Below are 56,190 nucleotides of genomic sequence, written 5' to 3'. Positions count from 1 at the left end.
CGGCCGACTACGCGCGCACCGCCAAAGCCGGAGCGCTGTACGGGCGCGCGCCCCACGGCCTGACGGGCAGCCTGCGGCCCGGCTGGGGGCTGGCCCACACCCGCAACCTGGTGCAGGTGGGCGGCACGGTGCATCCGGGCGGAGGGGTGCCCCTGTCCTTTCTGAGCGGCTGGAACGGCGCCGGACGGCTGCTGGGCCTGCCCTACGACGACCTGGGCGGGCGGCAGGTGCCGGCAGGCCAGGAGGTCTGGCCATTTCTGCCCTGAGCCCCAGAGGCCTGGGCGCCCTCCCCGAGCCTCCTACCCGCCCCGGCAACGGCCACCTGCAGGACTGGGCGCTGTCGCCGCTGACGCTGATTGAAGACGGCGCGGCGCGTGCACGGGCGGCGGGGGGCGACCTCTTTCGGCTGCGGCTGGGCCTCCCGGCCGTGGTGGGCTTCAGCCCGACCTGGAACCGCGCCCTGCTGAGCGACTTGGCCACCTTTCGCAGCGCCGGCAGCTTTTCGGTTCTGGTGCCGTACCTCTCGGGCGGCGTCATTCTCAGCGACGCGCCGGGCCACGCGGGGCGGCGGCGCTTGATGAATCCGGGGTTTGGCCGGGCGCACCTGGCCGCGCTTCAGGACCGGATTCGGGCGGCCCTGCCCCCGGTCCCGGTGGGCGAATTCGACGCCCTGGCCTGGGCCGACCACGCCGTGCTGCGCCTGCTGAACGCGGCTTATTTCAGCGGCGAGTTCCCTGAAGACCTGCTGCACGCCTTTCTGGCGCCGCTGCGCCGGCCCTTTCCAGCGCCCGCCTGGCCGCGCCCCGCCCTGTTTTTGCGCTTTGACCGCGAGGTGCGGCGGCTGGCCCACGCCCGCCTGAGCGGGGGGGGCGGCGACGACCTGCTGTCGGTGCTGGCGCCGCTGCCGGGCGGCCTGGAGGAGACGCGCGTGTCACTGGCTGCCGCCCACGACACCACCACGCACGCGCTGGCCTACGCGCTGTGGCACCTGGCCGAGCAGCCGCAGTGGCACGCCCCGGAACACCACCCGGCGGTCCTCAAGGAGACCCTGCGCCTGCACCCGCCCGGCTGGATGGGCAGCCGCCGCCTGGGCCGGGACGTGGTCTGGAACGGCGTGCGGTTGCCGCGTGGCGCCCTGGCGCTGTATTCGCCGTATCTCTCGGGACGCGACCCGACTCTGTGGCCTGCCCCCGAAACCTTTAACCCCGGCCGCTGGGCGCAGAAACCGCCCGCCTGGGCGTATCTGCCCTTCGGCGGGGGTGAGCGGCTGTGCCTGGGGATGCACCTGGCGCAGACACTGATATTGGACACGCTGGCAGCGCTGCCTCCCTTGCGGGCCGTGCGCGGCGACCCCACGCCGCAACCGGGGTTAACCCTGGGGCCTCGCGGCCCGCTGGTGGTGGCCCCCGCCCCTAGCAACTGAAGGCGCCAGCGGCCTTCTCCTGAAGGCTCTACCCTGCCCCGCCGTCCCCTTTCAGTCAGGAGGCAATCACGCACACTACTGCGCGGGCGGCGCCTACCCTAGAGCATGGCTGACTCCGCTGCACCGCGTCCTGGCCCCCTGACGGCGGACGAACGCTGGACGCTCACGGTTACGGTGCTGGGCTCAAGCCTGGCCTTTCTGGACGGCACGGTGGTCAATGTGGCGCTGAACGCGGTGCAGCGCGACCTGGACGCCACCGCCAGCGGCGTGCAGTGGGTGGTGGGTGCCTACGCCCTGCTGCTGGCAGCCCTCACACTGGCCGGCGGCGCACTGGGCGACGCCCTGGGACGGCGGCGGGTGTACGGCTGGGGGGTGAGCATCTTCGCGCTGGCCTCGCTGGCCTGTGGGCTGGCCCCCACCCTGGGCGCGCTAATTGCCGCCCGCGCCGCGCAGGGTGTGGGCGCGGCGCTGCTGGTGCCGGGCAGCCTGGCCATGATTGGCGCCGTGTTCAGTGAGGCCAGCCGGGGCCGGGGCGTGGGCCTCTGGAGCGCGGCCAGTTCTGTCACGACGCTGCTGGGGCCGCTGGTGGGCGGCCTGCTGGTGGACAACGTGTCGTGGCGCTGGGTGTTTTTTATTAACCTGCCGCTGGCCGCTCTGACCCTGCTGTGGCTGCGCCGGGTGCCAGAAACGCGCGCGCCCGGTGCCCAGCCTGACTGGCCGGGGGCGCTGGCAGTGACGGCTGGCCTGGGCGGGCTGTCGGCGGGCCTCATCCGCGCAGGTGAAACGGGCTGGGACGGCCTGGTCTGGGGGCTGCTGGTGGGGGCGGGGCTGGCCTTTGCGGCCTTTATCTGGCGGGAGGCCCGTACGCCCTGGCCCATGCTGCCGCTGGCCCTGCTTCAGAACCGCGTCTTTGTGGGCACCAACCTCCTGACCCTGCTGCTGTACGGCGCGCTGGGGGCCGTCAGCCTGTATCTGCCCATGCTGCTGATCGGTGCGCGCGGCTTCAGTGCCGCAGCAGCGGGCGCGGCGCTGCTGCCCCTGTCGCTGCTGCTGGCAGGTCTGTCGGGGCCAGTGGGCGCCCTGGCCGACCGCCACGGCCCGCGCCTGCTGCTCACGTTGGGGCCAGTGTTGGCGGGCAGCGGGCTGGCCCTCCTGGGGCTGGGGCTGGGCGCGTCGTGGGCGGCCATCCTGCCCGGCGCGGCCGTGCTGGGGCTCGGCATGGCCCTCACGGTGGCGCCGCTGTCCAGCGCGGTGATGGGCAGCGTGCCCCGCGAGCAAAGTGGGGTGGCCAGCGGCGTGAACAACGCGGTGGCGCGCGCGGCGTCACTGCTGGCCGTGGCGGCGCTGGGGCTGCTGCTGGTGGGCAGTTACCGCGCGGCGCTGGGGCCACAGCTGGAGGCTGTGGGGGCCAGCGTTCCGGTGCAGCGCGCTGTTCAGGCCCAGGCTACCCGCCTGACCGAAGTGCGCCTGCCGGCCGGCGCCCCAGCCCGCGCCCAAGCCGCCACTGACGCCGCCTTTGCTGACGCCTTCCGCACCCTGGCGCTGGTGGGGGCGGCCCTGAGCGTGCTGGGCGGCGTGGCCGGCTGGGTGCTGGTGCGCCCTGCTTCCGGCAAAACCCCGGCCCCAGGCGCGCTAGCCTGACCCGCATGACCGCCGAGCCTCTGAGACGGATGCTGTCCATGTCCGTACCATCCGGGAGCGCACCGGATGTGCCTCCAATTCCCGGAAACCCGTCTCTTTTCCTCCGCCTTCCAGTCGGACCAGATCCGAAACATGCCTCAGATTTCACCGGAACTTGCATGAGACCAGTTCCGAACCACTGCAGCCTTGGCCGACCGGACGTGCCCAGCGGCGCCGCAGCGGAAGCGGCAACGGATGTCCGGGCAGGGGCCGTATGAACTCCAGCCCTGCGCCCATAGAGGCCGCTGCCCCCGTACGCGACCGCTCGCCGCTGCCCGACGTGCTGCGCGGCGTGGCGCTGGCCGGCATTCTGATCGTGAACATGCAGGACTTCGCGGGCTTTCTGCCCTGGGAGCAGCGGGGCCTGGACCGCGCCGCGCAGGTGCTGACTGACACCTTTGCCAATGGCCGCTTTATTTCCATCTTCGCCATGCTGTTCGGGTGGGGGGCGGCCGGGCTGCTGGCGCGGCATGGGGTGGGCGTCTTTCTGAGGCGGCACGCCGTGCTGCTGCTTATTGGGGCGGCCCACTACATCTTGGTGTGGCACGGCGACATCATCAGCAATTACGCGCTGCTGGCGCTGGGCCTGCTGCTGACGGCGGCCATGGGCGCACGTACCCTGCTGGTGCTGGCCGGCGGGCTGGGGGTCTGGTGGCTGGGCGGCATGCTGATGGAAGCCGCCGCCGGGGCCGCCCGCACGGGGCCGCGCTGGGCGGGGCTGCCGGCCATTGAACCCGGCTACGCCGCCAACGTGGCCGAGCGCGCCCAGGACTTCTGGCCGATGCTGACCGCAGGCAACCTGTACAACGGCCCCTGGCTGCTGGCGCTGTTCTGCCTGGGCGCGGCGGCGCAGCGCACCGGCCTGCTGACCCGGCCCCACGACCACCGGCCGCTGCTGCGCCGCCTGGCGGCAGGCGGCCTGCTGGTGGGCCTGCCGCTGGGCGCCCTGCTGGCGTACCTGAACACCCGGCCCGACGCGGCGGCCGGGCTGCTGGCCTTTCCAGTGCGAATGGGCGGCGGCGCGGCGGCCGCGCTGGGTTATGTGGGCGTGATTGGGCTGCTGGCCACCTCGGGGCGGCTGGGCCCGCTGATTCACTTCGCGGCCAGTGGCCGCATGGCCATGACCAATTACCTGTCGCAAAGCCTCCTGATGACGCTGTTTTTCTATCCCTACGCGGGCGCGCAGGGGGGCCGCTGGGTGCAGGCGGCGCGGGAAGGCGGGGACGCCTTTGTGTACGCCGCGGGCCTGTCCATCTGGGGCGCGGCGGGGGGACTGGGGCTGGCGCTGCTGGTGGGCCTGTGCCAGTTGCCGCTGAGCGCGTGGTGGCTGTCTCACTTCGGGCGAGGGCCGGTGGAAGCGCTGGTGCGGCTGGCGGTGTACGGGCGCGGAGCGCGGACCAGGGACACGTCTGACCCGCCGCCGTCTGTGGGAACCCCGTGAGAACGGCCGCGCTAGACTGCGGGGCATGGATAACCGCACGAACCTGGACGACTACCTCGCGGGGCTGGGCATCAGCGGCGCCGACGAGAGCGAGCTGCCGCCGCCCGCTCCCGACGCCGCCCTGACCGCGCCGCCCACGCCAGGTGCCGCGCCGGAAACCCCCCAGGCCACGCTTGAGCGCTTCTTACGCGGCCTGGTCTCACGCATTGACCCCGACCTCAGCGTGACCGTGCGTGAAACCGAGGACGCCCTGGAAGCCGAGATTACCGGCGAGAACGCCGCCAAGCTGGCCGGGCGCGACGGGCGTACGCTGGGCGCCATTGAGGTGCTGGCCTATACCGTGCTGGCCAAGCACGAGGGCCGCACCAAGGAGCGCGTGCGGGTGGATGTCGGCGGTTACCGCAAGCGCCAGGCCGACACCCTGACCAAACTGGCCGAGCGGCTGGCTGTGCAGGTGGCCAAGAGCGGTGAACCCCACGAGCTGCAGCCGATGCCCGCTGCCGAGCGCCGCGTGATTCACATCGCCCTAAAAGAACACCCCGACGTCATGAGCGAGTCCGTGGGCGAGGGTGCCGCCCGCCGCCTGATGATCAAACCCCGTCACGGCTAGGCCATGACCATCCGCGACCTGCTGCACACAGGCGCGGCGCACCTGGCAGCAGCGGGCGTTCCCTCCCCGGAGGTGGACGCTCGCGAACTGCTGCTGTTTGCCCTGAGCCTCTCGCCCACCGCGCTGCTGACGCGGGGCCAGGAAGACGCGCCTGCCAGCGGGGCCGAACGCTACGCCGCGCTGCTGGCCCAGCGCGCCCAGCGCATTCCGCTGCAACACCTGCTGCCCGAGCTGGAGTGGGGCGGCGTGCGCCTGCGCTGCGACGGGCGCGCACTGGTGCCCCGCCCCGAAACCGAGTGGCTGCTGCACCTGACCTTAGAGGCGCTGCGCGGCACCTCAGCCCCCCGCGTGGCCGATGTGGGCACCGGCACCGGCGCGCTGGCGCTGGGCCTCAAAGCCGCCCGCCCCGACGCCCACGTCAGAGCCACCGACCTCAGCCCTGAGGCCCTGAGCCTCGCCCGCGAGAACGCCGCACTGAATGGGCTGGAGGTTGAGTTCTTGGAAGCTGACCTGCTGACCGGGGTGCCTGGGCCCCTGGACCTGGTGGTCAGCAATCCCCCCTACCTGCCGGATGCGGACCGGGCCGGGGTGCAGCCCGAAGTCGGCCACGACCCGGTCCTGGCGCTGTACGGCGGCCCGGATGGCCTGGACATCGCCCGGCGGCTGGCGGCGCAGGCCGCTGGAGGGCTGAAGGCGGGCGGCTGGCTGCTCCTGGAACTTGACCCCCGCAACGCGGCGACCTTTGCCCAGGAGCTGCGCCGTCTGGGCTGGTCCGCCGACACCGCCCCCGACCTGACGGGCCGCGAACGCTTCGTGCTGGCCCAGCGGCCTCACAGCGGCGCCTAGGAGCCAACGGCGCCCCTCAATGCCGTGAGTCTCGCTGTTTCTGGCAGAGGCTCACGGCATTCGCGTGAATAGCGATTGAGGGTTCCTCTTTCAACCACTCTGGAGGCTGCGGGTCACCAGTCCACACCGGTCTGCGCCCTCTTGTCGGCCAGGGCCTGCCTCACGGCCCGCAGCCGCTGGCCGTGCAACGGGTAGAACGCCAGAATTAGCACCGCCAGCAGCGCTCCGGCGATGGGCGGCACCGTCATGAAAAAGCGGAAGCCGTCGGCAACTCCTTCTGGCTGCGCAGCCAGGCGGGGGTCATAACCGCTGGCGCGCGTGACGGCTCCAAACACCTGCGAGGTCAGGGCGCCGCTGAGGGTCGTGACAAAGCCCGACATGCCGAAATACATGCCTTCCCGGCGCTGGCCGCTGCGCAGCTCGTCCTCGTCAATCACGTCGGCCAGAATCACGTCACCCATCAGAATCATGCCGGCCAGCGCGGCGCCAAAGAGAATCGTGGACACCAGCGCGCCCGCCACCGTCTGCACCAGCGCCAGCGGCAGCAGTGACACGGCGCTGAGGCCAAACGCCAGCATCAGGGTGCCGCGCGGGCCTAAGCGGGGCGCCACCAGCGCGCGCCACGGCCACAGTGCGGCCCCGGCCGTCACGAAAGCGGCGGCCAGCAGAACGGTCGTCACCGCCCCCGCCTCGGCCCCCAGGCTATAGCGCACAAAAAAGCCCATGCCAGTCGCCAGGGTGCCGGTGGCAAAAAAGCGCAGCGTCTGGGCGGCCACCACCGTCAGAAAGGCGCGGTGGCTGAAGGTCGCCCGCAGGGCCTCCAGAAATCCCAGCGGACGCGCCGCCGGGTCGGGCCGCTCAAACAGGGCGCCCAGACCAAACAGCAGCGCCGCGCCCGACAGCACGGCAAACAGCACGCCCATGCCGGCCCAGCCCACCCAGCCGGCCAGCAGTGGCGGCAGCGCCAGGCCGAACAGCAGCCCCAGCGTCTGCACCAGATTCATGCGCCAGGCCACAGCGGTGCGCTCGGCGTAGGTGCGGAACATCTCGGGCAGCAGGGCCAGGTAGCCGGTGCCGACCGCTGTGCCAAAGGTCTCCCACAGGCCCCAGACCACCACGAGGTACAGCAGCAGCGCCACGGGGCTGTCCACCCCGTTAAACGGGGTCATAAACAGCAGCGCGAAGGCCACCAGGCCCGGCAGCCACGCAAAGCGGATGTACGGAACGCGCCGGCCCCAGCGGCTGCGCGTGCGGTCCGACAGGTGGCCGATCAGGGGGTTGTTGGCCGCGTTGTACAGGGCGAACAGGGTCAGGGTGGTGGCGGCCCAGGCGGGGTTCAGCTTGCGGTCATCCACGTAGTACAGCAGCAGGAAACTGCCGGCCTGCGCGGGAATGGTCAGCCCAAAGTTCATGACTGCGTAGCGCCACCGCACCGCGCTGGAGGTAGTGCCCTCCGTCACCACCGCCTCCGCAGCAGCGCGCGCAGGGGCCGGTAGGTCGTCACACGCACGCCACTGGCGGCCAGGATGCCCGGCAGGCGTGGGTCCAGAAAGGCGGCGTGGTTGGCCACCCGCCCCGCCCAGTCGCCAGCCACCGCCCGCAGTTCGGGGGTGTCGCGTGCCGGGTGCAGGATGAAATGGGTCAGGCCCGGTTTCAAGGCCGCGAGCATGCGCTCAAGAATGGGCAGGTGGTCGCCGCCCTCGTCCAGCGGCATCATCACGAACTCGTCCACCAGCGGCACGCCCCTGGCCTCCAGCGCGCGCGTGACCAGCGCCGCGCCCGCCGCCTGCGGAGCACTTAGGCCGCTGGCGTGCCACCCCGCCCGGTCCAGCCGCGGCAGCACGGGCAGCAGGCCCCGCGCCAGGGCCGCCCGCACCGCGCGGTGCAGCAGCGCGGGATGGGCCACCGTGCCCATGTGCGAGTCCACATGCGACACCGGGAGCCCCCAGGCCAGGGCGCGGTCTACCTGCGCCGCTATCTCGCGGCCCACAGCGGCGGGCCGGGCCCCGGCCCAGACCGCTTCGACGGTGCGGTGCAGGTAGCCGGCTTCATCGGTCAGGCCGCCCGCGCCGCCGCTAAGGGGCGCCCAGCGGGCCGCCGTCCACTCGCTCGTCAGGGTCAGGTGAACCCCCAGGTCGGCACCCGGCAACTCGTGCGCCAGCGCCAGCGCCGAGGGCGCCCAGGCACACGGCAGCATCACGGACGCCGACCCCAGCATGCCGGCCCGGAACAGATCGGCGCAGCCGTCCACGGTCGCCTGGCACATCCCCAGGTCGTCGGCGTGAAAGATGACCACGCGGTCGTCGGGCGCGTAGCCCAGCTTCAATAACGCCGGATTGGGAGGCATGGCCAGGGAACCGTCCTTGAAGGCGAAGGGAGAGAGGCGGCGCGGAGGGCTGGCCCAGCATGGCACAGCGCGTCCCCGCAGGGCAAAAAAAGGCCCGCGCAGAACGCGCGGGGGCTAAGGGAAGACCAGGGTTAGTCGTCCGCAGCCTGGTGGTCCTTGACCGGCACTTCGGGGTTGGTCACGAACTCGGTGGGGTCATACAGGTCAAAGCCGATTTCCTTCTCGTAGTCCTGAATCTTGACGTGCAGGCGGCGCACATCGCCCTCGACCGCGCCGTAGTCAAAGGTGTCCCAGATGGCGGTGGTCTTGAAGTTGCCGCCCTCGAAATCCGGCACCTCGCGGGTCTTGCGAATGCCTTCTTCCAGGGCCTTGCGGCTCTCAATACCCATGTTGCGGAACGCCACCTGCACCACGTCGCGCTGAAAGTCGCGCGGCCCGTAAATGCCGGCGCGGTACACCGTCTCGAAGAAGCCTTCCCAGTCCGGCACCAGCGTCGCGGCGGGCATAGAAAACTGGCTGATGACGTTCTTGATGGCGTTGAGGGTACGCTCGGGGTAGTAGTAGAGGTACATCCGCACGCCTTCCAGGAAGAAGTTGTAGTGCGCAGCCTCGTCCACAGCGATGGTCTGGGCGACCTTGGCCAGCACCGGGTCGCTGAAGCCCTGAAGGTGCGGCTTGTCGCTCTTGCCCTGCGCAATTTTCATCATGTTCAGGTAGTTCAGCTGGGTGGCGCGTTCCTGAAACACGGTGTACACGAGGTTGTGAATGGCGTCCGGGAACGGCAGCTCCCAGGTCTGGGACTTCAGCCGCTCCTTGTACTCGGCAATCCACTCGGGGCTGCGCTGGCCACTGAACAGCACGGCGTTTTCCCAGGCGTCGGCGTGCTTCTCTTCCTCACTGCCCCACCGCAACTGAAAATGGCTGCGGCCGTGGCTGCGCCGCACTAGATGCACGAGGTTACTGGTAAAGTCCGGCGCGTACTGCTCCACGGCAAAGAAGCCTTGCAGCACTGTTACCAGTTCGGACGGCAGGTCCTTATTCAGGGCGCGCCAGTCAAAGCTGCGGTCCGGGTTCCAGTTGCGGGTTTCCTGGCTGCGGGCGGTGTACCAGCGGTACAGGCCCAGAAAACCTCGTTCGATCAGGCGGTCTTTTTCGGCATTGCTCAGCAGCCCGGCGGGGGTGCGGGGGCGTTCCTGAAGCATGTTTGGGGGGGTCACATCGGCCACTTCGTTCCTCCTGCCCCGGCCACCACCAGCACACGCCGGGGACGGTACTGACCCCAGAGTAGAGGGGCGGGCGAGGCGCAGCCGTGAAGCGGGACGCGGTTCAAGCTGAGCCAAACTGAAGCCTGCCCTCAGAACCGCGTCAGGTGGGCTGAGCGTTGGGGGTGCGCCGTGTTCAGCCAAAGCGGAGGGAGAGACAGGTCAACCACTGATCTGGCGTTAGAGCCGACCTGTCCCGGATGCCAAGCAGCCGCGGAGCAGACAGAACAGGCCACTCCGGTCAGCGCCCGGTAGACTGCCTCCCATGAGCCTTGTGGGACAGCCCGCCCCCGATTTCACCCTGCCTGCCTCGACGGGCGAGCAGATAACCCTCAGCAGCTACCGGGGCCAGCAGCATGTGGTGCTGGTGTTCTACCCGCTGGACTTCAGCCCAGTCTGCTCTATGCAGCTGCCCGAATACTCGGGCCGGCAGGACGACTTTGCCGATGCCGGCGCGGTGGTGCTGGGGGTCAACCGCGACTCGGTGCATGCCCACAAGGCCTGGGCCGCCGAATACGGGATTGAGGTGCCGCTGCTGGCGGATATGAAACTGGACGTGGCCCGGCAGTACGGCGTGGCCATTGACGAGCGCGGCATCAGTGGCCGGGCCGTCTTTCTGATCGATAAGGCCGGCGTGGTGCGGTACCAGCATGTCGAGGAAAGCACCGGTGCCTACACCGTGCGCCCCGAAGCGGTACTGGCACAGCTGCGCGGGCTGTAAATGGCCCCCAGTGTCCTGAGTTTCATCAACCTCAAAGGCGGCGTGGCCAAAACCACCGCCACCGTGCAGCTGGCCGACACGCTGGCCTTCATGAAACAGAAGCGGGTGCTAGTGCTGGACCTGGACCCGCAGACGAACGCTACCCTGGCCCTCATCGGCGAGGAACGCTGGGCGCAGGCCGATGAGGCCGGGCAGACGCTGGCCCACCTGTTTCTGGACCTGCTTCACGGCACCCAGAGCTTTGACCCGGCGCGGGCCATCGTGCGCGGCGCGAGCAACCTCAACCGCGTGCCGCCCGAACTGATGGCGCAGCTGCCCCAGGACACCCAGTACGGCCGGGTGGACATCCTGCCCAGTTCCATTCGTCTGATTGACGTGCAGGACCGCATGCAGGACATCGCCGCGCGCACCCACTACTCGGTCAACCCCATGGAAGCGGTCAAGAAGTACCTAGCGCCCCACTTTGCCGGGTACGACTACGTGCTGATTGACTGCCCGCCCAACCTGGGTTTTGTCACGCAAAACGGTCTGGAGGTCAGCGACCACTACCTGATTCCTACTATTCCCGACCGCCTGAGCACCTACGGAATCGGGCAGATTGCTGGCCGCATCGGCGAACTGCGCCGGGCGCGCGGCCTGCGCCTGACCTGCCTGGGCGTACTGCTGACCAAGTTTCAGGGCAGCAGCACCCAGCACCGCCAGGGCTTGAGCCGGCTGCCCGGCGATCTGGAACGCGCTTTTGCGGGTACGGGCGAGGCCACTCCGCCCATTCTGACCACCCGCCTGCCGCAGACCAACGCCGCCGCCGAGGCCATGACCCACGACCGCCCGGCCAGCACCTACCGCGACAAGTACGGCAGCAACGTGGTGGCGGGGCAGGCCGCCTACAAGTACGGCCTAGACCTGGCTGACGAACTGGAAGACCGCCTGCGTGGCCTCTCTGTGCGCCGCCCAAGCGCCTTTGACACCTGGGTCAGCGCCATGACCCCGCCCGCTGCCGAGAAGGCTTAAAGCGCCAGCGGGTCCACCAGCAGGGGGTCTTCGGTTTCAAAGGCCTCGGCGTAGCGCGCCCGCGCCAGCGTGCCCCAGTAGGTCAGGCGGGCGCGGCGGCGCTCCACGATTTCGGGCGTCACAGTCTCGGAGATAGCGGCGCCCGCAAATTGACTCTCATGGGCAAGCACGGCGGCGGCCCAGGTGTCCTGCACCGCCTCGACATCCACAAGCAGGGTGGGCCGAATATCGGCGTTGCCCTGGTACAGCAGCACTCGTGAAACCCGGTGCGGCTCGCCGGTCAGGTCGGCCTTTTTCAGCTGGGCCAGGTGAACGGCACGTTTGCTCAGGTGGTAGGTGCCGAAATGGTCCGGGTGGCGGTCATGGTGGTGCGGCACGACCAGCACACGGGGCCGCACCGCGCGCAGGGTGGCGGCCAGGGCGTGCGCGGCCTCCAGGGTGTCGCGCAGTTCGCCGTCGGGCAGGCCCAGCTGGCCACGCCAGGCCAGGCCCATGATGTCGGCGGCGCGGGCGCATTCGGCCACCCGCACCTCGGGCGTGCCCTGGGTGCCCCGCTCGCCGCGTGACAGTTCCAGAATGCCCACGGCCCGCCCAGCCTGGGCCAGCCGAATCAGGGTGCCGCCCGCGCCGATCTCGGCGTCGTCGGGGTGGGGGGCCAGACACAGCCAGTCCAGAGGACGGACCTGCCCAAAAATGGTGTCAAAGGGGCGCGCTGGGCTGCTCACGGGCCACAGCATAGGCTGCGGCGCGCCTTGACACCCCCCGGCCCCCTTTCTATACTCTTTGAGCTTGCCTGCCGATGTAGCTCAGGGGTAGAGCAACTGATTCGTAATCAGTAGGTCGTCGGTTCGAATCCGACTCTCGGCTCCAGGATAAAGACTCCGCCCAGTGCGGAGTTTTTTCGGTTCTCGGACGAAAAAAATAAACACCGCCCAGAGTTAGGCGGCGTCTTGGTGGGTCAGAGGAACCAGAATGACCAGTTCGCTGCTGCTCGCGCGTCCGTATTTTCGTAAATCCTAGAGGTGGACGCCTCCCTCAAGTGCATAGGTACATCGTGGTCTGCACAGCACGGCCGTTTCGGGCCAGAACAGTAAGGATAACAGGCCTTCCCCTACCTGTCAAGGACTGGGACGCTCCTGCACCTGGGCAGGCGAGCCGGAGAGGCCCAGGTGGCCGCGCGTTTCGATCCAGTTCACGGCCAAGCCCGCCAGGATGGCCCAGAACGCCGCGCCGATGCCCAGAGGCGCGATGCCGCTCAGGGTCACGACCAGAATGACCGGCGCGGCCAAGCTCCCCGCCCGCGCCCCCTGGAAGGCCCCCTGTAAGCTGCTGCCCATCGCCGCCAGCAGGGCCAGGCCAGCCAGCGCCGCCAGCGCCTGCGGCGGCAAGATGCCCATCAGGTGCAGGAAAGTGCCCGCAAACAGGCCCACCAGAATGTTCAGGGCGCCGGCCCAGACGGCGGCGGTGTAGCGCTTGCCCGCGTCCGGGTGCGCCTCGGGACCACTGACGATATTGGCCAGCAGGGCGCCCAGCGTGAGGTTGTGGCAACCAAACAAGGCCGCGCCGATGCTGGCCACGCCGCAGGCCCGCAGGACCGGGCCGGGTGCGGGCTCATAGCCGTTGGCCTTCAGGACCCCGAAGCCCGGCACGAACTGACCGGTAAACGCCAGCAGCGTCAGCGGCAGCGCCAGATTCAGGGTGGCGTGCAGGCTGAACTGCGGCCACACGAACTCCGGGCGGGTCAGAGCCAGCGGCACCGGCGAGGGGTGCCACAGCCCCAGCGCAGCGCTGGCCAGCACGCCGGTCAAGAGCACGCCCGCCACCGCCCAGCGCGGCGCCAGCTGCCGCAACACGAAGTACGCCGCTATCATGGCGCCCACCAGCGCCGGGGTGTCGCCAAACGCCTGCAAGGCGCGGAAGCCAAACGGCAGCAAAATAGCCGCGTTCAGCGCAGCGGCCAGCGGCGCCGGAATGGCCTGCAACGCGCGCGTAAGAGGCGCGAAGGTCCCCAGCAGCAACACCAGGGCGCCCGACAGCAGAAAGGCCCCCACCGCCTCAGCGAAGGGAATGCCCGGCAAGGCCGTCACCAGAAAGGCGATGCCCGGCGTACTCCAGGTGGTCAGGATGGGCATGCGGGTGCGCAGGCTCAGCACAATGCCCGTCAGGCCCGTAAAGATCGCGTGCGCCCACAGCCACGACATGGCCACGCCGTCGCTCAGGCCAGCGGCCTGGGCCACCGCGTAAATCAGGACGTTGGGGCCAGCCCAGCCAATCACCACCGTCACCAGACCGGCCAGCACGGCGCTGGGGTGGGTGTCGCGCCAGAAGGCCGCCGGGCGGGTGGGCAGGGTGGTCATGGCCTCCAGTGTGCCCCTACATTGGCCTGATGGGCAGGGGCAATGGCCTGAGAATTGGCCCGCTCGCCTGAAGCCATTGGCCTGTAGGCTAGACACATGCCCGGCTCCGACCCCGCCGCCGACCTTCCCCGCTGGACCGCGCTGCTGGCCGGCTGGCGTGCTGGTGAGGGGCCGCTGCCCATTCGATTGGCCGCGCAGATCCGCGCCGCGATTGAGCGGGGCGAACTCAGGCCTGGTGACCGCCTGCCTGCCGAGCGCCCCCTGGCGGCCCTGCTGGGGGTGAGCCGCGCCACCGTGGTCACGGCCCTGGATGACCTGACGGCCGGCGGCTGGCTGCGGCGACGGGTGGGCAGCGGCACCCGCGTCTCGGCCACCGCGCCGCGCGCCGCCCCGGTGCTGACCCTGCGGACCCCGGTGGGCGGCGCCCAGCCGGCCGAACTGGATTTCACCATCGCCGTGCCCCTGCTGTCGGACGCCCAGCGCGAGCAGCTGCGTGACGCCAGCGCCGACGCCTTCCGGGAGAGTGTGTATCACCCCCATGGCCTGCCCGACCTGCGTGCCCGCCTGGCCGAGCTGTACACCATAGAAGGGGGCCTGCCCACCACCCCAGAGCAGGTCGTGGTGACCAGTGGCGCCCAGCAGGCCATCGCCCTGATTGCCGCCACGCTGCTGCGCCGGGGCGACGCGGCCCTGCTGGAAACCCCCACCTATTTCGGGGCCATTGACGTATTCCGGGCGGCGGGCGCGGCGCTGGTGGGGGTGCCGGTGCTGGGCGGCGGCCTCAATCCCGACACGTTCATGGCCCTGGCGCGGGAGCATGGCCCCCGACTGGCCTTCCTCACCCCCACCTACCAGAACCCCACGGGCGGGGTCCTGCCGCTGCGCGCCCGCGAGCGCCTGGCCGCCTTCGTCCAGCAGGCGAATCTGCCCACCATCGAGGACGACACCCTGCTGGACCTGGGCTTTAGCGGCGACCCGCCTCCGCCCCGCCTGGCCGCCCTCGCGCCAGCGGCGCCCATCATCACCGTTGGCTCTCTGTCCAAACTGTACTGGGCCGGGCTGCGGGTGGGCTGGATGCGCCTGCCGCCCGGCCTGGCCGCGCCCCTGGGTCAGGCCAAAACCCTGGCCGATTTTGGCGGCAGCCTGCCCGCCCAGCACGCCGCCCTACACCTCCTGCGCGACCCAGAGGCCCTGCGCCGCCAACGCCGCGAGGCCGTAACGCCCGCCCGCGACCTGCTGGCGACCCTGCTGCGCACCGAATTGCCCGACTGGACCTTTGAGCTGCCCGGCGGCGGCCAGTTTCTGTGGGTCACCCTGCCCACCCCCGAGGCCAGCCGCTTCACCCACCACGCCGCCCGCCACGGCCTGCGCCTCTTTCCCGGCGCGGCCATGAGCGTGACGCCGCTGCCCGATCAGTACCTGCGCCTGCCGTTTACCCTGGACCCGGCCCGGCTGCCCGAGACAGTGCACCGCTTGAGGGACGCCTGGGTGTCATTTCAGGGCCGGAGCGGCTCAGAGCGGCTGGCGTGAGGGGGCCGTAGGCAGTGGGTTGTGGGGAGTGGGAAAAGATGGGAGGGCCGGGTCAGTCAGCGGCTGACCTGGCCTGCCAGCCGCGTTTTTCCACCTGACGCAGATCAGGGTGGGCGGCGAGCGTCAGCAGATAAGGCCCTAGCCTGAGCAGTTCAGTGTCGTCCTGGGCGCCGGTCCATGAGGTCACCTTGACCAGATGACCGTACCCGCAGGCGTAATTGCTTGCCAGGTCATCCACCACCAGAATGCGGGACCGGGGGTAGCGCGCCCGCACCCAGCCCGCGCGGAACTTTCGGGCCGGCTTACGTGGGTGCAGTTCGCCAGTTTCGCTGCGCCGCCACGCACAGCGGTCACGCGCCCACAGAAAGACCGCCTGGCCGCGCAGGTCAAAGCCTGTGGCCTGCCGCGTAGCGTCCAGCCCGCACAGCATCCAGTCCTCGCTGGCGGCTGTCCAGACGGCCAGGTCGTAGCCCTGCGACACTGTGTGCAGGAACTGCCCCAGAAAGGGGCGCAGCCCGAAGCGCACGCCGCTGAGGGCCGTCTGGTCCGGAACGCCGTGCCACAGCGTTTCGTCCAGGTCCAGCACCAGCAGCGGGCGGGGCAGCGGGGCCGTCATGGCGCAGCGGTCACGGATGGAACGGCACGCTTACGCCCCGTACTTGTTCAGTTTCAGCGCATTCGCCATCAGCAGCGGCATCACGTCGGTGCCGCGCCGCAGACCCAGGCTGCCCTTCTGCGCCTCGTCCTCGGTGTAGCGGGTGGCCACGTCCCTCCGCCCGTACTCGCTGCGAATCAGCAGCGGCACCGGGTGCCAGGAGTGGGTCGCCAGTTTGCTGGGCGTGCTGTGGTCGCCCACAATGGCCAGCACATCCGGGTTCAGGGCCAGCAGCTGCGGCAGCAAGGCGTCGAACAGCTCAATCTTTTTGACCTTGGCGGCAAAATCGCCGTCCTCGCCGGTCGAGTCCGTTTTCTTGACGTGAAAGTAGAAGAAGTCGTATTTGGCCCAGTTCTCGGTCAGGGCCTGCACCTTGCCGTCCAGGGCGTCCTCGTGGCCCTCAACGGCCAGCACGTCCATCCCCACCAGGCTGGCCAGCCCCTTGTACATGGGGTAGCTGGCGATGCAGGCCGCGCGCAGGCCATACGCCTCGGCAAAGGAGGGAAAACGCGGCACGTCGCTGTACCCCCGGAACAGGACCCCGTTCACCTGCGGTTCGGCGGCCAGGGTCGCCTCGGCGCGGGCCACGAAGGCGTTGACCAGGGCGGCGGTGCGCGCACTCGCCTCGTCGTGGGCCTGGGCAGTCATGGGCTGCACGCCGGTGGCCTGAGGGTCCACATCGCTGAGGTTGGCCCCCAGGGGCGCCCCGCCCGCCGCCCGGAACACCACGACAAACCGGTGTTCGCTCTCGGTGTAAATCTCAACTGGGGTGCCGTCCAGGCTGGGGAGAGCGGCACGCAACTGGGCCACAATGTCGGCGTTCTTCTCATCGCTGGGGCGCCCAGCGCGGCGGTCCAGCACGATGCGGTTCTCGCCCAGGGTGGCGAAGTTGCCGCGCACCGCCACGTCGCCGGCTTCCAGCTTGACGCCAATCCCCACCGCGCTCAGGGCGCCGCGCCCCACCACGTAGCGCAGCGGGTCGTACCCGAAGAGGCTCAGGTGCCCCGGCCCGCTGCCCGGCGTGATGCCCGCCCCCACCAGCTCGATCTGGCCCAGCTGGCTCTGCGCGGCCAGCGCGTCCAGGTTGGGTGTCTGGGCGGCGGCCAGTTCGCTGTCGCCATTCACAGTCATCGGCAGGCCGCCCACGCCGTCCAGCACCACCATCAGAATCTTGCTGTCGGTTTTCTTGGCCAGGTCGCGGATGGTGTCGAGTTGGTCATGCATGGGGGCAGTGTAACGCTGGCCTCAAACGGGGCGGTCAGGCGATATGGGCAGGCGCGGGCGACCGCAGGTCAGCGAGGCAGTGACTTGTCGGGAACGGTCCATGTGCGTTCTACGGAATAGCGATGATTCGGCAGAAGACCACTGCAGGCGCCAAAGAGGGGGGCGAAACGGCGGCGCAGCGCGAGCAACACCAGCGGCAGCCCTGTAGCCAGAGGAGGCCAGACCACTGTCCTTCCACTCTGCCCCACCAGCAGAGCAGTCCCGCCTTATACCAGCTGCCCCTGCTCGTCCAGCGCCGGGTACGCCTCGCCGCGCTCGCGGTAACCGGGGGCCAGGTCGGGGTAAGCCCATTCAAACGCCCAGGCGCGCAGTTCCTCGTCTTTGAACTGCGGGGTGTCGTACAGGCCGGCGGCCAGGCGCTGCCGCTGCGCTTCAAACAGAATAGTGGCGGCGGCCACCGAGACATTCAGGCTCTGCACCATCCCGAACATGGGAATCACGATGTTGGCGTCGGCGGCCTCGGCCGCTTCATCGGACACGCCCCATTTCTCGGCGCCCAGCAGCACGCAGGTGGGGCGGGTGTAGTCGGGTTCGCGGTAGTCCACGCTGCGCTGCGACAGGTGGGTGGCCAGCACGGCAAAGCCCTGGGCCTGCAAGGCGCGCACGGCGCTGACCGCGTCCTCGTGGCGCTGCACCGGCACCCACTTGTGAGCGCTGCCGCTGGTGGCTTCAAACGTGTGGCCGTCAAAGGCCGCCAGCCGCCCGCCGCGCGGCGGCACCGCGTGCGCCTGCAACACCCCCACCGCGTCACAGGTGCGCACGATGGCCGAGAGGTTGTGGGGCTTATTTACCTCGTCCATCAGCACAGTCAGGGTGGGCTGGCGCCTGCGGAGCACCCGCAGAATCTTGGCGTAACGCTCGGGGGTCATAACGCTCCAGGGTAGCGCAGGGCGCTCAGCCGGGGTATGGCGCGGCCAGGGGCCCCATCAGGGGTGAGCGCACCTGCAACTTGCGGGCGGTCCAGCCGTCGTCAGGCACCCCGGCCCGCAACGCGGCGCAGGCGCCCGCCAGCAGGTGCGCCCACCACAGCGGGGTCAGCAGGGCGCGGTCTTCCCCGGACAGAGGCCGCACCTCGGCGTACCCGGCCACCACCCCGTCATGCACCCCGCGCCAGGCCAGCGCAAAGTCGGCCACAGGGTCGGCGGGGCGGGCCAGTTCGAAATCCAGCAGGCCCGTCAGCCTGCCCCGCTGCACCCGTAGGTTCCAGGGTGTGAAATCCCCGTGAATCAGGTGCCTGGGCCGGCCCGCCGTGTCCAGGCCCGCCAGCGCGGCGCGGGCGCGCTCCAGATGCCAGCGGTACAGGCGCACCTCGTCAGGGCGGGCGGCCTCGTGGGCGCTGAGCAGGGCGTCGGTGGCGGGGTCAGTGAGCATCTCCAGGTCCGGGCGCCAGCCGGGGCGGACCGGCAGCGCCGGCAGCGCAGCAAACGCCGCGTGAACCTCGGCCAGCCAGCGGCCCCGCGCCTCTGGGTTCTCGCGCGGGGCGGGGTCACCCGGCACCCAGACGTGCAGGCTCCACCACGCCCCTGCCCCGTACATGGGAGCACACAGCGCCAAGGGCACCGCCCACCCCAGCCTGGCCACCTGCTGCAGCACCTTCAGTTCGTACCGGACCTCTGCTTCCGGGCCGTGCCAGCGGCGCAGGACGGCCCGCACTCCAGCGGCACGGACCTGCCAGTGCAGATTCAGCCGCCCGCCCAGGTCAGCCTCTACGGTCAGGCCCCAGGCCCGCTGCACAGAGGCTGGCGGCCAGGTCACCCGGCGGCCTGAAACAGCGCGGCGCCGTCCTCGCGCCGGGTTTCGGTCAGGGTGCCCTCGGCTGCCAGATACTCGGCCAGCGCCGCCGTCTGGTCCAGCAGCAAGATGGCCTGGACCGGGCGCAGGTTGGGGTACAGGGCGCCCAGCAGGTCATGAATGGTGAGGGGCCCGGTGGCCGCCGCCCGCACCGCCGCCAGTTTGTCTGCGTACCGCGCCCGCAGCGCCTGAATGCGCCCCCGCCAATCCGGCATGGGGCCGCCGTGTCCCCCCAGGGCCACCGTCACGTCCCGCAGCGCCTCCACGCGGTCCAGCGAGGCCAGGTAATGCCGCAGCCCCGCGCCGGGCTGATAGCGCTCGGGCATCAGCGGCGGCGAGTTGTGCGGCAGCAGGTGGTCAGCGCTCAGGAGCAGGTCGTCCACCTGCAAGCACACCTGGGCGCCGTCGTGGCCCGGCGTGTGGACCACCCTGAACACCCCGTCCAGCAGGTCACCGTCTGCCAGAGGGGTCTGAACCGGCACCCCACGCGGCAGCATCAGGTTCTCGGCGCGGCGGCGCAGACGGGCGGCATACGCACTGTCCAGGGGAATCCCGGCCCACACCAGATGGCCCTCTACCCCCGCGCGCCAGGCCTCCTGACGGGTCTGCGGGTGTTGCAGCGTGGGCACCGCCCAGGCGTGGGCAGCGACTGGCGCCGGGGTCAGGTCGCGCACGGCCGGCAGCCCCGCCGCGTGGTCGGGGTGCGGGTGGGTAACCACCAGGCGGTCCAGGCGGGCCCATGACCAGGCCTCACCATATGCGGTGCGCACCTCCTCCAGGGCTGCGTGGAGGTCCGCCAGACTGTCCTCGTGGGCACTGCCCATATCCATCAGGGCCGTGTAGGCCGGCGCCTGCAGCGGTCCCTGAACCACCAGAAAAGCGTTCGCCATGAAATGCGGAAAGGCCCGCAGCGGCAGGGTGTAGACCCGCGTGCCCCCAGCGGTCAGGTGGCGGGCCACAGCAGGCAGGGCGGTCATGGGCTGCACTCTAGCGGGCCCGGTCCACCCCCAAATGGGACCGTGCCCGCCAGGCCGCGCCACCTGCGGCAGCCCACGGCAAAGCCTGCCCCCCTGTCCGGGTCAGGGTGCTAGCGTCCCGGAATGCCTGCACCTTTACTGCTTGTGGTCACTGGGCTGCCCGCAGCGGGCAAGTCCACGCTGGGGGGGCAACTGGCCTGGACCCTTCGCCTGCCTTTCGTGACCAAGGACGATTACAAGGCCATCGTGCTGGCGCGGCAGCCGGGCCTGCCGCGCGACGTTGCGGGTCCCCTCAGTTTTGACCTGATGTGGCATGTGGCCGGCGTCACCCTGGCCGCTGGCCTGGACACCCTGCTGGAAACGCACTTTTATCACGGGCTCAGCGAAGCCTACATTCTGAAATTGGCGCAGGCGCACGGGGCGAGGCTGGCCCAGGTGTTCTGTCACGCGCCGCTGGAGGTGCTGCAACAGCGCCACGACGCCCGGGTCGCTTCGGGGACGCGGCCCGGTATCGACCTACCTCTGACGTACGCTCAGGCGCCGGCCTACTGGTGTCACGCGCCGCTGGACCTGGGGCCGGCACCCTGCCTGAACCTGGAGACCTCGCAGGGCGACCCGCTGCCCAGTGCCCTGGCGTGGGTGCGGGGGCTGCTTCAGGCGCAGCCGCAGGAGGGCTAAGCCGCGCCCCAGCCTGCCTCTGTCCCGGCCTTGCGACCTGCGCCACACCCAGCCTAACGCCCGTTAGGTACACTGGGCCCAGTTCACAATGGAGGTGGCCGCATGACCCAACCCCAGATTCCAAATGGCGAAACCCCCGAGCAGCACGCTGCTTTCGAGGCCCGCATCGCGCGCGGCGAGAAGATTGAGGCCGGCGACTGGATGCCCGCCGAGTACCGCCGGCAGCTGATCCGCATGATTTCCCAGCACGCCCACAGCGAAGTGGTGGGCATGCTGCCCGAGGGCGAGTGGATTTCCCGTGCCCCCAGCCTCAAGCGCAAAACCATCCTGATGGCCAAGGTGCAGGACGAGGCTGGCCACGGCCAGTACCTCTACCACGCCGCCGAAACGCTGGGCGCCACCCGCGAGGACATGCTTCAGGCGCTGCTCTCGGGCAAGGCCAAATACTCCAGCATCTTTAACTACCCCACCCACACCTGGGCGGACGTGGGCATGATCGGCTGGCTGGTGGACGGCGCCGCCATTAAAAACCAGACCATGCTGGCCGGCTGCTCTTACGGCCCCTACAGCCGCGCGATGGTGCGGATTTGCAGCGAGGAAACCTTTCACCACAAGCAGGGCAAGGAAATGATCGTGGCCTACGCCCAGGGCACGCCCGAGCAGCGCCAGATGGCGCAGGACGCCCTGAACCGCTGGTGGTGGCCTGCCATGATGATGCTGGGGCCGCACGACGCCGACAGCACGAACACGGGCGCGCTGGCCGGATGGGGCATCAAGCTGAAGACCAACGACGAGGTGCGCCAGGAGTTCATCAACGAGCACGTCCCTGAACTGCTGGAAGCCGGCCTGACCATTCCTGACCCCGACCTGCATCAGGATGCGGCGGGCAACTGGCGCCACGGCCCCATTAACTGGGCCGAGTTCTGGGCCGTCATCAAGGGCGAGCAGGGCCTGAACCGGGAACGTCTGGGCACGCGCCAGGCGGCCCACGATGAAGGCGCCTGGGTGCGCGAGGCGCTTCAGGCCTACACCGACCGCCAGCGGGCCGAAGCCGCCGACTGACGCTTCACAGAAAGGAGGTGGTGGGAAGCGGTGAGTGGGGTTGATCTTTTCCACTTCCCACTCACCACTTCCCACTTTCTTTATTCGGAGACACGATGACCCACCCCACCCTTCACCCCCCCACCGACACCCAGTGGCCCCGCTGGGAGGTGTTCAAGCAGGACGCGCCGGGCCGGCCCCATCAGGCGGTGGGCACCGTTCATGCCGGTGACCCCGACCACGCCCTGCTGACCGCGCGCAGCGTCTTTGTGCGCCGCCCCGCCGCCGTCAGCCTGTGGTGCGTGCGGGAAGCAGACCTGCTGACCGCCACCCCCGAAGAATTGACCACCCATCCGGGGCGGCTGGACACCCCCGGCGAGGCGGGTACCTATCAGCTGGGCATCAAACGCACGCACAAGCGGTCCATGACCTTTGTGGACGTGGTGGGCACCGCCGAGGCCACTGGCCCAGGCGACGCGCTGCGGCAGGCCCAGGCCGCCCACCCGGACGCTCTGGCCTGGCTGGTGTTTCCTGATGCAGCGGCCGTCCGCACAGACGACGACCCCGGCACCGTGGACAGCTGGTTTGCGCCGGCCAAGGAAAAGACCTACAAGCAGCAGCAGTTTTACGGCGTGATCGGCCGCCACATCGGGGAACTGAAGCGCGCGGGCCTGATGCCCGGCCGCGCCCCCACCGAGGAGCAGCCATGACCGCCGCCACCGAGGCCACCCTGACCCCAGCCCAGACGGCCGCCCTGATTCGGCGGCTGACCGCCCTGGCCGACGACGAGATTGTCCTGGCGCACCGGGGCGGCGAGTGGACCGGGCACGCCCCCATTCTGGAAGAGGACATTGCCCTGGCCAACATGGCCCAGGACGAACTGGGCCACGCCGGGCTGTACCTGGGACTGCGCGCCGAGCTGGACGGCAGTGACGCCGACCGCCTGGCCTTTTTCCGGGACGCCGACGGGTACACCTGCGCCCGCTTTGTTGAGCTGCCGCGCGGCGACTGGGCCCTGACGATGCTGCGCCACTTTCTATACGACACCTTCGAGGCCCTGTGGCTGGAGGCCGCCACGCGCAGCACCTACGCGCCGCTGGCCGCCGTGGCCGCCAAGGCGGTGCGTGAGGAGAAATTCCATGTGCAGCACACGGCCCTGTGGGTCGAGCGCCTGGCTCTGGGGACGCCCGAAAGCCTGCGGCGCCTTCAGGCGGCCCTGGCCGAACTGTGGCCGCATGTGGGCCAACTGTTTCAGCCGGTGGACGGCGAAGCCGAACTGACCCAGGCAGGCCTCTTGCCGGAGCTGGGCGCGGTGCAGGCCCGCTGGCAGGACCTCGTAACCCGGCACCTGCACGGCAAATGCGGCCTGACTCTGCCGACGCTGCCCACCGAGCAGGCGCCGCGCACTGTACATACCAGTCACTTGGCGCCCCTCCTGGCCGAGATGCAGGCGGTGGCCCGCCAACACCCGGACGCGGAGGTCTGGTAACCCCATGGCCGCCTCCCCTACGCCCGGCGCGGTCTGGCAGGCCCTGAACGCCGTACCTGACCCCGAAATTCCGGTGGTCAGCATCACCGACATGGGCATGGTCCGGGACGTAACGGTGGACGGCGGCGGGCGCGTGCAGGTCACCTTTACCCCCACGTTCAGCGGGTGCCCGGCGCTGCACGTCATTCGGGACAGTATTGAGCAGGCCGTCAAGGAGCTGGGCGTGGCCGAGGTTGAAGTCAAAAGCACCCTGACCCCACCCTGGACCACCGACTGGATCAACGAGGACGCCCGCGAGCGGCTGCGCCAGTACGGCATTGCGCCGCCTGCCCCAGCCGGCGAAGGGCAGCTGATTCAGCTGGAAGCCGAGCCGACCCGCTGCCCCCGGTGCAGCAGCTTTGACGTGCGGATGACCGCCAGTTTTGGCCCGACGCTGTGCAAGCGCATGTACGTCTGCGACAGCTGCAAAGAACCGTTTGAAGGCTTCAAGAGCGTGTGAGAGCAGGTCATAGGACCGCACTCTTAGGACGGCTGTTCTGGACCCTCTTCGTCTCTATTTTCCCCATCTTGCACTTCTGGGGATTGATTTCCTATACCGCCGAATACCTCTATACCAGTCAGAACTTTAGCCTCGTGGGTGGGACTTTAATTCACGTAGGGGGTTACAAGAGTGACTGTGCCGTCAAATATAAGTATGTCGTCAGCGGAATAGAGTTTGCAGGATTTAGAGATGGTGGCAACCTGGGAGGCACAGCTCTCGATCACTCTGTGTGCCGCCGAGACATTCCAAAGGGTGCTTCGATTGGGGTGCTTTATAACCCTGCGAACCCCTCTGATTCACTTGTGGCGTCTGAGTATCCCAAGGGCGTCTTCACCCTGTCACTGATAGTCATTTCATTTTGGTGTCTTGTCATATACGCCCTCTGGAAGCCGTGAAAGTGAATTGACTTTAATAAGGAGTCCCCATGACCCAATCCACCCTGCCTACTCTCCTTCGCCCTGCCTCTTATGTCTACGGGACCTGGCACAGCAACCCCGACGGGCAAACCCTCGTGGACGCCGTGTATGGCCGCCCCGTCGCTGTCATTTCCTCGGAAGGCATTGACTTCGCTCAGGCGCTGGCCTACGGACGGCAACAGGCATCAGCGCTGCGGCGCCTGACCTTTCACCAGCGGGCGCGCGCGCTGAAGGCCCTGGGGGCCTACCTGATGGAGCGCAAGGAAGCGTATTACGAACTCAGCGCTCTGACCGGCGCAACCCGCCGCGACTCCTGGGTGGACATTGAGGGCGGCATTGGCACCCTGTTTTCCTACGCCAGCATGGCCCGGCGCGACCTGCCCGACGAGCGCTTCTGGCCCGACGGCAAGGTCGAGCGCCTGGGCCGGGAAGGCACCTTTGTGGGCCGCCACCTGCTCGTGCCGCGCGAGGGCGTGACCGTGCAGATCAACGCCTTTAACTTTCCGGTGTGGGGCATGCTGGAAAAGTTTGCGCCCAGCTTCATTGCCGGGATGCCCAGCCTGGTCAAGCCTGCGCCGCAAACGGCGTATGTCACCGAGCGCGTGGTGCGCGACATGCTGGCCTCGGGGCTGCTGCCCGAAGGCGCGCTGCAACTCGTGACCGGCGACCCCGGCGACCTGCTGGACCATGTCGAGGAGCAGGATGTGGTGGCCTTTACCGGCTCGGCGGCCACGGCGGCCAAGCTGCGGGTTCACCCCAATGTGGTGGCGCGCAACGTGCCGTTTAACACCGAGGCCGACAGCCTGAACGCTTCGGTGCTGGGCCTGAGCGTTAAGCCCGAGGCCCCCGAATTTGCGCTGTTTGTGCGTGAAGTCGCTCGCGAGATGACCGGCAAGGCAGGCCAGAAATGCACCGCCATTCGCCGGGCCATCGTGCCGGGTCATCTGGTGGAGGCCGTGACCGAGGGGCTGCGCCGCGAACTGGCCAAAGTCACCCTGGGCGACCCCGCCCGCGACGACGTGCGCATGGGCGCCCTGGTTAGCGTGGAGCAGCGCGAGCGGGTGCGCGAGACTCTGGCCAGGTTGCAGCAGGAAGCCCGCATCGTCATCAGCGGCGAGGCCCAGCTGCTGGGGGGCGACCGCGAGAAAGGCGCCTTCCTGGACCCCACGGTGCTGCTGTGCGACTCGCCGCTGACCGCGAAAGGACCGCATGAACTTGAAGCCTTCGGGCCAGTGGCGACCCTGCTGCCCTACGAGTCGCTGGACGACGCTGTTCAGCTGGCAAAATTGGGGCGCGGCTCGCTGGCGGGCAGCATAGTCACGCACGACCGCGCCGAGGCCACCAAGCTGGTGCTGGGAATGGCCAGCACCCACGGCCGCCTGCTGGTTCTGAACCGCGAGAACGCCAAGGAGAACACCGGCCACGGCTCGCCGCTACCGCAGCTCAACCACGGCGGCCCCGGCCGGGCGGGCGGCGGCTCGGAACTGGGCGGGCTCTCGGCGGTGCGCCATCACATGAACCGGCTGGCGGTGCAGGCCGACCCCACCACCCTGGCGGCCATCACACACGAATATGTGCCCGGCGCGCAGGTGCAGGAGGACGGCACGCACCCCTTCCGCAAGACCTTCGACGAGATTGAGGTGGGCGACAGCCTCCTGACCCACCGCCGCACCGTGACCGAGGCCGACATCGTGAACTTCGCCAATGTGTCGGGCGACCACTTTTACGCCCATGTGGACGAGATTGGCGCGCGCGAGGGCATCTTTGGCAAGCGGGTGGCGCACGGCTACTTCCTGCTGTCGGCCGCTGCCGGGCAGTTCGTGTGGCCTGCGCCAGGGCCAGTGCTGGCGAACTACGGCCTGGAAGGGCTGCGGTTTATAGAGCCCGTGGGCATCGGTGACACCATCCGCACCCGCCTCACCTGCAAGCGCAAGATTCGCAAGGACCTGCGCCCAGATGAAACCCGCCCGACAGGCGTGGTGGAGTGGCGAGCGGAAATCACCAACCAGGATGGCGCGCTGGTCGCCACCTACGACATCCTGACCCTGGTGGAGCGGGCACGCGACGAGTTTGATCCGCCTGCTGACACGCTAAGCGCCTGAATGCCCGAAGACGCGCGCGGCGAGTTGCAAGATGGCCGCTTTGATTTCCGGGCGCAGAAGGATGGCCGGGTGGTCGTGTCGTGGTATGGCCGCCCCGTCACCACCCTGGCCGGCCGGGACGCCGAGCGGTTTCTGGCGCGTGTGGCTGGGCTGGACGACCACGCCGCGCAACTGGTCATGGCCCGCGTAACTGGCAACTTCAAGCGCGGCAACGAGAAGGGCCGAGGCTGATACAGCTTCAGGCTTAACCCGATTGGAATGATTCGCAGAGCGGCGCAGCAGAGGAAAAAAAGGGTCGGCTGTCCAGAAACTGACCCTGCCAAGGGCCGAAGGCGGGGAAATTACCGGATGCTCCGAAGCTGCCCGGAACCTGTTTTTTGCTGCTCGCTCAGCTCGGCTTGAGCCGTTTTTGCAAGCAACTGAATCGGCAGCCGTCTCCGCCTGTTGTTCCCAGAGAAGTACCGTGCCCGGCCCAGCAGGTCTTCTACGCTCAGGCATGACCCTCATCACTGGACTGGACCATGTGCTGCTGGAAATGCCTGCGGGCGGCGAACCGGCGGCGCGTGCGTTTTACAGCGGCCTGCTGGGCCTTCAGGAGGTGCCTAAACCTGCCGACTTGCAGGCGCGGGGCGGCGTCTGGTTTGCCCTGCCCGACGGGCGCCAGGTGCATCTGGGCGTGACACCAGACTTCGTGCCGCGTCTCAAGGGGCACCCGGCTTTGCGGTGCCGGAACCTGGCGGCCTTTGCCGCGCACTGCGCTGCCCAGGGCGTGCCCACCCGCGCCGATGCCGAAGGCGGCGTGCCGCGCGTGTTCCTCCACGACCCTTTCGGCAACCGGATAGAAGTGCTTGAGGGCTGAGCGCAACTGTGTGCCACCTCTCCCCCGTTGGGGCACCGGCTGGTGGGCTAGACACCCTTTGGCCACGCCGTAGGATGAGCCATGATGGCCGCCCCCAGCCCGGTGCCGCCGCCCCTTCAGGGGCGCGTGGGCCGTGTTAAGGGCTGGGCGCTGCGCCTGATGTTTGTGGGCGGCGGCCTGGGCGCGCTGCTGACCCTGCTGCTGCCGACCCACCAGGCACCGGACCTGTGGGCAGGCCGGGCCCTGTTTCTGCTGACCGGCCTGTGTGGGCTGGGCGCGGCGGCGCTGACCTGGCGGCAACCGGGCGTACTGCGCAGCGAACGCTTTGACACCCTATTCATGCTGCTGGGCAACTTCTGCACCCTGACCTCCGCGCTGGGCGAGACGCTGCTGTTCGGCAGCCACTTCGCCGCGCAGGTGGCGCTGTGGCCGATGGTCTTTGCCGCCGGCTTCCTGAGCCGCGCGCTGCTGCGCTGGCAGGTGGCCCTGAGCCTGCTGACACTGGGCCTATTGGCCAGCACGCGCCACCTGCTGCTGCCGGGCGCCGAGCGCTGGTGGCTGGAAGCCGTCGTACAGGCGGTGCCGGTGGTGGTCACGGGCCTGACCGTCAGTTTCTTTCGCCGCGCCGCCGAGGACGAGGCCCAGGAACTGCTGCACCTGGGCCGCACCGACCCCCTGACTGGCCTGCTGAACCGCCGGGCACTCCACGCCGAGTTCGAGGGCTCGCTGACGCGCGTGCCGGCCGGACACCGGGTTGCCGTCGTTATGCTGGACCTGGACCACTTCAAGGCTATCAATGACCGCCATGGGCACCGGGTCGGGGACGAGGTGCTGCGCTGCTTTGCTGGGGTGCTGCGGGCGCACGCCGACACCCACGACCTCCTGGTGCGGGTAGGCGGCGAGGAGTTCGTGTGGCTGACCGCCGGGCCGACACTCGAAGGCGTGCTGCACCGTGTGGAGCAGGCGCGGGCCGCCCACACCGCCCATCCCGATGGCCGCGCGGTCACCGTGAGCGCTGGGGTGGCCCACGGCGAAGTGGCCGAGGTGGAGGGCAGCCACCTGCAACTGCTGCTGGACCGGGCCGACGCGGCCCTGTACGCCGCCAAAGCAGCCGGCCGCAACGGCGTGCAGGTGCATGGTCTGGCCGCACCCTGAAGCCGTTCTTTAGTTGCTGTGACCGGAATGAAGGCTCTGCAGCCCAACTCTATTCACGTGCTCGGGCAATCTTATGACTCCTGCTCTTGGCCTGCCCGTGCCACCACGGCCAGGAAACGGTGCAGTCAGCATCCATCTGAAGTCCCCGGCCGTCACCTGGCGGCGTGCCAGCCTCTCCCTTCACCGCAGCAGCACTTCACCGCCTGTACTGGCCCCCTCTGCGGCCAGCTCTCCCTTGAGAAAAAGCCGAACCAACACAGCCGCCTCTGGAAGACGGATAAAGTGTCGCGCATGGACTACCGCAACCTCGGCAAAAGTGGCCTGAAAGTCAGTGAAGTCGCCCTGGGCGGCTGGGAAACCTACGGCATCAACGAGGACGCCTCGAAGATGGTGCGTGAGATCGTCACGGCGGCCTACGAGGGCGGTGTCAATTTCTTTGACCAGGCCGATATTTACGCGCGTGGCCGCAGCGAGGAACTGATGGGCGCGGCGCTGCGCGAGTTTCCCCGGCACACCCTGGTGATCTCCAGCAAGGTGTTCTGGCCCATGAGTGACGATGTCAACGACCGTGGCCTGAGCCGCAAGCATGTGCTGCACAGCATTGACGGCACCCTGAGGCGCCTGGGCACCGACTACCTGGACATCTACTTTGCCCACCGCTACGACCCCGATGTCCCCATGGAAGAAATCGTGATGGCCTTTGACCAGGTCATTCGTGACGGCAAGGCGCTGTACTGGGGCACCTCCATGTGGCCGGCCGCGCGCATCGCCCAGGCCGTCGAATTTGCCCGCGCCAACGGTCTGCACGCCCCCGTGACCGAGCAGCCCGAATACTCGATGGTGCGCCGCGAACGGGTGGAAGGCGAGATTCTGCCTTACACCGAGGGCGCCGGGGTGGGGTTGGTCGTCTGGAGTCCGCTGGCGATGGGCCTGCTGACCGGCAAGTATGACGACGGCAAGCCCGAGGGCGCCCGCCTGACCGAGAAAGAGAACTGGGGCAAGAACTTCCTGACCGACGACAACATTCAGAAGGTGCGCGACCTCAGACCCATCGCCGACGACCTGGGCATCACCCGCGCGCAGCTGGCCCTGGCCTGGATTCTGCGCCAGCCGGGCGTCAGCAGCGTGATTACCGGGGCCACCAAGACCAGCCAGATTCAAGACACGGTGAAGGCGGCCGGTGTGCGGCTGAGTAGTGATGTGCTGGAGCAGATTGAGACGATTCTGAAGCGGTAGAAGGACAGGAAGTGGGGAGTAGAGGAATCATTTCAGGGACGGTTTAACTCGGTGCCCTGGAGGTGAGGTGGCTTTTCAAGCGCTGCCTTCTCCCTACCCCAGCCCGCGAGCCTTTCCCACTTCCTCCTACCTACTCCCCACTTCCCTTACCCAGGCGGATGCACCTGGTTGCGCCCAGCCCGCTTGGCGCGGTACAGGTGGTCGTCAGCAGCATGCAGGGCGGCAGGCAGACGTTCGGGACGCTCGACGGCGTAGCCCACGCTGGCGGTCAGGTTCATGCTGGGCAGCAGCGCCGACCACTCGTGCGCCTCGACGGCCTGGCGGCAGGCTTCGGCCAGCGCCTGGGCCTGCCCCGGTGCGCGGATGGGCGCCACCAGCACAAACTCCTCGCCGCCGTAGCGGCCCACCAGGGTGCCGGGCCGGGCCTGGGCCGCCACCTGCGACAGCAGCCTGGCCACCACCTGCAGAACCCGGTCGCCGTGGGTGTGCGAGAAGCGGTCATTGACGCTCTTGAAATGGTCAATGTCGACGAACACGGCGGCCAGCAGCGACCAGCCGGCCAGAGCGCCGCCTTCCTCCTGACGGCGCAGCAGCTGCATGCCTTCTTCCAGGCCGCGCCGGTTCAGCACGCCGGTCAGGGCGTCCTGGCGGGCCAGCCGCTCGGCTCGGCGCAGGCGGTCCTGCCAGGAACTCGCGTCGGCGCGGGCCTGCCGCAGCTCCTGGTCCAGGTGCTGGTGGTGCAGCGCGGCTTCGCCCATGTGGTGCAGCGCCGCCTGAGCACTGTCCAGGGCTTCCCGCGCCGCGCCCAGGGCGGCGGCCAGCTGACCCTGGCGCTCGTGCAGCGCACTGACCGACTGGAGAATCAGCTGGGTGTCCAGGTGGCGGCGCTGGGCGCGCACGATCTCCAGGGCAGCGCTGTACTCGGCCAGCGCGCCCGCAGGATCACCCTGGGCGTCCAGCACCTCGGCCAGCGACAGGTGCGGCTCGGTGTACAGGCGCTGCTGGGTGTGCTGGCTCAGGTCGGCGCTGCGGCAGGCGGCGGCCCGCGCGCCGTCCAGGTCACCTTGCAGCAGCAGCAGCGCCGAACGGTGGGCAGCACACAGCAGCTCGGTGGTCAGGTTGGGCACAGCCCGCAGGGCCGCGTCGGCGGCGCGCAGCACCATCAGGCCCTGCGCGGCGGCCTGCTGCTGGGCCTCGGCGCGCCCCAGGGCCCGCGCCTGCCGCGCCAGCGTCACGTACGCGTGGGCGCGGTTCTCGTGCAGGTAAGGCCAGAGGTCGTTTTGCAGGGGCGCGTCCTGCCGGTGAATGTGTTCTTCCAGCACGTTCAACTGGTGCAGCGCCCCCTTGGCGTCTCCGCGCAGGTTGGCCAGCCACGCCAGGTTAATCAGGGCGTTGCCGTAGTCCTGGGGACTGCCAGCACTTTGCGCCGCGTCCAGGGCGTCGTTCAGGTCCTGGGCGGCGCCGCTCCACTGCCCGCTGACAATCTGCGTCAGGGCGCGGTTGTTCAGCACCGCCGAACGTAGGTCTGTCAGGCCGTGTTCCTCGGCCAGGGTCTGGGCGCGCGACACAACGTCATGGGCGCGCGCGGGCTGCCCCAGGCTGGCACTCACGTAGCCCAGGCCCACCAGGGCCAGCACCGCCGCGCGCGGCGAGTCGGCGCGCAGGGCCTCGTCCAGCGCGGCCTCCCCCAGGGTCAGCGCCCCGCTGGGGGTCGTGTCGCGCACGGCACGGGCCAGGGCCACTAAGGCCAGGGCGCGGGCCTCGCCAGGGGGCGCCGCATGCAGTTGCTCGGTCAAGTGAGCGGGCGTGTCAGGGGGCAGCGCGTCCCACAGCGGCGTCTGTGCCTGGGCCGGCCTGGGCTGGGTCTTGGGGTCGCAGGCCGCCGGCATCCCTCCTATTCTCCACGCCCAGTTCAGCAGAACCCTGAAAAAGGTCTCAGTGTCTAGTGGGGGAACTGGGGGGGGTCGGGGCGAGCCAGCGGTCCCCTGCAAAAGGAGGACGCGGCCGGACTGGGCACACGCCTATGCTGACAAGAGTGAATGCCATCGAAACGCAGGACCTCCGCAAGGCCTACCGGGGCCGGGCAGTGGTGGACGGCCTGAATCTGACTGTGCCGCAGGGCGAGGTCTTCGGGTTTCTGGGCCCCAACGGCGCCGGCAAAAGCACCACCGTCAAGATGTTGCTGGGCCTGGTGAAGCCCACGGGCGGCGCACTGCAGGTCCTGGGCGGGCGGCCCCAGAGCCCTCAGATCCGCGCCCAGCTAGGCTTTTTGCCCGAGCAATTCCGGTTTCAGACCTGGATGACGGGCGAGGAATTCTTGCGGTTTCACGGCCGCCTGGCGGGCCTGAAGGCCGCCGAACTGCGCCGCCGGGTGCCCGAGGTACTGGAGACCGTAGGTCTGGGCGGGCGCGGCGGCGAGACCCTGGGCGGCTACAGCAAGGGCATGCTTCAGCGCGCCGGTCTGGCCGGGGCCATTCTGGCGCGGCCCCGGCTGGTCTTTCTGGACGAGCCCACCAGCGCCCTGGACCCCATTGGCCGGGTGGAGGTGCGCGAGATTATCGAGCGGCTGCGCGCCGACGGGGTGGCGGTTTTCCTGAATTCTCACCTGCTGGCCGAGGTGGAGCAGGTCTGTGACCGCGTGGCCTTTGTCAAGCGCGGCCGGGTGCTTCAGCAGGGCAGCATGCGCGACCTGATGGGCGGGGTGCTGCCGGTGGACATCCGGGTGTCGCACCTGCCACCGGGGCTGCTGGACACCCTGCAGGGACTAGGCGAGGTCCGGCACACCGACACGAACACGCCTGGCCGCGCCGACCTGGAACTGTGGCTGAGCGGCGAAGACGTTCTGCCTGCCGTGGCTGACGCCCTGCACGCGGCGGGCGCACGCCTGTATGCCCTCAGTCCTCGCCGCCCCGACCTGGAAACAATGTTCCTGGACCTGATTGAAGACACGCCCGAGCGCCGCCGCCGCACCGCCCAGGAGGCCGCCCATGCGTAATGTCCTGCTGATGGCCGAACTCTCGCTGCGCGAGGCCACCCGCAAGCGCCTGGTGAGCGTGCTGCTGCTCCTGAGCGCAGCCTTTTTGGGCTTCTTCCTCTACGGTGTGTACCGCCTGGAGCTGACGCTGGACCAGCGCGCACTGGACGCCGGCCTGGACGGGCGCAGCCTGACAGGGGCGTCCAATGCCCCCGTGATCTATGCCGCGCTGTTTGGCATGTACCTGGTCTACTTCCTGGGGTCTCTGATGGCCGTGCTGTCCACGGTGGGGGCTGTCAGCGGCGACATCGAAAGCGGCGTGATGCAGAGCGTCATTGCCCGGCCCGTCACCCGCGCGCAGCTGGTCGCCGGGCGCTGGCTGGGCTTTGCTGGGGTCAATGTCATGTATGTGGCCCTGCTGTCGGCTGGGCTGCTGGGCGGCATTTACGCCATTACCGGCTACCTGCCAGACGGCGCCCTGCCAGCGGCGGCCCTGCTGCTGCTGGCGGTGGCCCTGCTGACCGCCCTGACGGTGCTGGGCAGCACCCTCTTTACCACCCTGGCCAACGGCATTGGCGTTTTTGTGCTGTACGGCGTGGGCTTTACCGGCGGGATTCTCAGCGCCATCGGCGGCCTGGCCGCCACCCCCACCCTGACCACCCTGGGCCGCGCTGCGAATACTCTGATGCCCACCAACGCCCTGTGGCTGGGCGCCAGCTATCACCTTCAGCCGCCTTTTTTGCGTCAGGTAGGCGAGATGACGCGCGGCGCCAACCCCTTTTTCAGTGCCGACCCGGTGGCGCCCGCGCTGGTGGGCTGGGCCGTGGTCCTGACCCTGCTGGCAGTGGGCGGCGCCATGTGGCGCTTCAGCCAGCGGGATTTGTAGACGGCTGAAAGCGGGGCGCGCTGAGACAGCTGCCTGGAGCGCTCCCGCCACTAGAGGGCCAGTTTGCCAAGTTCATGCCCTGCACCCTACTTTTGCCGCCTTCCAAGTTCCTTCCAATTCAGTCTCTTGCATGGCAGGCAGGAGCATGGCCCCATCACTTCTATTTCAACTGTTCTCCCGTTGCCCCACTCATTTCTCCCAAAGCCAACCAGAGCCTTCTTCCTGCGTGGCTGTAGATTTTTGCTCCACACCACGCGTCACAGCCACGTGGTTGGCTGAGGCGTCCTCATCCGCCATCAAGCACCTTAGCCAGCTGACCCCCACTCTCGAACCACAGCGCACCGTCGGGCGTTACGGTCAGGGCGCGGGGCCCGGCCGGGGCCACCGCTGGCACTGGAAATAGTGCTCCAGAGGACGCCCCGGCCGGCACACGCAGCAGGGTCGCGCGGCTCTGGTCGGCCACCCAGAGCGTGCCACTGGCCGTCACAGCCAGAGCGCTGGGCCGGGTGCCGGCCGGCAGAGTCAAGCTGCGCTGGGCGCCGCTGCGGGGGTCCAGATTCCACACAGCGCCGGTGCGGGTCTCGGTGAACCAGAGGGTGCCGTCAGGGGCCGCGTGCAGGGCTTCAGGCACACTGACATTGGCCGTCCCAACCGGGTAGGCACGGGTCTGTCCAGTCACCGGCGAAAAGGCCACCACAGCCGGGGCGGCGCCGCGCCGGGTGTAATACAGCGTGCCGTCGGGGGCGCTGACCAAGGTCTCGGGCAGGCCGCCTTCGACCTCCTGCCGCCGCACAGTGCCGCTGACCGGGTCCAGGCTCAGCAGTGCAGCCTGCCCGTAAGCCGTGAACCACACCCGGCCGTCCGGCGCTGGCGTCAGGTGGTTCAGGGTGTCGGTGGTGCCGGCCGCAAAGCGGGTGACCTGACCGTTCGCCTCCCGGCGCAGCAGGAAGCTGCCCGCACTGGTGACGCCACGCACCGCCACCCAGACCTCGGCGCCGCGCGTGGCATGGCTGGTAATGGCTTCAAAGCCCTGAAGTGCAAAGGACAGCGGGGTCACCGTCTGGCCCGCCACCAGCCGCAGGCTGTGCCGCCGCTCCTCCTCGGCGTTGGCTGGGGCGCGCAGTAACACGCCGCCCGGCGCCGCCACACCTGCCGCCGCCACGTAGGGCGCCGCGCCGCCCAGCGACTGAAGTTGAAGTTGGGCCAGCGGCACAGTGACCCGCGCCGCCGGGCTGCCGCCAACGCTGACACTCAGGGTCACCAGACCAGTGCCGCGCCCTGTCACCGCCAAAGCCACCAGACTGTCGGGGCCATCGACCACCGGAGGACCGGGCGTGACCGTGACGCCAGCCGGCGTGCTGTCGACCGTGACCCGCAGAGCCGCTGGCGCCACGCGGCTGAGCCGCAGCCGGCCGCTGCTGGGGGCGTCCCCACTGACTGGCAGTTGCTCGGTGAGGGCGGTGACACCCCCAGCGACGGGCTGGGCCGAGCTGCCTGGCGCCGAGGAACCGCAGGCCACCAGCAGCGCCGTCCCCAGCAGGAGAGCAGCAGACAGTGAGGTCAAGCGTCGCTTCATGCCTCCTATTTCACTCCGCCTGGCATAGCCGCCGTCTGACGCTGAGTTGTCCTGGCATTCATCGTCGGGCCTGTTCTGAGGCTCGCGTCTGTCAAAGTCTTACAACCGCGCTGTGACAAGACAGGAGCGCCCGATACTCCGTAGGACCAGCGGCGCACCATCATAAGAAAGAGAAAGTAACGTCCTACACGGATATTTCAGTCACAGAGAGAAGAGGGAAGGTCATCACCCTTACCCCTACCAACGGCTGACCACTTTGCATTAAAAACAACCGCTGGGCGCAGGTTTTCCATCTTAATGCAATCTGAGTTTGGGGTGCCGTGACGCTTTCGTGAGAGGGCAGTGCGTAAGGTGAGCGCTATGGAACCGACCCTGATGCTCTGCGCGCTGATTGCCCTCACCTCGGGCCTGCACTTTGGCCGCCGCTTCGCACAGGCGCACCGGGCCGGTGGCGCCTTCCTGCTGCCCGCCCTGGCGCACGGCGCGGTCTCCAGCGCCCTCATTCTGCTGGCGACCCTGCTGGACCCCACACCCAGCCGCTGGCTGTGGGCGGCCGTGGCGGCCGTAAGCCTGAGCGGCATGGCTATCGGCGCCCTGCGGCCCGAGCGCGCCCCAGCCCAGCCCAAGACCCTGACCCTGACCCCCTCGGCCGACGCCGAGGTGACGGCCCAGGCCCCCGCCGCCTGAACCCCGTCAGTCCTGAGCGCGGCCCCACCAGAGGGGCCGCGCTCCTGCTTTGGGTGGACGCGGCGGCGGCACCCGAGGGCGTAAGCTGGGCACCAGAGGACGCCTGTCATGAGCCAACCCCGCCGCACCCTGCACACCCTGATTCGCCTGGGCCGCGCCCTGCGCGAGCCTGACCCTAAGGACGACGCGCCGGCCAGCCCGCTGAGCGCCGCGCGGCAGGCCGCTTCGGCCCTGGTCACGCCAGCCGTGCAGGGGGCGGCCGGACGACTGAAAACGGGCGCGCGTGGCCTGCGTGATCAGGCCCAGGCCCGCGCCGACAGCCGGCTAGAGCAGCTGCTTGGCGAGCGCCGCGCGGGCCAACCCGGCGACCCCGAAACCCTGGCCGCCCTGGCCGCGCGCCGCGCCGCCCGTGAAGCGCGCGCCGCCCAGCTCCGGGCCCGCGAAACCCTGCTGGGCCAGGCCCAGACCCCAGAGCAGCGCCAGGTGCTGCGCGCCGTGGTTGCCGTGACCCCCTGGGCAGGCGGCGAGGCCGGCACGCTGCGCTACACCGAACTGCTGGACCGCCTGGCTCCCGGCGGTGGAGCAGGACGCGAAATGGCCGTTCACCGCGCCCTCTGGACGCTGGCCGAGCAGCACATTCTGGCGGTGTCGCCCCACGGTGAAGTCACCGCCGTCCGGCCTGGGCCACTCCTGGCCCTGCCTTCCAGTCAGCGCTAAAGCGCGGCCGACTCATGAATTCGTCTGTACCTGCCCGCCACGTCTCTGTCACGGGGGCGCGGCACACTGCGGAGCATGTCGAGAGCCTTTGTAAAAGAAGACGAGGGCGAGCGCTGGCAGGCGCCCCCGCCGCTGCGCGCCTACCGCATCCTCTGGCCTGGTGACCTGGGCCGCCCACCCGAAGTGGTGAAAGAAACAGATGACCTTCTGGACGCCATGCGCTGGCTGAGGGGCCGGGACCGCTCGAACTTCGAACTGCGCGACGAGCAAGGCGTGCTGCTGGCCATAGCCAGCTGAGAAAGCGATGGGCCGAAGACGGCAGACCGCCAGCGCGGCTGCCCTTTGTCTTTGGCTGTACGGCGTGTGCTGGCAACGGCTCCTGTCGAGTTGATGGTCAACAAGCGCCATCATTTGCTCCATTGATCGCAGAACCCAGAGTGACTGAGGGTTGCTCTCTCAATTACCTGGGCGCGAACGAGGCCAGTGTGCCCAAGAGACAGCAATGGAGTTGAGAGGAAGTGTTGGCTGAAGGGTGGCATTGGCCGCTACCGTGAGGCTGCCCATTCGTCGCAGAAGTTCCCTTACCGCGACGCTTCGCAAGTTCATTTACCCCAGCATCGTTGAGGGCCTTGTGCCTTCAAGATGTTGGGGCTTATAACTTTCGAGCTGCTGGCGCCTGATGCCGTTCACGTCCCCTGACCAGAAGCGGCAGCCGCAAGGCCTGACCGTTAGCCCTGAGGTTCCTCGGCTGTCCAATCGCCTTCTAATGTGAAACGCACTGTGCCCGCCAGGGTCTGCCCAGGCGCCAGGACGCGCAGGTCTACCCCGCCGACGCCACGTGCGGCCAGATTGAATGCGTCGGTGGCGTGCGACACCGGTTCCAGCGCCAGGCTGCCGTCAGGTGCCGTAAAGACCACCAGATGCGAATACACGTTGTCGGCTGTCAGCACAAGGGCCCGCCCCCCCCAATCCAGGCGGGCGGTCCCGTCCCAGGCAGTATAGGCGGCGTCAATCTGACGCGGCCCCACCGCACGCGGCTGGCGGTAATCCTCGGCTACCTGAAGCGGGCGGGCGGCCCCCGTCGGTAGCAGGTCGGCGCCGGTGTCGTAAATCAATTCGGCCCCCACTTCCAGGGTGGGGTCGGGCCCGCCCCCCACCTGCCGGGCAAAATAGGGGTGCAGGCCCAGCCCGGCGGGCATGGGGCGCGTGTCGGCGTTGGTCAGCGTCACTGTCGTGTCGAGGTGCGGCCCGTGCAGGCGGTACTCCACCGCCGCCGTAAAGGCCCAGGGCCAGTTCATATCGGCAAAGGCGCGGCTGTCGAACGTGGCGCGCAGATGCGCCTCTGACTGCGCCTCCAGTTGCCACGGGCGGTTACGCACGTCGCCGTGCTGGGCCAGGCCACCCCCTGTGTTGGGCTGCAGCACCACGTCCTCGCCCCCAAAGGTGAACCGGGCGCCCCGAATACGGTTGCTGTAGGGCAACAGGGTAAAACTGGCGCAGTTGCTGCTCTTGTGTACGTCGGCCAGCGCCACAGGCCGCAGCACGGGCCGCCCCGAGGTCGCCCGCAGATTCAGGACGCTGGCGCCCAGTTCCGGCAGTACCTCCAGGGTCAGCGCCTCGCTGCGAAGTGTGACCACCGGGCCAGGGTCACTCATGGGCGGCTCCGCGTGATCTCGAAGAGCAGAATCCCTGCCGCCACCGAGGCATTCAGGCTCTGCACCTGCCCGCGCACCGGAATGCTGACCAGGGCGTCGCACTTTTCGCGCACGAGGCGCCGCATGCCCTCGCCCTCGGCGCCAATCACCAGCGCAACGGCCCCGCTGAAATCCAGCCGCCGCACGTCCTCGGCGGCCTCGCCAGCCGCGCCGTACACCCAGACCCCTTCTTTTTTCAGGGCGTCCATCAGGCGTGGCAGGTTCTTGGTCTGCGCCACCGGAAGGTAGGACGTGGCCCCGGCCGCTGTTTTGGCCACCACGGGCGATAGGGGCGCGCTGCGGCGTTCTTCCACCACCACACCGTGCGCCCCCAGCACCTCAGCGCTGCGGATGATGGCGCCAAAGTTACGTGGGTCGGTGATGCCGTCCAGCAGAACGATCAGCAGCGGTTCGCCGCGCTTTTCAGCCAGGTCGAGAATGTCATCCACTTCGGCCCAGGCCAGCTCCTCAACTTCGGCCAGCACCCCCTGGTGAGCAGTGGTGCCAGCCAACTGATCCAGTTCTATGCGGGGAGCAAACCGCAGGCGCACGCCCGTGGCCTTGAGCTGCGCCACAAAGGCGTCCTCGACCCCACGCGCCACCAGGACCTCGCTGACGCGGCCCCCCTGTAACGCTTCCAGCACCGGATTCCGCCCGTACAGCAACATAGGGGGCAGTGTACCTGGGCTGGGAAGTGGGGAGTAGGTTGTGGGCAGTGAAAAAAGCAAAGGAGACCGGGTTGTTGCTCCGGCCTCCATCTAACGAGAATCCATGTGACTTACTCTGCTGCCGGCACCACGAAGGCGGCGCTGTCGTAATAGGTGCGGAAGGCCGTCACCTTGCCGTCCTGAAGGTCAATCAGGCTGACGCCCCGGTAGGCGATGTCGCGCCCGCCCTTCAGCTGCCCTGTGGCCTCCCACTCCATCAGGCCCAGGCCGCTGGCCTCCTGACTGCGCGAGAACTCGCTGTGAATCTGGTCAAAGTTGTCCAGGTACGTCTGCCAGAAGTCGCGGGCGCCGTCCAGCCCCTGCCAGCTGTGCGCGCTGAGATTGCGCAGCGTGACCTCCTCGGCGTGCAGGGCCAGCAGGTCGTCAAGCTGCCCAGACGCCTCGGCATTTTGCAGGGCGGCCATGAATGCCTGGGTGGTGCCGCTGTCGTTTGCACTCGTCATGCGGCCCAGCACATCACCCCGGCCCGGTTCAGAGCGTAGGCGGCGCTACCGGCTGAAGAAGGCGTGAAGAAGCGGCCAGCGCCGCGTGAGGCAATAGAAAGACCGCAGGAATGGCGAAGGTCTATTCAGAGTCACTCTTTCAAGGGTGAGGGCAGATGGCCAAGGCCCTGGCTCATCCACCCTCAGGAGCTCAAAGCCAGCCCCTCTCGCACCCAGGTCAGCGCGGCAGGGCCGTGACGCCCATCAGCGCTTCGTCTATGGCGCGCGCCGCCTGACGACCTTCACGGATGGCCCAGACGACCAAGCTCTGGCCCCGGCGCATGTCGCCGGCCGCGTAGACGCCCGGCACGTTGGTAGCGTACCCACCTGTTTCCTCGGTGCCGGCGTGGGCGTTGCCCCGCGCGTCCTTGTCCACGCCGAAGGCGTCCATGACGCTGCCCACCGGACTCACAAAGCCCATCGCCAGCAGCACGAGGTCGGCCTTGTGGACGGTCTCGCTGCCTTCGACCTCCTGCAACTGGCCCTCACGCAGCTCCAGGCGCACGGTTTTGACCCCTGTTACCTTACCGCCCTTGCCGATAAATTCCTTCGTGGCAATGGCAAATTCACGCACAGCGCCTTCCTCGTGGCTGGTGCTGGTGCGCAGCTTTAGGGGCCAGTACGGCCAGACCAGTGGCTTGTTTTCCTGCTCGGGAGGCTGGGGCATGACTTCAAATTGGGTCACGCTGGCCGCGCCGTGGCGGTTGCTGGTGCCCACGCAGTCGCTGCCGGTGTCGCCGCCGCCGATCACCACCACCTGCTTGCCTTCGGCCCGCAACTGCTTTTTCAGCTTGTCGCCTGCGGTGACGCGGTTTTGCTGCGGCAGGAATTCCATCGCGAAGTGAACGCCGTCCAGTTCGCGCCCCGGAACCGGCAGGTCGCGCGGCTGCTCGGCGCCGCCGGCCAGCAGCACGGCGTCAAAGTCGGCGCGGAGCCCTTCAGGCGTCACGGTCTCCTTGCTGAGATTCGTCACGCGGCTGCCGTCGGGCCAGGCACCCACCAGAACGCCGGTGCGGAAAGTCACGCCTTCGGCCTGCATCTGCTCCACGCGGCGGTCAATGTGGTGCTTGTCCAGCTTGAAATCGGGAATGCCGTAGCGCAGCAGGCCACCCACGCGGTCGTTTTTCTCGAACACCGTGACCGCGTGGCCGGCGCGAGCCAGTTGCTGCGCGGCGGCCAGTCCTGCTGGCCCAGAACCGACCACGGCGACCTTTTTGCCCGTGGGCTGCGCGGGCAGCTGCGGCGCCACCCAACCCTCCTGCCAGCCCCGCTCGATAATCGCCAATTCGATGGATTTGACGCCCACTGCGTCGTCACTGATGTTCAGGGTGCAGGCGGCCTCACAGGGCGCGGGACAGATGCGGCCCGTGAATTCCGGAAAGTTGTTGGTGGAGTGCAGGGTGTCCAGGGCACTGCGCCAATCGTCCTGATACACGAGGTTATTGAAGTCAGGAATGATGTTATTGACCGGGCACCCACTGGTGCAAAACGGAATGCCGCAGTCCATACAGCGCGTCGCCTGCAGGCGGGCCTTGCCACTGTCCAGGGGCAGCAGAAACTCGTGGTAGTGCTTCAGGCGGGCGTCCACCGGGGCGTACTGGTCTTTCACGCGCGGCTGCTCTAGAAATCCGGTGATTTTGCTCATGGAGTACTCCGTGGAATGCGGCGCGCGCCTGTCTTGAGTGGCCTTTCTGCCAACCGCGTCATTTCGTCAGGGTGCCCTGACCGGCCACCTTCTGGGCGGGCTGGCCGGTCTGCATAGAGGTGGTGTCGGCGGCCTGAACGGTGCCGTCCGTCAGCCGGCAGCGCTCCTGCAGGGCCCGCGCATATTCATGCGGTAGCACCTTCACGAACCGTTTGAGGGCTGCTTCCCAGTGGTCCAGCAGGTCGGAGGCGCGCTGAGAACCCGTCCACTTGTGGTGGCTTTCCAGCAGGGTGCGGAGGTGGGCTTCGTCACTCTGACCGCCGTGCAGCGCCAGGGGCGTCTGGGCCAGCTGCTCGGCCTCGGGCAGGACCGGGTGCAGGCCGACCATGCTGAGGTTGCAGCGCTGAGCGAACCGGCCGTCCACGTCGTACACGTAAGCCACGCCGCCGCTCATGCCCGCCGCGAAGTTGCGCCCCGTCTGGCCCAGCACGACCACCGTGCCGCCCGTCATGTACTCGCAGCCGTGGTCCCCGGTGCCTTCCACCACCGCCGAGGCACCCGAGAGCCGCACGCCAAAGCGCTCGCCGGCCACACCCCGAAAAAAGGCCTCGCCGCTGGTCGCGCCGTAGAGCACCGTGTTGCCCACGATGATGTTCTCCTCGGCCTTGCCCCGGAACTCGATGCTGGGCCGCACCACCACGCGCCCGCCGGACAGGCCCTTGCCGGTGTAATCGTTGGCGTCGCCAATCAGGTACAGGGTCAGCCCCGGCGCCAGGAACGCGCCGAACGACTGGCCGCCCGTGCCTTCCATCTGCACGAACACGGTGTTGTCGGCCAGACCCTCGGGGCGCACCCGCACCAGCTGGCCCGACAACATGGCCCCCACACTGCGATTGACGTTGCGCGCGTCTTGCAGAAAATGAACCTTCTCGCCGCGTTCAAAGGCCGGACGGCACTTTTCGATGAGGGTGAGGTCCAGGGCCCCTTCCAGCCCATGTTCCTGGGCGTGCAGGTGGCGGGTGCCCACCTCTTCGGGCACCTCGGGGCGGTAAAACACGCGGCTGAAGTCCAGGCCCTGCGCCTTCCAGTGCTCAATGCCCTTCCGGGTGTCAAGCAGGTCGCTGCGACCAATCAGGTCGTCCACCTGACGGATGCCCAGACCGGCCATTAGCGCGCGCACTTCCTCGGCCACGAAGAAGAAGTAGTTGATGACATGCTCGGGCTTGCCGGTAAATTTAGCGCGCAGCACCGGGTCCTGGGTCGCCACGCCCACAGGACAAGTGTTCAGGTGGCACTTGCGCATCATGATGCAGCCCTGGGCGACCAGCGGAGCGGTGGCAAAGCCGAATTCATCGGCGCCCAGCAGAGCGGCCACCACCACGTCGCGGCCCGTCTTGAGCTGCCCGTCGGTCTGCACGCGCACCCGGTCGCGCAGGCGGTTGAGCACCAGCGTCTGCTGCGCCTCGGCCAGGCCGAGTTCCCAGGGGCTACCCGCGTGCTTGATGGAACTCCAGGGGCTGGCCCCAGTGCCGCCGTCGTGTCCGGCAATCACAATGTGGTCGGCCTTGCACTTCGCCACCCCGGCCGCCACCGTTCCCACTCCAATCTCCGACACCAGTTTCACCGAGATGTCGGCGCGCGGGTTGACATTCTTCAGGTCGTGGATGAGCTGCTTGAGGTCTTCAATGGAATAGATGTCGTGGTGAGGCGGCGGGGAAATCAGGCCCACGCCCGGCACACTGTGGCGCAGAAAGCCGATGTATTCGCTCACCTTGCCGCCGGGCAGCTGACCGCCTTCTCCGGGCTTGGCCCCCTGCGCCATCTTGATCTGAATCTGGTCGGCGGACGCTAGGTAGGTCGTGGTTACGCCGAAGCGCCCGGAGGCCACCTGCTTGATCTTGGAGCGCAGGCTGTCGCCGGCTTGCAGCGGGTAGTCCACAGCCACGCGACTGTCCCCGAGCAGGGAGGCCAGCGTGTGCCCCTCCTCCAGCGTTTCACCGCGCATCTCGCGCTCGTAGCGGGCCGGGTCCTCGCCGCCCTCGCCCGTGTTGCTCTTGCCGCCGATGCGGTTCATGGCGACCGCCAGGGTGGTGTGGGCTTCGGTCGAAATAGACCCCAGACTCATGGCCCCGGTGGCAAAGCGCTTGACGATCTCGCTCGCAGGCTCTACTTCTTCCAGCGGTACGGGGCTGACGCCTTCGGTCTTGAATTCAAAGAGGCCGCGCAGGGTCATGTGCCGCCGGCTCTGGTCGTTGATCAGGCGGGCGTATTCTTCGTAGGTCCCCGCCGAGCCGCTGCGAACGGCGTGTTGCAGCTTCGCCACCGAATCCGGCGTCCACAGGTGATCTTCCCCGCGCACGCGCCAGGCATACTCACCGCCCGCGTCCAGGTGATGGGCCAGCGTGGGGTCGGCGCTGAAGGCGGCGCGGTGGTTGCGGGTCGCTTCCTCGGCCACCTCGAAAATGCCGATGCCGCCGACCTGGGTGGGCGTGCCGTAAAAATACTTGCCCACGAAGTCGGCCTTCAGCCCAATCGCTTCGAACAGCTGCGCGCCGCTGTAGCTCATGTAGGTGCTGACGCCCATCTTCGACATGATCTTGCTCAGGCCCTTGCCAATCGCCTTGATGTAGTTGCGAATGGCCTTGTGGGCGTCCACCCCGGCCAGGCTGGGCATGCCGGGTACGTCGGTGTGCAGGTTGATCAGGGTTTCCAGAGCCAGGTACGGGTGAACGGCTTCGGCGCCGTAGCCGGCCAGCGCGGCAAAATGATGCACCTCGCGGGCGTCGCCGGTTTCGACGACCAGGCCCGTGGTCATGCGCAGTCCGGCTTTGACGAGGTGGTGGTGTACGCTGCTCAGAGCCAGCAGCGAGGGAATCGCCACGCGGTCGCGGTCCAGGCGGCGGTCGGTCACGATGATGATGTTGTGACCGTTCTCCAGCGCGTCCACCGCGCGGGCGTTGATGGTCGCCAGCTTGGCCTCAATGCCGCGCGGGCCCCAGTCGGCGGGGTAGGTGATGTCCAGTTCATACGCCTTGAACTTGCCGCGCGTGTGTTCACCGATGGTGCGCAGACGGGCCATGTCGTCGAAGTCCAGGATAGGCTGCTCGACTTCCAAGCGCAGCTGCGGGTTGACCGCATTCACGTCCAGCAGGTTCGGGCGCGGGCCCACGAACGACACCAGGCTCATGACCACGGCCTCGCGGATGGGGTCAATCGGCGGGTTGGTCACCTGGGCGAACAGCTGCTTGAAATAGCTGTACAGCGGCTTGTTTTTGCCCGACAGCACGGCCAGCGGGCTGTCGTTGCCCATGGAGCCAATGCCTTCCTCGCCGCTGAGCGCCATCGGCCCCAGCAGGAATTTCAGGTCCTCTTGGGTGTAGCCGAACGCCTGCTGGCGGTCCAGCAGCGACTCGCGGAACTGGCCCACGGTGCCGGTTTCCTCGGAATCGTCCAGGCGGAAGCGGGTGTTTTCCACCCACTGCGCGTAGGGCCGCGCCGAGGCGAACTGCATCTTCAGTTCGTCGTCCTCAATAATTCGGCCCTGTTCCAGATCAATCAGGAACATGCGGCCCGGTTGCAGGCGCCACTTCTTGACAATCCGGCTTTCGGGGATGGGCAGCACCCCCGATTCGGACGCCAGAATCACGAGGTCGTCGCGCGTCTGCACGTAGCGCGCGGGGCGCAGGCCGTTGCGGTCCAGAGTGGCACCCACCTGCCGGCCATCGGTAAAGACCATCGCGGCGGGGCCGTCCCAGGGCTCCATCATGGACGCGTGGTACTCGTAAAAGGCGCGGCGGCGCGGGTCCAGGCCGGTGTTGCCTTCCCAGGCTTCGGGAATCATCATCATGGCCGCGTGCGCCATCGGGTAACCCGCCAGGGTCAGCAGCTCCAGCGCGTTGTCGAACGTGGCGGTGTCGGACTCGCCCTCAAAGGAAATCGGGTAGAGCTTTTTCAGGTCGTCGCCCAGCACCGGAGACACCATGATCCCTTCGCGGGCCCGCATCCAGTTGAAGTTGCCCTTGACGGTGTTGATCTCGCCGTTGTGGGCCACCATGCGGTACGGGTGCGCCAGCGGCCATTCGGGAAAGGTGTTCGTCGAAAAGCGCTGATGAACCAGGGCCAGCGCCGAGGTCACGCGCTCGTCTTGCAGGTCCAGGTAGTATTCGCCCACCTGATTGGCCAGCAGCAGGCCCTTGTAAATCACTGTGCGGCACGACATGGACGGCACGTAATATTCCGCGCCGTGCGTGAAGTTCAGGGCGCGAATGGCGTTCGATGCCCGGCGGCGAATCACGTACAGCTTGCGCTCCAGAGCGTCAGGCACCAGGGTGTCGGCGCCCGCACCAATGAACACCTGCCGGATGACGGGTTCTTTCTCGCGCACCGTGGGGCTCATAGGCATCTCGGCACTGACTGGCACGTCGCGCCAGCCCAACACCAACTGCCCTTCTGCGCGGATGGCGCGTTCCAGTTCCTGCTCACAGGCCCGGCGCGAGGCGATTTCCTTGGGCAGAAAGATCATGCCCACGCCGTAGTCGCCGGGGCGCGGCAAGGTGACGCCCTGCTTGCTCAACTCGGCGCGGTACAACTCGTCGGGAATCTGAATCAGGATGCCGGCCCCGTCGCCCATCAGGGGATCGGCCCCCACTGCGCCCCGGTGGTCCAGGTTTTCCAGAATCTTGAGGCCCTGGGCGATGATGCTGTGGCTGCGCACGCCCTTGATGTGCGCCACCATGCCCACGCCGCAGGCGTCGTGCTCCTGCGCGGCGTACAGGCCCTGAGCGCGCGCTTGCTGCAGCTCCTGTGGGCTCGGTGGGGTGTGCGGCACTGCCTCCGGCGTCACCCGGTTGTCTGTTCGGTTCATGTGGACACTCCCCTCTGGCGTAAAACGTGCCTGCAGGGTGCAGGCTGTTAGAATCACGATACAGACAGATGCATGTCTATGCAGGCCCGTTGTTTATAATGGGTCTAAAGGTGTGTTGCGTCCTTTTGTTAGCAAAGGGAAGGTCGGAAGAAGCTTCTTCCTGACCTGAGACCAGGCAAAGACATAGTGTTGAGCGTGGCCGTCTTCAAGGATTTATCGCCCCTGACGTATTTTGGCAAGGGCGCCGCAGAGGTGCTGGTCGCTGTGGGTTGGCTGGGCCGCAACAGCGCCTTCACTCGCAGTGACGTAGATTTCGCGTTTATGACGGCGCTGGTCACTCATCTTCAGTCCCCCTGGCAACCTGTCGCCGCAGGCGGCTTTCACCGGTGTGAACTGTGCCGCCTGAATGAAGCGCCGCCCAGCCTGCTGTACCAGGGCACGCGCTTTTTTCTGGGCAGCAGCAACCTCTTTATCCCCAATGACGGCAAGATTTTCTGCGCGCCCTCGCTCAGTGCCCATTCCATTGACGCTCACGACTACCGCCCGCCAGGGATTTTTATGCAGGCTGTGCTGGCCTGCCCACCCATGACCTCTATGGCCTACAGGAAACGCCTGCTGGCATGTGGGGGCGGGCAACTGCTGCCGTCCCGACGAGCGGCAGAGCGTGGAAAGAACGTAGACGGTGAGGGTTAACCCCGCAGCCAATTCTCAAAGCTGCGCTGTCCCTTATCTGGGCTGCAAATCCACCACCGTCACTTCCGGCTCGCAGAGGTTACGAAACGGAATGCCGCTTAGGCCCAGCCCCCGGCTGACATAAGCGGGCGTGCCGTGTGCCCCTTCCACCCAGCCCATGGCGTACCGCTGCCCGTAGCGGCTGGGCACCATCGGCGCGCCGATGACGGGCAACCTCACCTGGCCGCCGTGCGTGTGACCGCATAGGGTCAGCCCCACCTCCTGCGGCAACTCGGGGAGCAGGTCAGGATTGTGCGTCACCAGCAAGGTGGCCCGCTCCTCGGCGCCGGCCAGCGCCGTTCCCACATCCGGCTGGCCGTGCCACAGGTCGTCCACGCCGCCCACATACAGGTCATCCCTCAGGGGGCGGCCCGCGTTGCGCAGGATGGTCACGCCCGCGTTGGCAAAGGCCGCTTCCAGGACCCCGCGTTTGGCCAGCCAGTCGGTGCGTGCTGGGCCATAGTGCCGGCCACCATACCGGCCAAAGCTGCCGTAATCGTGGTTGCCCCACACGCCGTAAACGCCCAGCGGCGCCCGCAGCCGGGCCAGTTCGGTCAGCAGCGCCTGCGGTTCTTCATCCAGCCGGCTGTCTAGCTGGTCACCACCCAGCAGCACCAGGTCTGGTGTCTGGGCATTGGCCGCGTCGACCCAGGCGCGCACGCTGCCCGCGCCGATATACAGGCCGTAGTGCAGGTCAGTCAGGAACACCACACGCAGGGGTGCCTTCAGGCCCGGTAGGGGGCGGGCGTGGCGGGTCACGCCGAAGCGGTAGGCCTGCGCCGTGCCCAGCCCGCCCGCCGCCAGCAGGCCCAGGCCGCCGCCGCCCAGGGCACGCAGCACCCGCCGCCTCGTCACCAGTGCCATGACCCGACCCTACGCCAGCGCCCCTGCCGGGGGCATCCGCCGAAAGAGGGGCGCGCTAGACTTGCCTCCATGTCTGTGCCCCTGCTGCTGGTCATTGATGTTCTGGATGAGGAGGCCGGTCTGGCGGATGTCGAAGACAGCCAGGGCCGCACCTATCAGCTGCCGGCCGAGTGGCTGCCCGGCGCCGCTGACGGCGCGGGCTACCGGGCCGACTTGCAGGGCCAGACCCTGACGCTTTCTCCCTTTGCCGACGCCGCGCGGCTGCTGCGCGAACGCAGCAAGCAGACCTTGCTGGACTTCAGTGACGCGCCCGGAGAAGACCAGTGAGCCGCCAGATTGTCGTCATTCCCGACCTGCACGGGCGCCCGGACCTGCTGCGCGCCGCGCTGGACCAGTTTCCCGACGCGCATTACGTGGGCCTGGGCGACGCCATTGACCGGGGACCGCGCAGCCTGGCCACCGTGGACAAGCTGCTAGAGCTGCACCAGGCGGGGCGCGCGACCCTGCTGATGGGCAACCACGAGCGCATGATGCAAGAAGGCATCAAGTGGTACCGCCTGTACGAGGGCACGCACGACCTGGGTGATTACCGCAAGGCCATGGAGGGCTACCAGTGGTGGATGCGCGCCGGCGGCGCCACCGTGCGCGACGAACTGGGCGGCCTGACTCTGGAAAAGTTCCCGCCGCTGCTTGAGGCGTATCTGAAGGTGCTGCGGCGCGTGGTGTACGTCACGGCTGACGGCGAGATTCATGACGAGGTGCCGGCCGGCCAGAGCAGCGTGCTGATTGCCCACGCCGCCCCCCCCGTCAAGCACCCGCAGCACGACAGCCCGCTGTCGGCGGCGCTGTGGCTGCGGCCCTACGAGGGCCCGTTTCCCCTGCCGCAGGGCGTGACCTACTCTCTGCACGGCCATACGCCGGTGCCCACGCCGTGCCGCCTGAGCCGCCACCTGTACCTGGACCTGGGCGCCTACGAAACTGGGCGCCTGGCCGTGGCCGAGGTCAACGTCCACGGCCTGCCGCAGGTCACCGTGCTGTGTGGGCGCGGCGAGCCGCACCGGGGCCGCCGCTACGCCCAGTTTGGCGAGCCGATTCCTGTGACGCCCGTGGACCTGCCCGGCGCACCCAGGCGGTAGGCTCCCCCGCTGTTTCCGGCTGGGGGCAGGGTGCATGATGGATCATGTCCTCCAGGCTGCCTCTGCGTTTTCCTACCCTGCCTGTGTCGGCCCACCGGCGTGTCCGGGTCCTCTCCAAGGTGACCCAGGCCCTGCTCTCCGCCGTGACCACTGATGAGGTGGTCCGCGTGATGCTGCGTCAGGGCATGGCGGCCTTTGGGGCCGACAACAGCGCCGTGCTGCTGAAAAACGCAGAGGGCGGCCTGACGCTGGTGGGCGCCGCAGGCTATGAACCAGAGGTCGAGGCCCGCTACGCCACCATTGCCCCGGAGTCCCAGATGCCCGTCATGCGGGCCATGCGCGAAAACCGGGTGCTGTGGCTGGAAGACATGCCCGGCGCCGCACAGACCAATCCTGAACTGGCCGTCTACGAACTCCTGATGGGGACGGCGTCGGGGGCGGCCCTGCCGCTCTGGGCCGGCGAGACGCGCGGGGCGATGGCCTTGACCTTCGTCCCGCCCCGTGAGTTTCCGCCGGACGACCGCGCGTTCATGACCACCCTGGCGCGGCAGTGCGCCCAGGCGCTGGACCGCGCCGGGCTGTATACCCGCGCGCGGCAGGATCAGGCCCACCTGCGCGCCCTCTTTGACGCCTCGCCGGTGGGGGCTGCCCTGGTCGAGCGCCAGACCGGTCTGGTGGTCAAGGTCAACGGCGCGCTGCTGGGGCTGCTCAACGCTCCCGCCGCCGAGGTGGTGGGCCGGCCCATCAGCGACCAGCGCGGCTGGCACGAGGACGGCAGCAGCCACAACGGCGAATATGAGGTCACCCTGGACCCGCCGCAGGACCCGCGCCGCCACCTGGCCGTGACGCGGCGGGTGGTGGACACCGCCGGCACCCCCTGCGAGGTGCTGTTCGTCCGAGACCTGACCGAGTTGCGTCTGAAAGAGGAACACGCCCGGACCCTGGACAGTCAGCTGTGGTATCAGGCCCACCACGATCCCCTGACTGGCCTGCCCAACCGCACCTCACTGCACGCGCGCCTGGACGAGTTGCTCCGTGAGTTGCCGGCCGATCCGGCGCCGGCAGACGCGGCCGCCCAGCCCAGCGTGTGCCTGGCGCAGCTGGATTTCACGGGGCTGGAAGAGGTGGACAGCGCGCACGGCTACGCGGCGGGCGACCTGGCCCAGCAGGCGCTGGCCCGGCGGCTGCGCGACCACCTGCCTCCTGGAGGGCTGGCCGCCCATACGAACGGCAGCCTCTTTGCCCTGACCTTTGCCTGTAAGGGCAGCGAGCAGGGCATGGCGACGCTGCGTCAGCTGGCTGAGCGCCTAGACGCCGAGTTCACGGTGCAAGGCCACCTGGTCAGCCCACGCTTGCGCGCCGGAATCAGCTGGGCGCCAGCCCACGGCCAGACCACCGACGCCCTGATTCGCACCAGCCTGAGCGCCCTGTCTTACGCGAGGGGGCGCAGCGGCGCCACCCTGGAGGCCTACCGCCCCGCCCTGGATGATCAGGCCCGTGAACGTCTGACCCTGCAAACCGAACTGCGCGCGGCGCTGGGCACGCCGGGCGGGCTGGTGGTGGCCCTGCAGCCCATCGTGGACACGGCCGCCGGGTGCCTGGCCGCCGCCGAGGCCCTGGTGCGCTGGCCCCACCCGGCGCGTGGCCTGCTGCCCCCCGGCGCCTTTCTAGATCTTGCCGAAGACGCTGGGCTGCTGCCCGAGTTGGGCGAGCAGGTCCTGCGGCTGGCATGCCGGGCGGCGGCCCGCTGGACGGGGAGCGCCGCCCAGGCCCAGGTAAGCGTGAATGTGGCGGCGGCCCAGTTTGAAGCCGGCGACCTGGGGGCCCAGGTCTCAGCGGCCCTGAGTGAAGCCGGGCTCTCGCCCCGCCGCCTGAAGTTGGAACTCTCGGAGCGCTCGGTGCTGGCCGACATTCCGGCGGCCCGCGCGCAGTTGCAGCGCCTGCGGCAGATGGGCGTGGGGGTGGCCCTTGACGACTTTGGCACGGGCTACGCCAACCTGTCGGTGCTGACCGCCCTGCCCATTGACGACCTGAAGATCGACCGCTCGTTTATCACCGACCTGCTCAGCAGCCACGCCGCCCGCACGCTCGTAGAAAGTGTGGTGGCGCTGGCCCGCCGCCTGGAGATCGGTGTGATTGTCGAAGGCGTCGAAACCGGGGCGCAGTGGCGCGCGCTGCAGCGTCTGGGCTGCACCCGCTTTCAGGGCTACCTGTTCGCCCGCCCGCTGCTCCCCGCCGACTTTGAGGCATTTCTGGCGCGGCCTGTGCCCCGCTCTGAATGAAAGGGAGTTGTGAGGATGATGGGGCGAAGACAAGGTAGCCCCCCTTGAGAGAACAGCCTGGCGAGAAGCTCAGCGCCTCTTTTGCCAGATCATTCATCAGAACAAGCTGATTGTGTGCCGGCCCATGACGGGGACGAGTTCGTCTGGACAACAGAGCTGCGACAGGCCGCCTGGACCTCTCGCAGTCCCCTCATTTCTGGGGCCAGTTCCTTATCAGAAAGTTTCTGAACCGCCACCCTCTTCTTCCTTTCGGTCCCTCGGCGCGGGATGATGCGGGCGTTCGCCGGCTTCTCTGTTCTCCCCTACCCCGGAGGTTTCCTAATGGTTCGCCCCGCCCCATCCCTTCTGGTCCTCACGGGCCTGCTGACCCTGCTAACCACCCCCGTTGCGGCCCAGGAAGAACCCAGTGCGCCCATCAAGACCAGCACCAAGACCTGCGGCGCCTACACCCTCAAACTCAGTGAGAACGGCTTTGACGACCCCGCCGACCGCGTGAGCATCACCCGGGGCGGCGTCACCTCCGCCACCATCAGCGACACGGCCGTGGACGTGAACTGGTGCCGCGACGTGACCGGCGACGGCGTGCCAGAAGTGCTGCTGTCTGGCTTTTCGGGCGGCGCGCACTGCTGCTTTACCCACACCCTGTATTCGCTGACCACGCCGCCGCGCAAGCTGCTGACCTACTTCGGCGCCCACAGTGACGGCCTGGACGCCCGCCAACTGGACGGCAAGGGCCCGCTGGAACTGGTGGGGTCCGACTGGCGCTTTGCATACGCCTACGGCCTCAGCTTTGCCGAGAGCATTCCGCTGCCGGTGGTGTTCTCGTATGTGAATGGGCAATACGTGGACAACACGCGCTCCTTTCCGGGCTTCCTGCGCGGCTTTACGGGGCCGGCCAGCACGGTCAATGACAAGTCCAGCGGGGGCGATGTGCTGGCCAACTACGCCACGCTGGTCGCCATCGGGCAGCCGGGCGAGGCGCAGGCCTACGTGCAAAAGCTGCCCGCCCGCTTCCGGGCCTGGCTGACCAACTACGGCCCGGACATCCGCCAGGTCATGAACGACTACGGCATGACCGACTGGCCGGTGCGCGCAGGCGTGCCGTTCAGCGCCGCGCGCCTGGGCCTGGGGGGTGCGTTCACAGCGCCGGGCAAGCGCGAATATCTGGGGTTGGTGGCGCAGGGCAATGCGGCCACGCTGCGCCTGTACCGCCCCCAGGGCGCGGGAATCGTGGCCGGACCAACCCTGCTGAGCGGGCCCATTCGCAGCCAGGCAGACGGCTACCTGGACACCGCTTGGTTTCCGCTGACCACTGTGCGCCGGGCCTCAGGCCGCGACGACGCGCTGGTGTTCGACGAGCGCAGCGGCAGCGCCCGCTACCTGGCCTACCGGGTGTCAGCGGGTGCCGTCACCGAACTGAAAGACGACGCGCTGGCGGTGACCGCCCGGCTGCTGGGCGACCTGAGCAACGTGGCCAAGCAGGTGGCCTCGCAGTACCGGGACGTGCGGCGCACCCCCGCGCAGGTGGCCGAGGGGCAGCGCCGGATTGACGCCGCCGCCGCGCGCGCCCAGCCCTGGCTGAAGCTGACGAACGCCGACCTACCCCCGGCGCGCACGCTGGGCAACTTCGGCTTTGACAGCCTGGAACTCAGCCAGGACAGCGCCGCGCAGGCCCGCGCCGTTCTGCCCGTCAGCCTGGGCTTTGCCGACGAGACCACCGACAGCGAATACATTGACGGCGAGCGGTACACCATGACCATCAACCTCACGCGCGGCGCGCAGGGCTGGGCCGTCAAGGACTGGACGCTGGCTGCGCGCGAAGGCGAACTGTACCCAGACGGGCCGTGACGACCGGGGGGCTGGCCGGGCTGCTGGCACTGGACGCCCAGTTGCGCGCGGCCCTACAGGCCGAAGGCGGCTTCTCGCATGTGGCCGCCTACGGCAGCGTCCCGCAAGGTCAGGCGGATGCCCACAGCGACCTGGAGTACTGGGCGTTCCTGGCACCCGGCGCCGCCGTCGAGGCGCAGGACTGGCTGAGTACGCAGCTGGACGTGCAGCACTTCGTGGTCAACGAGTTCGGCACGCCCACGGCCTTGCTGCCGGGTCTGCGGCGGGTGGAACTGCATGTCGTGCCCGCCGCGCGGCTGCCCGAGGTGGAGGACTGGACGCCGCAGCATGTTCGGCCCACACAGATGCTGGTCAAGGATGAGGACGGGCGCCTGGCCCGGCATCTGGCGGTGCTGGCGGGGCGCACCGTTCATCCTGCCGACGACGCTGGGCTCATCCTCGGCCGGCTGCTGAACTGGCTGGCTTTTGGGCTGAACGTGCTGGCGCGCGGTGAACGCGTGCGCGCCCATGAGCTGCTGGGCTGGGTTCAGGGCGGCCTGCTGCGTCTGGCCCGCCTGCAGGAGAAGAGGACCGACCACTGGCCCAACCCCTCACGCCGCGCCGAACAGGAACTGAGCGTGGCGAGTCTGACGCGCTACGCGGGCATCACGGCGGGCCTGCCTGACCTGGAAAGGGCTTACGCCGGCGCCGTCACCTGGACACTGGACCTAGCCGACGAGTTGCGGCTGACCGTGCCCCTAGCCCTGGCCCGCGACCTGCGGGAACGCGCCCCGTCAGTTCCGCGTACCTGAAGGCATGAAATGGCCCCTCATCCATTTGCTGCTCAATCTGCTGACCCTGCGGGCCAAGCTGCGCGCGGTGCGTGAACACTGGCGGGCGCAGCGGCGCTGGGCCCGTGGCGGCGCGGCGGCTGACTTTCACTTCACGCCGGGCCAGGACGCGGGCAGCGGCGCAGGCGGGGACGCGGGGCACTTCTGAGTCTGCTGCTCCCCGGTACTCCCCGGCTGGGCCTGGGATTGGCGGCGCTGGGACGCCCCGGCTACCTCAACCTGGGGCACGGCGCCGACCTGCCCCACAAAAGCGTGGAGGGCCTGAAGGCGCAGACCTGGGCGGTGCTGGACACGGCCTGGGCGGCGGGCCTGCGGTACTTTGACGCCGCGCGCAGTTATGGCCGCGCCGAGGCCTTTCTGGGCGAGTGGCAGCGCGAGCGGGGGCACACCGGCGCCGTACTGGGCAGCAAGTGGGGCTACACCTATGTGGCCGACTGGCAGGTGGCTGCCCAGACACACGAGGTCAAGACCCACGACCTCGCCACGCTGGACCGGCAGTGGCCCGAGACCTGTTCGGCGTTGGGGCGCGCCACGGCGGTCTACCTGATTCATTCCGCCACGCTGGAGTCGGGGGTGCTGGACAACGCCGAGGTGCTGGCGCGGCTGGCGAACCTGGCGGCTCAAGGCGTGCGGGTGGGCCTCTCCACCAGCGGCCCTGGCCAGGCCGAGACGCTGCGCCGGGCATTGGCGGTGCGGGTGGGCGGCGTGTGTCCCTTTTCGGCGGTGCAGGCCACCTGGAATCTGCTGGAGCCGTCAGCGGGCGCGGCCCTTGGCGAGGCCCACGCAGCCGGCTGGACCGTCGTGGTGAAAGAGGCCGTAGCCAATGGCCGCCTGAGCGCGCGCGGCCTGACCGGACAGGCCGACGTCCCCCCAGTGCTGGCTGACGCGGCCCAGACGCTGGGCGTGACCCCAGACGCAGTGGCGCTGGCTGCGGCCCTGGCCCAGCCCTGGGCCAATGTGGTCCTGAGTGGCGCCAGCACCCCCGAACAACTGCGCCAGAATCTGGCGGCCCTGACGCTGGACGCCAGCCCCGCACCTCTGCTGCGGGCGCTGACCCAGGACGCCTCTACCTATTGGGCCACCCGCTCAGGCCTGCCCTGGTCGTAAGGAACGTAGGTGGCAGGCGCAGGCTTTACCGCCTCTGGCGGTGGCGGTGTGCCCCTTCAGTTGACCCCGAGCAATTGCCTGACCGGCTCCCTGCGCAGCGCCCGCTGAACAGCCCCACCTCCAGTTCCAGCAGCAGCCCACTCCGGCCGGCTGCCCTCATCAGCGGCAGAATCTCACTGACTGAGCGACCCAGCCGTGGCGCCTACAGGGGCAGCCAGACACTCACAGCGGCTGCCAGTTCCGTTGAGTGGCCAACAATGCCCCTCAACCACGCTCAGTTCCGCTGTCAGGATGGTTCCGGCCACCCGCACGCCCCTCAGCAGCACAACAACATCACCCAGCGCAGGGCAAGACGGGCATGCAAGCGCAGCCCTGCCAGCCCTAAGCCGACGCCCATCTCCGTCAGCAGAGGCAGTTGGACCAACAGCGGCCACAGGGCGGCAGAAGCAACGTCCATACCCCATAGCCTGACTGGTCTGGGCAGCATCAGGCGTGTATATAAATGAACTGAGCGTGGCCCGGAGGCGCGCCCGCTTACACTGCGCCCATGCTCATGAATAGCCTGCTGGCATTCTTGCCCATCAGCCTGCTGCTGAATTACGTGGTTCATGCGCCGCCGCTGTGGGTGTTTGTCACGGCGGTGCTGGCCATCGTGCCGCTGGCCGACTGGCTGCGCAAGGCCACCGAACACGTCGCGGTGCACGCCGGGCCCACCATCGGTGGCCTGCTGAACGTGACCTTTGGCAACATGGCCGAGCTGATCATCGCCATTTTTATCCTGCTGGACGGCAATACTCAGGTGGTCAAGGCGCAGATTACGGGTTCGATCATCGGCAACGCGCTGCTGGGGTTGGGGCTGGCGATTGTGGCGGCCGGGTTTGTCCGGGGCGGCACACGGCAGAAATTCAACGCGGCCAACGCCGGGCAGCTCAGCGCCATGCTGTTTTTGACGGTCATCATGCTCACCCTGCCGGCCATCTTCGACTACACCGAGCAGCTGCCCGCCTTCGCCGCTGGCAGCGAGGCCCGCGCCAACCTAGACGAGCGCCTGAGCATCGGAGTCGCGATTCTGCTGATCGTGGTCTACCTGCTCAATCTGGTCTACACCCTGGTGACGCACAAGGACGTGTTTGCCATCAGCGAGGAAGCCGGGCACGGCCCCGAAAAGCCCTGGCCGCTGGCCACAGCCCTGGGGGTGCTGCTGGGCGGCACAGCCCTGATTGCCCTGGAATCCGAACTGCTGTCAGGCGCCCTGGAAGCCACCGCCAGCCAGCTGGGCCTGAGCGAGTTCTTCCTGGGCATCATCGTGCTGGCGGTGGTGGGCAACTTTGCCGAGTACATCGCCGCCGTGTATTTTGCCCGCCGGGGCCAGATGGACCTGGCCGTCAACATCGGCCTGGGGGCCACCATTCAGGTGGCGCTGCTGACCGCCCCACTGCTGGTGATTATCGGGGCGCTGCTGGGCCATCCCATGAATCTGGTATTCAGCTCGCCGCTGGAACTGATTGCGATTATTGCCGTGGCGCTGATCGTCACCAGCGTGACCAAGGACGGCGAAACCACCTGGTTTGAAGGCGTCCTGCTGCTGGCGGTGTACCTGGCGCTGGCCCTGGCCTTTTTCTTCGTCACCCCAGGCGAGGCTGCACCCGAAGGCGCCGCGCGGCTCTGGTCAGCGCTGCTGGGTTA

At 68.4% G+C, this 56,190-nt stretch carries 53 protein-coding genes and 1 tRNA gene (1 of these 54 only partly in view); 35 read left to right on the top strand and 19 right to left on the bottom strand.

Annotated elements, in window-relative coordinates:
• The 6 genes from GO986_RS14290 to prmC all read left to right on the top strand — a co-directional run.
• On the top strand, positions 1-266 hold the 3' end of the coding sequence (locus GO986_RS14290; protein WP_157459985.1) for a phytoene desaturase family protein. Its footprint begins 1,171 nt before the window's first position; only the last 266 of its 1,437 coding nucleotides appear in the window; the start codon falls outside the window, past its left edge; its stop codon occupies positions 264-266.
• Positions 263-1,423: a cytochrome P450 gene (locus tag GO986_RS14285; RefSeq protein WP_157460008.1), complete on the top strand. Its 1,161-nt coding sequence runs from the start codon at positions 263-265 to the stop codon at positions 1,421-1,423. The genes GO986_RS14290 and GO986_RS14285 overlap by 4 nt, the downstream gene beginning before the upstream one ends.
• Before the next feature lie 105 nt (positions 1,424-1,528).
• On the top strand, positions 1,529-3,064 hold the full coding sequence (locus GO986_RS14280; protein ID WP_157459984.1) for an MFS transporter: 1,536 nt from the start codon (positions 1,529-1,531) through the stop codon (positions 3,062-3,064).
• A gap of 253 nt (positions 3,065-3,317) precedes the next feature.
• Complete coding sequence (locus GO986_RS14275; RefSeq protein ID WP_157459983.1) at positions 3,318-4,544, top strand: DUF418 domain-containing protein; 1,227 nt, start codon at positions 3,318-3,320, stop codon at positions 4,542-4,544.
• A 25-nt stretch (positions 4,545-4,569) separates the two neighbouring features.
• Entirely contained in the window at positions 4,570-5,154 is a 585-nt protein-coding gene (locus GO986_RS14270) for a Jag family protein (RefSeq protein ID WP_157459982.1), read from the top strand.
• A 3-nt stretch (positions 5,155-5,157) separates the two neighbouring features.
• Positions 5,158-6,000 (top strand): peptide chain release factor N(5)-glutamine methyltransferase, encoded by an 843-nt coding sequence (prmC, locus tag GO986_RS14265; protein WP_157459981.1) that lies wholly within the window; start codon positions 5,158-5,160, stop codon positions 5,998-6,000.
• A 113-nt stretch (positions 6,001-6,113) separates the two neighbouring features.
• Here the strand turns inward: prmC and GO986_RS14260 are convergent, their stop codons facing one another.
• The 3 genes from GO986_RS14260 to GO986_RS14250 form a co-directional block, all read right to left on the bottom strand.
• Positions 6,114-7,460, bottom strand: a complete 1,347-nt coding sequence (locus GO986_RS14260; RefSeq protein ID WP_369409382.1) for an MFS transporter — start codon at positions 7,458-7,460, stop codon at positions 6,114-6,116.
• Complete coding sequence (locus tag GO986_RS14255) at positions 7,457-8,347, bottom strand: polysaccharide deacetylase family protein (RefSeq protein ID WP_157459980.1); 891 nt, start codon at positions 8,345-8,347, stop codon at positions 7,457-7,459. Before GO986_RS14255 ends, GO986_RS14260 begins: the two co-directional genes overlap by 4 nt.
• A gap of 131 nt (positions 8,348-8,478) precedes the next feature.
• Positions 8,479-9,573 carry an acyl-ACP desaturase gene (locus GO986_RS14250; protein ID WP_369409381.1) on the bottom strand — a complete coding sequence of 365 codons (1,095 nt, stop codon included), beginning with the start codon at positions 9,571-9,573 and terminating at the stop codon, positions 8,479-8,481.
• Positions 9,574-9,874: 301 nt separating this feature from the next.
• Between GO986_RS14250 and GO986_RS14245 the strand changes: the two genes are divergently transcribed.
• Together GO986_RS14245 and GO986_RS14240 are read left to right on the top strand one after the other, a co-directional pair.
• The gene (locus GO986_RS14245; protein ID WP_157459979.1) at positions 9,875-10,330 is read left to right on the top strand and encodes a peroxiredoxin; all 456 of its coding nucleotides are present in this window, start codon (positions 9,875-9,877) and stop codon (positions 10,328-10,330) included.
• Complete coding sequence (locus GO986_RS14240) at positions 10,331-11,341, top strand: ParA family protein (RefSeq protein ID WP_157459978.1); 1,011 nt, start codon at positions 10,331-10,333, stop codon at positions 11,339-11,341.
• Here the strand turns inward: GO986_RS14240 and bshB1 are convergent.
• The gene (gene bshB1 / locus GO986_RS14235; protein WP_369409380.1) at positions 11,338-12,066 is read right to left on the bottom strand and encodes a bacillithiol biosynthesis deacetylase BshB1; all 729 of its coding nucleotides are present in this window, start codon (positions 12,064-12,066) and stop codon (positions 11,338-11,340) included. The two genes, GO986_RS14240 and bshB1, sit on opposite strands and share 4 nt — an antisense overlap.
• A 70-nt stretch (positions 12,067-12,136) precedes the next feature.
• Here bshB1 and GO986_RS14230 point away from each other — a divergent pair.
• Positions 12,137-12,211, top strand: a tRNA-Thr gene (locus GO986_RS14230).
• A gap of 248 nt (positions 12,212-12,459) precedes the next feature.
• On the opposite strand, the gene GO986_RS14225 is transcribed toward GO986_RS14230, so the two are convergent.
• The gene (locus GO986_RS14225; RefSeq protein ID WP_157459976.1) at positions 12,460-13,698 is read right to left on the bottom strand and encodes a benzoate/H(+) symporter BenE family transporter; all 1,239 of its coding nucleotides are present in this window, start codon (positions 13,696-13,698) and stop codon (positions 12,460-12,462) included.
• Positions 13,699-13,794: 96 nt separating this feature from the next.
• Between GO986_RS14225 and GO986_RS14220 the strand changes: the two genes are divergently transcribed.
• A complete protein-coding gene (locus GO986_RS14220) occupies positions 13,795-15,228 on the top strand; it encodes an aminotransferase-like domain-containing protein (RefSeq protein WP_157459975.1) in 1,434 nt (477 codons plus the stop codon).
• Positions 15,229-15,280: 52 nt separating this feature from the next.
• On the opposite strand, the gene GO986_RS14215 is transcribed toward GO986_RS14220, so the two are convergent.
• The 5 genes from GO986_RS14215 to GO986_RS14195 all read right to left on the bottom strand — a co-directional run bounded on the left by GO986_RS14215 (position 15,281) and on the right by GO986_RS14195 (position 19,935).
• Complete coding sequence (locus tag GO986_RS14215; RefSeq protein WP_157459974.1) at positions 15,281-15,844, bottom strand: HAD family hydrolase; 564 nt, start codon at positions 15,842-15,844, stop codon at positions 15,281-15,283.
• A gap of 30 nt (positions 15,845-15,874) precedes the next feature.
• Positions 15,875-17,107, bottom strand: coding sequence for a 2,3-bisphosphoglycerate-independent phosphoglycerate mutase (locus GO986_RS14210; RefSeq protein WP_157459973.1), 1,233 nt, complete (start codon positions 17,105-17,107; stop codon positions 15,875-15,877).
• A 266-nt stretch (positions 17,108-17,373) separates the two neighbouring features.
• A complete protein-coding gene (trmH, locus tag GO986_RS14205; RefSeq protein ID WP_157459972.1) occupies positions 17,374-18,036 on the bottom strand; it encodes a tRNA (guanosine(18)-2'-O)-methyltransferase TrmH in 663 nt (220 codons plus the stop codon).
• Positions 18,037-18,061: 25 nt separating this feature from the next.
• Positions 18,062-18,922: a phosphotransferase enzyme family protein gene (locus GO986_RS14200; RefSeq protein ID WP_157459971.1), complete on the bottom strand. Its 861-nt coding sequence runs from the start codon at positions 18,920-18,922 to the stop codon at positions 18,062-18,064.
• Positions 18,919-19,935 carry an MBL fold metallo-hydrolase gene (locus tag GO986_RS14195; RefSeq protein WP_157459970.1) on the bottom strand — a complete coding sequence of 339 codons (1,017 nt, stop codon included), beginning with the start codon at positions 19,933-19,935 and terminating at the stop codon, positions 18,919-18,921. Before GO986_RS14195 ends, GO986_RS14200 begins: the two co-directional genes overlap by 4 nt.
• Before the next feature lie 123 nt (positions 19,936-20,058).
• Here GO986_RS14195 and GO986_RS14190 point away from each other — a divergent pair, with 123 nt between their 5' ends.
• The 11 genes from GO986_RS14190 (at position 20,059) to GO986_RS14140 (ending at position 29,452) form a co-directional block, all read left to right on the top strand.
• Complete coding sequence (locus GO986_RS14190; RefSeq protein WP_157459969.1) at positions 20,059-20,613, top strand: P-loop nucleotide/nucleoside kinase family protein; 555 nt, start codon at positions 20,059-20,061, stop codon at positions 20,611-20,613.
• A 102-nt stretch (positions 20,614-20,715) separates the two neighbouring features.
• Entirely contained in the window at positions 20,716-21,675 is a 960-nt protein-coding gene (paaA, locus tag GO986_RS14185) for a 1,2-phenylacetyl-CoA epoxidase subunit PaaA (RefSeq protein ID WP_157459968.1), read from the top strand.
• A 95-nt stretch (positions 21,676-21,770) separates the two neighbouring features.
• A complete protein-coding gene (locus GO986_RS14180) occupies positions 21,771-22,364 on the top strand; it encodes a phenylacetic acid degradation protein (RefSeq protein ID WP_157459967.1) in 594 nt (197 codons plus the stop codon).
• Positions 22,361-23,143 carry a 1,2-phenylacetyl-CoA epoxidase subunit PaaC gene (gene paaC, locus GO986_RS14175; protein WP_157459966.1) on the top strand — a complete coding sequence of 261 codons (783 nt, stop codon included), beginning with the start codon at positions 22,361-22,363 and terminating at the stop codon, positions 23,141-23,143. Before GO986_RS14180 ends, paaC begins: the two co-directional genes overlap by 4 nt.
• Positions 23,144-23,147: 4 nt before the next feature.
• A complete protein-coding gene (paaD, locus tag GO986_RS14170) occupies positions 23,148-23,642 on the top strand; it encodes a 1,2-phenylacetyl-CoA epoxidase subunit PaaD (protein WP_157459965.1) in 495 nt (164 codons plus the stop codon).
• Positions 23,639-24,079, top strand: a complete 441-nt coding sequence (locus GO986_RS23480; protein WP_157459964.1) for a DUF3592 domain-containing protein — start codon at positions 23,639-23,641, stop codon at positions 24,077-24,079. The genes paaD and GO986_RS23480 overlap by 4 nt, the downstream gene beginning before the upstream one ends.
• 29 nt (positions 24,080-24,108) lie before the next feature.
• Positions 24,109-26,202 (top strand): phenylacetic acid degradation bifunctional protein PaaZ, encoded by a 2,094-nt coding sequence (paaZ, locus tag GO986_RS14160; RefSeq protein ID WP_157459963.1) that lies wholly within the window; start codon positions 24,109-24,111, stop codon positions 26,200-26,202.
• A complete protein-coding gene (locus GO986_RS14155) occupies positions 26,203-26,433 on the top strand; it encodes a hypothetical protein (RefSeq protein ID WP_157459962.1) in 231 nt (76 codons plus the stop codon).
• Positions 26,434-26,698: 265 nt separating this feature from the next.
• Positions 26,699-27,061: a VOC family protein gene (locus GO986_RS14150; RefSeq protein WP_157459961.1), complete on the top strand. Its 363-nt coding sequence runs from the start codon at positions 26,699-26,701 to the stop codon at positions 27,059-27,061.
• Positions 27,062-27,142: 81 nt separating this feature from the next.
• A complete protein-coding gene (locus tag GO986_RS14145; RefSeq protein ID WP_157459960.1) occupies positions 27,143-28,216 on the top strand; it encodes a GGDEF domain-containing protein in 1,074 nt (357 codons plus the stop codon).
• A 291-nt stretch (positions 28,217-28,507) separates the two neighbouring features.
• Complete coding sequence (locus GO986_RS14140; RefSeq protein WP_157459959.1) at positions 28,508-29,452, top strand: aldo/keto reductase family protein; 945 nt, start codon at positions 28,508-28,510, stop codon at positions 29,450-29,452.
• A 146-nt stretch (positions 29,453-29,598) separates the two neighbouring features.
• Here the strand turns inward: GO986_RS14140 and GO986_RS14135 are convergent, their stop codons facing one another.
• Positions 29,599-31,341, bottom strand: coding sequence for a GGDEF domain-containing protein (locus tag GO986_RS14135; protein WP_157459958.1), 1,743 nt, complete (start codon positions 31,339-31,341; stop codon positions 29,599-29,601).
• 134 nt (positions 31,342-31,475) lie between these two features.
• Here GO986_RS14135 and GO986_RS14130 point away from each other — a divergent pair, with 134 nt between their 5' ends.
• The gene (locus GO986_RS14130) at positions 31,476-32,447 is read left to right on the top strand and encodes an ABC transporter ATP-binding protein (RefSeq protein WP_157459957.1); all 972 of its coding nucleotides are present in this window, start codon (positions 31,476-31,478) and stop codon (positions 32,445-32,447) included.
• Positions 32,440-33,312 carry an ABC transporter permease subunit gene (locus GO986_RS14125; RefSeq protein WP_157459956.1) on the top strand — a complete coding sequence of 291 codons (873 nt, stop codon included), beginning with the start codon at positions 32,440-32,442 and terminating at the stop codon, positions 33,310-33,312. The genes GO986_RS14130 and GO986_RS14125 overlap by 8 nt, the downstream gene beginning before the upstream one ends.
• A 286-nt stretch (positions 33,313-33,598) precedes the next feature.
• Here GO986_RS14125 and GO986_RS14120 read toward each other — a convergent pair whose 3' ends face one another.
• Entirely contained in the window at positions 33,599-34,888 is a 1,290-nt protein-coding gene (locus GO986_RS14120) for a Vgb family protein (protein WP_157459955.1), read from the bottom strand.
• A gap of 360 nt (positions 34,889-35,248) precedes the next feature.
• Between GO986_RS14120 and GO986_RS14115 the strand changes: the two genes are divergently transcribed.
• From GO986_RS14115 to GO986_RS14105, 3 genes are all read left to right on the top strand, one after another.
• On the top strand, positions 35,249-35,575 hold the full coding sequence (locus GO986_RS14115) for a hypothetical protein (RefSeq protein ID WP_157459954.1): 327 nt from the start codon (positions 35,249-35,251) through the stop codon (positions 35,573-35,575).
• Positions 35,576-35,683: 108 nt separating this feature from the next.
• Entirely contained in the window at positions 35,684-36,292 is a 609-nt protein-coding gene (locus tag GO986_RS14110) for a hypothetical protein (RefSeq protein WP_157459953.1), read from the top strand.
• Between the two features lie 75 nt (positions 36,293-36,367).
• Positions 36,368-36,589 (top strand): hypothetical protein, encoded by a 222-nt coding sequence (locus GO986_RS14105; RefSeq protein ID WP_157459952.1) that lies wholly within the window; start codon positions 36,368-36,370, stop codon positions 36,587-36,589.
• Positions 36,590-37,020: 431 nt separating this feature from the next.
• Here GO986_RS14105 and GO986_RS14100 read toward each other — a convergent pair whose 3' ends face one another.
• The 5 genes from GO986_RS14100 to GO986_RS14080 all read right to left on the bottom strand — a co-directional run bounded on the left by GO986_RS14100 (position 37,021) and on the right by GO986_RS14080 (position 45,705).
• A complete protein-coding gene (locus GO986_RS14100) occupies positions 37,021-37,947 on the bottom strand; it encodes an aldose 1-epimerase (RefSeq protein ID WP_157459951.1) in 927 nt (308 codons plus the stop codon).
• Positions 37,944-38,654 (bottom strand): 23S rRNA (guanosine(2251)-2'-O)-methyltransferase RlmB, encoded by a 711-nt coding sequence (gene rlmB, locus GO986_RS14095; protein WP_157459950.1) that lies wholly within the window; start codon positions 38,652-38,654, stop codon positions 37,944-37,946. The genes GO986_RS14100 and rlmB overlap by 4 nt, the downstream gene beginning before the upstream one ends.
• 110 nt (positions 38,655-38,764) lie before the next feature.
• The gene (locus GO986_RS14090) at positions 38,765-39,157 is read right to left on the bottom strand and encodes a nuclear transport factor 2 family protein (RefSeq protein ID WP_232337809.1); all 393 of its coding nucleotides are present in this window, start codon (positions 39,155-39,157) and stop codon (positions 38,765-38,767) included.
• 217 nt (positions 39,158-39,374) lie between these two features.
• Positions 39,375-40,841: a glutamate synthase subunit beta gene (locus GO986_RS14085; RefSeq protein ID WP_157459949.1), complete on the bottom strand. Its 1,467-nt coding sequence runs from the start codon at positions 40,839-40,841 to the stop codon at positions 39,375-39,377.
• A 58-nt stretch (positions 40,842-40,899) separates the two neighbouring features.
• A complete protein-coding gene (locus GO986_RS14080) occupies positions 40,900-45,705 on the bottom strand; it encodes a glutamate synthase-related protein (protein WP_157459948.1) in 4,806 nt (1,601 codons plus the stop codon).
• Between the two features lie 195 nt (positions 45,706-45,900).
• Here GO986_RS14080 and GO986_RS14075 point away from each other — a divergent pair, with 195 nt between their 5' ends.
• The gene (locus tag GO986_RS14075; RefSeq protein ID WP_157459947.1) at positions 45,901-46,398 is read left to right on the top strand and encodes a DUF7919 family protein; all 498 of its coding nucleotides are present in this window, start codon (positions 45,901-45,903) and stop codon (positions 46,396-46,398) included.
• Positions 46,399-46,431: 33 nt separating this feature from the next.
• On the opposite strand, the gene GO986_RS14070 is transcribed toward GO986_RS14075, so the two are convergent.
• On the bottom strand, positions 46,432-47,301 hold the full coding sequence (locus GO986_RS14070) for a metallophosphoesterase (RefSeq protein ID WP_157459946.1): 870 nt from the start codon (positions 47,299-47,301) through the stop codon (positions 46,432-46,434).
• Positions 47,302-47,370: 69 nt separating this feature from the next.
• On the opposite strand from GO986_RS14070, the gene GO986_RS14065 reads away from it, so the two are divergent.
• From GO986_RS14065 to GO986_RS14035, 7 genes are all read left to right on the top strand, one after another.
• Complete coding sequence (locus GO986_RS14065) at positions 47,371-47,628, top strand: hypothetical protein (RefSeq protein WP_157459945.1); 258 nt, start codon at positions 47,371-47,373, stop codon at positions 47,626-47,628.
• The gene (locus tag GO986_RS14060) at positions 47,625-48,437 is read left to right on the top strand and encodes a metallophosphoesterase (RefSeq protein ID WP_224575334.1); all 813 of its coding nucleotides are present in this window, start codon (positions 47,625-47,627) and stop codon (positions 48,435-48,437) included. The genes GO986_RS14065 and GO986_RS14060 overlap by 4 nt, the downstream gene beginning before the upstream one ends.
• Before the next feature lie 44 nt (positions 48,438-48,481).
• A complete protein-coding gene (locus tag GO986_RS14055; protein ID WP_157459944.1) occupies positions 48,482-50,719 on the top strand; it encodes a putative bifunctional diguanylate cyclase/phosphodiesterase in 2,238 nt (745 codons plus the stop codon).
• A gap of 321 nt (positions 50,720-51,040) precedes the next feature.
• Positions 51,041-52,567, top strand: coding sequence for a hypothetical protein (locus GO986_RS14050; protein WP_157459943.1), 1,527 nt, complete (start codon positions 51,041-51,043; stop codon positions 52,565-52,567).
• Positions 52,564-53,358, top strand: a complete 795-nt coding sequence (locus tag GO986_RS14045) for a hypothetical protein (RefSeq protein ID WP_157459942.1) — start codon at positions 52,564-52,566, stop codon at positions 53,356-53,358. The genes GO986_RS14050 and GO986_RS14045 overlap by 4 nt, the downstream gene beginning before the upstream one ends.
• Positions 53,359-53,362: 4 nt before the next feature.
• Entirely contained in the window at positions 53,363-53,545 is a 183-nt protein-coding gene (locus GO986_RS14040; RefSeq protein ID WP_157459941.1) for a hypothetical protein, read from the top strand.
• Between the two features lie 38 nt (positions 53,546-53,583).
• Complete coding sequence (locus GO986_RS14035) at positions 53,584-54,504, top strand: aldo/keto reductase (RefSeq protein ID WP_232337808.1); 921 nt, start codon at positions 53,584-53,586, stop codon at positions 54,502-54,504.
• Between the two features lie 316 nt (positions 54,505-54,820).
• Here GO986_RS14035 and GO986_RS14030 read toward each other — a convergent pair whose 3' ends face one another.
• Positions 54,821-54,961, bottom strand: a complete 141-nt coding sequence (locus GO986_RS14030) for a hypothetical protein (protein ID WP_157459939.1) — start codon at positions 54,959-54,961, stop codon at positions 54,821-54,823.
• Between the two features lie 90 nt (positions 54,962-55,051).
• On the opposite strand from GO986_RS14030, the gene cax reads away from it, so the two are divergent.
• Positions 55,052-56,190, top strand: a 1,139-nt coding sequence (gene cax, locus GO986_RS14025) for a calcium/proton exchanger (RefSeq protein WP_157459938.1), incomplete at its 3' end; no start/stop codon positions are given.

It is taken from the genome of Deinococcus arboris (genome assembly GCF_009755355.1).
Classification (GTDB): domain Bacteria; phylum Deinococcota; class Deinococci; order Deinococcales; family Deinococcaceae; genus Deinococcus; species Deinococcus betulae.
The sequence above is the reverse complement of the archived record's forward strand: the minus strand, read 5'-3'. Positions and strand labels throughout refer to the sequence as shown.

Bases quoted from the DNA above. Each gene is read 5' to 3' on its own strand.
- GO986_RS14100 (WP_157459951.1), bottom strand. From the start codon at position 37,947: ATGAGTGACCCTGGCCCGGTGGTCACACTTCGCAGCGAGGCGCTGACC.
- GO986_RS14125 (WP_157459956.1), top strand. From the start codon at position 32,440: ATGCGTAATGTCCTGCTGATGGCCGAACTCTCGCTGCGCGAGGCCACC.
- GO986_RS14215 (WP_157459974.1), bottom strand. From the start codon at position 15,844: ATGACGGCCCCGCTGCCCCGCCCGCTGCTGGTGCTGGACCTGGACGAA.
- GO986_RS14220 (WP_157459975.1), top strand. From the start codon at position 13,795: ATGCCCGGCTCCGACCCCGCCGCCGACCTTCCCCGCTGGACCGCGCTG.
- GO986_RS14115 (WP_157459954.1), top strand. From the start codon at position 35,249: ATGGAACCGACCCTGATGCTCTGCGCGCTGATTGCCCTCACCTCGGGC.
- paaA (WP_157459968.1), top strand. From the start codon at position 20,716: ATGACCCAACCCCAGATTCCAAATGGCGAAACCCCCGAGCAGCACGCT.
- GO986_RS14240 (WP_157459978.1), top strand. From the start codon at position 10,331: ATGGCCCCCAGTGTCCTGAGTTTCATCAACCTCAAAGGCGGCGTGGCC.
- GO986_RS14150 (WP_157459961.1), top strand. From the start codon at position 26,699: ATGACCCTCATCACTGGACTGGACCATGTGCTGCTGGAAATGCCTGCG.
- GO986_RS14255 (WP_157459980.1), bottom strand. From the start codon at position 8,347: ATGCCTCCCAATCCGGCGTTATTGAAGCTGGGCTACGCGCCCGACGAC.
- paaZ (WP_157459963.1), top strand. From the start codon at position 24,109: ATGACCCAATCCACCCTGCCTACTCTCCTTCGCCCTGCCTCTTATGTC.
- GO986_RS14275 (WP_157459983.1), top strand. From the start codon at position 3,318: ATGAACTCCAGCCCTGCGCCCATAGAGGCCGCTGCCCCCGTACGCGAC.
- GO986_RS14280 (WP_157459984.1), top strand. From the start codon at position 1,529: ATGGCTGACTCCGCTGCACCGCGTCCTGGCCCCCTGACGGCGGACGAA.
- GO986_RS14055 (WP_157459944.1), top strand. From the start codon at position 48,482: ATGTCCTCCAGGCTGCCTCTGCGTTTTCCTACCCTGCCTGTGTCGGCC.
- GO986_RS14180 (WP_157459967.1), top strand. From the start codon at position 21,771: ATGACCCACCCCACCCTTCACCCCCCCACCGACACCCAGTGGCCCCGC.
- GO986_RS14135 (WP_157459958.1), bottom strand. From the start codon at position 31,341: ATGCCGGCGGCCTGCGACCCCAAGACCCAGCCCAGGCCGGCCCAGGCA.
- GO986_RS14140 (WP_157459959.1), top strand. From the start codon at position 28,508: ATGGACTACCGCAACCTCGGCAAAAGTGGCCTGAAAGTCAGTGAAGTC.
- GO986_RS14040 (WP_157459941.1), top strand. From the start codon at position 53,363: ATGAAATGGCCCCTCATCCATTTGCTGCTCAATCTGCTGACCCTGCGG.
- GO986_RS14110 (WP_157459953.1), top strand. From the start codon at position 35,684: ATGAGCCAACCCCGCCGCACCCTGCACACCCTGATTCGCCTGGGCCGC.
- GO986_RS14065 (WP_157459945.1), top strand. From the start codon at position 47,371: ATGTCTGTGCCCCTGCTGCTGGTCATTGATGTTCTGGATGAGGAGGCC.
- paaD (WP_157459965.1), top strand. From the start codon at position 23,148: ATGGCCGCCTCCCCTACGCCCGGCGCGGTCTGGCAGGCCCTGAACGCC.
- GO986_RS14245 (WP_157459979.1), top strand. From the start codon at position 9,875: ATGAGCCTTGTGGGACAGCCCGCCCCCGATTTCACCCTGCCTGCCTCG.
- GO986_RS14090 (WP_232337809.1), bottom strand. From the start codon at position 39,157: ATGACGAGTGCAAACGACAGCGGCACCACCCAGGCATTCATGGCCGCC.
- GO986_RS14085 (WP_157459949.1), bottom strand. From the start codon at position 40,841: ATGAGCAAAATCACCGGATTTCTAGAGCAGCCGCGCGTGAAAGACCAG.
- GO986_RS14210 (WP_157459973.1), bottom strand. From the start codon at position 17,107: ATGCATGACCAACTCGACACCATCCGCGACCTGGCCAAGAAAACCGAC.
- GO986_RS14270 (WP_157459982.1), top strand. From the start codon at position 4,570: ATGGATAACCGCACGAACCTGGACGACTACCTCGCGGGGCTGGGCATC.
- rlmB (WP_157459950.1), bottom strand. From the start codon at position 38,654: ATGTTGCTGTACGGGCGGAATCCGGTGCTGGAAGCGTTACAGGGGGGC.
- GO986_RS14080 (WP_157459948.1), bottom strand. From the start codon at position 45,705: ATGAACCGAACAGACAACCGGGTGACGCCGGAGGCAGTGCCGCACACC.
- GO986_RS14145 (WP_157459960.1), top strand. From the start codon at position 27,143: ATGATGGCCGCCCCCAGCCCGGTGCCGCCGCCCCTTCAGGGGCGCGTG.
- GO986_RS14030 (WP_157459939.1), bottom strand. From the start codon at position 54,961: ATGGACGTTGCTTCTGCCGCCCTGTGGCCGCTGTTGGTCCAACTGCCT.
- GO986_RS14130 (WP_157459957.1), top strand. From the start codon at position 31,476: ATGCTGACAAGAGTGAATGCCATCGAAACGCAGGACCTCCGCAAGGCC.
- GO986_RS14050 (WP_157459943.1), top strand. From the start codon at position 51,041: ATGGTTCGCCCCGCCCCATCCCTTCTGGTCCTCACGGGCCTGCTGACC.
- GO986_RS14195 (WP_157459970.1), bottom strand. From the start codon at position 19,935: ATGACCGCCCTGCCTGCTGTGGCCCGCCACCTGACCGCTGGGGGCACG.
- trmH (WP_157459972.1), bottom strand. From the start codon at position 18,036: ATGACCCCCGAGCGTTACGCCAAGATTCTGCGGGTGCTCCGCAGGCGC.
- GO986_RS14190 (WP_157459969.1), top strand. From the start codon at position 20,059: ATGCCTGCACCTTTACTGCTTGTGGTCACTGGGCTGCCCGCAGCGGGC.
- GO986_RS14105 (WP_157459952.1), top strand. From the start codon at position 36,368: ATGTCGAGAGCCTTTGTAAAAGAAGACGAGGGCGAGCGCTGGCAGGCG.
- prmC (WP_157459981.1), top strand. From the start codon at position 5,158: ATGACCATCCGCGACCTGCTGCACACAGGCGCGGCGCACCTGGCAGCA.
- GO986_RS14225 (WP_157459976.1), bottom strand. From the start codon at position 13,698: ATGACCACCCTGCCCACCCGCCCGGCGGCCTTCTGGCGCGACACCCAC.
- GO986_RS14120 (WP_157459955.1), bottom strand. From the start codon at position 34,888: ATGAAGCGACGCTTGACCTCACTGTCTGCTGCTCTCCTGCTGGGGACG.
- paaC (WP_157459966.1), top strand. From the start codon at position 22,361: ATGACCGCCGCCACCGAGGCCACCCTGACCCCAGCCCAGACGGCCGCC.
- GO986_RS14070 (WP_157459946.1), bottom strand. From the start codon at position 47,301: ATGGCACTGGTGACGAGGCGGCGGGTGCTGCGTGCCCTGGGCGGCGGC.
- GO986_RS14155 (WP_157459962.1), top strand. From the start codon at position 26,203: ATGCCCGAAGACGCGCGCGGCGAGTTGCAAGATGGCCGCTTTGATTTC.